The sequence below is a fragment of the Arenibacter palladensis genome, assembly GCF_900129275.1.
GTDB lineage: Bacteria > Bacteroidota > Bacteroidia > Flavobacteriales > Flavobacteriaceae > Arenibacter > Arenibacter palladensis.
The window spans coordinates 1-55,950 of sequence record NZ_FQUX01000012.1 but is presented as its reverse complement, the minus strand read 5'-3'; the positions used below and the strand labels follow the sequence as shown (position 1 = coordinate 55,950).

The window sequence follows — 55,950 nt, the reverse complement described above, 5'->3', positions numbered from 1 at the left end:
GAAGGTAAGCTCCCAACAACTTAGAAGAATCTGTGATGTTTCGGAAGAATACTCTACAGGTCGACTTCATATTACCACCCGTCAGGATATTCAGATCCATTATGTGGACATTAACCGCACACCGGAATTATGGGCACAGTTGGAGCAGGATGATATCACGATCCGGGAAGCTTGTGGAAATACGGTCCGTAACGTAACGGCCAGCGAGACTGCCGGCATAGATATAAAGGAACCTTTTGATGTTTCCCCTTATGCGCATGCGCTATTTCAATATTTTTTAAGAAATCCTATTAGTCAGGAGATGGGAAGGAAGTTTAAAGTTTCCTTTTCTGCTTCGGATGAGGATACGGGCCTTTCATACATGCACGACCTTGGTTTTATTGCCAAGATTGAAAATGGGGTAAGAGGCTTTAAAGTGCTTTTGGGTGGAGGATTGGGATCGCAGCCAAGGCATGCGGACGTAATCTACTCTTTTCTTCCTACAGACAAGATTATTCCTTTGATGGAAGGTGTTGTTCGTGTTTTTGACCGTTATGGGGAAAGAAAAAGTAGGGCAAAGGCAAGAATGAAATTCTTAATTAAGGATATTGGTTTGGACGGGTTTAAGCAATTGTTGGAAGAAGAGCAATTGGCAATACCTGTTAAAACCTTCGAAATAGATGCCGATGCTTATCCAAAGGTAAATATTGCGGAGAATGATGCTCCAGAAGTAACTATTAAGGATCAAAAGGCATTTGAAAAGTGGAAATCTACCAACTTGGTCCCTCAAAAGCAACAGGGTTATGTAGCCATTGGGGTAAAGGTCTTGTTAGGGGATTTTTATATAGATAAAGCCAGACAATTGGCGGATTTGGTGGAAAAATATGCCGCGAGTGAAATTAGATTGAGCCTGCGTCAAAATATATTGATTCCTTACGTTAAGGAATCCTTGGTGCCCTTCTTTTATCAAGAATTGGAAAAATTAGGATTCGCCGAAGTTGGTTATAATACAGCATTGGACATTACTGCTTGTCCTGGTACGGATACCTGTAATTTGGGTATTGCCAGTAGTACAGGGATTGCCGATGAATTGGAGAGGGTTATCAAGGCAGAATACCCACATTATATAGATAACCCGGATGTGGTTATTAAAATAAGTGGCTGTATGAACGCCTGTGGCCAGCACAACATGGCCAATATCGGTTTTCAGGGAATGTCCGTTAGAACAAAGGATAAATTGGTGGCCCCTGCACTTCAAGTGCTTTTGGGAGGTGGCAATTTAGGAGATGGAAACGGGCGCTTTGCAGATAAAGTGATTAAGATACCTAGTAAGAGAGGGCCAGAATCTTTGAGACTTATTTTAAATGATTACGATGCCAACGGTAATGGTAAACCTTTTGTAGACTATTACGAGGAAAAGGGGCAAATGTATTTTTACGATTTCCTAAAGCCGTTGTCCGATGTGGATAACCTAACGGCATCCGATTTTATTGATTGGGGAACCTCGGAAAAATATGAACAAGCCATTGGTATTGGGGAATGTGCCGGAGTGGTAATTGACTTAATAGCCACTTTGTTGTTTGATAGTGAGGAAAAGATTGAAACGGCAAAATTGAATTTGGAAGAGGAAAAATGGGCAGCCAGCATCTATCATTCTTATTCATCAATGGTAAATACGGCCAAGGCTTTATTGACTGCCGAGAATACCAAGGTTAATACCCATATCAGTATTATTAAGGATTTTGATGAGTTGTTTGTAGCGTCCGGTAAATTTAAATTGGAGCAAGGATTTGAAAAAATGGTTCTTCAATTAAATCAGAACGCACCAACAGAAGCCTTTGCCAAAGCCTATTTAAAGGATGCAGAGGAGTTTTTGGCCAGTGTGGAGGCTTACAGGAAATTGGAATTGACAAACGCATAACAATGATAAATAAGGTTAATAATATTCACGTTGATGCCACAGTGGTAATTCCTGCATCCAATCAGGAACCTATGAGCCATGGACAGTTGACCGTAGTGGGAGCCGGACCAGGTGATGTGGAGTTGATTACGTTAAAGGCCATTAAGGCCTTGCAGGTGGCAGACGTGGTATTGTACGATGCCCTGGTGGATGTAGCCTTATTGGATTATGCTCCCAATGCCGAACATATTTTTGTTGGTAAAAGAAAAGGATGCTACGCCTACCAGCAGGAACAGATAAACGATCTTATTGTAAGTAGGGCTAAAACCCACGGGCACGTAGTAAGATTAAAAGGAGGTGACCCCTTTGTTTTTGGTAGAGGAGCGGAAGAAATGGAATATGCGGCAAGTAAAGGTTTAAAAGTGGCCATGGTGCCAGGAATATCTTCTTCTGTTGCTGTGCCTGCTTCCCAAAACATTCCCGTTACCAAAAGAGGTGCGGCGGAAAGTTTTTGGGTAATCACAGGGACTACCAAAGAACATAAGTTGTCCACGGATGTTGCCTTGGCGGCCAAATCCAATGCCACCATAGTCATTTTGATGGGGATGGGGAAACTTGCTGATATCGTTGAGCTGTTTAAGCAGGAAGGCAAGGTGGATATGCCCATTGCAATAATTCAAAACGGTACTCGCCAAGATGAGAAATTGGGTATTGGAACCATAGGTACCATAGAACAAATAGTGGTGGAGCACCAATTAAGCAATCCAGCTATTATTGTTGTTGGAGAAGTTGTAAAGCATAGATCGGCGGTATTGAATTATGCCCAAACATTACAAGTACACCAGGAGGTGTTATAAATAATAAAGAAAAGTGCCTATCCAAAACAATTTAGGATCTAAGGGTGCAAATATAAATTAGGAATTAATCAAAGTAGTATGATAAAGACAGATATACTTATTATTGGAGCGGGTCCAACAGGGTTGTTCACGGTTTTTGAAGCGGGATTGTTGAAATTGAAGACGCATCTTATAGATGCCTTGCCTCAGCCTGGGGGCCAATGTTCGGAAATTTATCCTAAGAAGCCTATTTATGATATTCCAGCATTCCCGGAGATTCTTGCAGGAGATTTGGTTAAGAATCTAATGCAACAAATTCAACCTTTCGAACCTGGGTTCACCTTGGGGGAGAGAGCGGAAACTTTGGATAAGTTGGATGATGGATCTTTTGTGGTAACTACCAATAAAGGAACAAAACATCATGCTCCGGTGGTTGTTATTGCCGGAGGACTAGGTTCTTTTGAGCCAAGAAAACCTTTGATTCCCAATTTGGCAGATTTTGAGGATAAGGGTGTTGCTTACATTATTAAAGATCCTGAAGTATATAGGGATAAGAAGGTAGTTATTTCTGGAGGTGGTGATTCTGCCTTGGATTGGGCCATATTTCTATCGGACGTGGCTGCCGAAGTTTCTTTGGTTCACAGAAGAAATGAGTTTAGAGGGGCTTTGGATTCAGTGGAAAAAGCTGCAGATTTGGCCAAGCTGGGTAAGATTAAATTATTTACCGAAGCTGAGGTGGTCAAATTGTACGGAGACGATAATTTGGAAGCTGTTGTTGTAAAGCATAATGATGAGGCCAAAGGCGAAACCTATGTGGAAGCTGATAATTTTATTCCATTGTTCGGACTTTCCCCAAAATTGGGACCTATTGGCGACTGGGGGCTCGAAATAGAGAAAAATGCTATTAAAGTTAACAACGCCTATGACTATCAGACCAATATTCCTGGAGTTTATGCTATTGGGGATGTAAATACCTATCCAGGTAAACTTAAATTAATATTGTCCGGCTTCCATGAAGCTGCCGTAATGTGTCAGAGTGCTTACCAGTTGATCAATCCTGGAAAGCGTTATGTAATGAAATATACTACTGTTGGTGGTGTAGAAGGATTTGATGGTAGTAAGAAGGAGGCCAAGAAAGAAGTAGTTCAAAGTATTTTGGCTTAAGAAACATTTTAGACCAATATTTTAGCCTGCCAGGTCTTAATGTCTGGCAGGTTTCATTTTTACAAAATATTCCTGAATTTGAATTTTTTAGGGATTTAAAATAAAGTAGTGTTTCCTTGCTTTTAAGGGCACTGATGCGTTACTTTGCACCTAGTTCATTATCAATTTGAAACGTTATCAAGAAAGGCGGAGGGACTAGACCCTGTGAAGCCTTAGCAACCCTTTTTCTCAGTCGGTAACTATCGGGAAGAATAAAGAAGGTGCTACGTTCTAATCCCATATTTTATTCAATTTATATAGAATTGCATTTGGGAATAGATAACATAAAGAAAGACCCAGGTCCGAAACTTTTCCTTACTTGATTTTATTTATTTTTTTGATACCGATAACTGGTTTGTTATACTTTGTTTTTCGGGTGTCAATTTTCTAATTTTGTGGTCCCAAATGGTTTGGGGCCTTATGTGATGGTATCTTGGTTTAATTTAAGGCGGGAATACCTTTTTTAAAAGTTATATGAAGAATATTCAGGACGTACTCAAGGAAAGGATTTTGGTGTTGGACGGTGCCATGGGGACCATGCTTCAACGGCATAAGTTTACGGAGGAAGATTTTAGGGGGGAACGATTTAAGGATTGGGAACATCCCCTGCAGGGTAATAATGACCTTTTGTCCCTTACCCAGCCGGAAGCCATAGCCGAGGTACATCGCCTTTATTTTGCGGCAGGGGCAGATATTGTTGAAACCAATACTTTTTCCGGTACTACCATTGCCATGGCGGACTATCATATGGAAGATTTGGTGTACGAATTAAATTATGAATCGGCTAGAATAGCCAAGGCAGTTGCCGATGAATTTACTGCCAAAGAACCTAATAAGCCACGTTTTGTTGCAGGGAGTATAGGGCCTACCAATAAAACGGCCAGTATGTCGCCAGATGTGAACGATCCCGGTTTTAGGGGGGTGTCCTTTGAGGAACTTAGGCAAGCCTACAAACAGCAAGTGGAGGCCCTCTTGGACGGAGGTGTGGATATTTTATTGGTGGAGACTATTTTTGATACCTTAAACGCCAAGGCTGCCTTATTTGCCATTGAAGAGGTAAAGGAAGAACGAAATATAGATGTTCCCATTATGGTGAGCGGAACTATAACCGATGCTTCCGGCAGGACCTTGTCCGGCCAGACTGCTGAAGCTTTTCTAATATCCATAAGCCATATTCCCATTTTGTCCGTAGGATTCAATTGCGCTTTGGGGGCCAGTCAGTTAGTACCCCATTTGGAGGTGCTTTCCAGTAAAACGGAGCATGCTGTTTCTGCCCACCCCAATGCGGGATTGCCAAATGCTTTTGGGGAATATGACGAAACACCGGAGGAAATGGCGGCACAGATAATGGAATATGCCGAAAAAGGCTTGGTAAATATAGTTGGCGGATGTTGTGGCACTACCCCTGAACATATAAAGGCAATGGCCGATGTGGTTAAAGACTACTCCCCTAGGATTCTAAATACCTTAGAAGCGTATAATCAATGATACCTAGCAGGCAGATTGTTCTTGAAGCCGGCAAAAGGGTGGCACCCTTTGTTCATAGAACACCGGTGCTCACCTCCCGTTTGCTGAATGAATTGTCAGGGGCGGAGGTTTTCTTTAAATGTGAGAACCTTCAAAAAATGGGCGCTTTTAAAATGCGGGGAGCAATAAATGCCATTCAGCAATTAAACGAGGCTCAGAAAAAGGCGGGAGTGGTAACCCATTCCTCTGGAAATTTTGGTCAGGCCTTGGCCTTGGCTGCCAAGAATTTAGGGGTAAATGCTTATATAGTAATGCCTTCCAGTGCTCCAGCTGTTAAAATTGAAGCCGTAAAAGCGTATGGAGGGTTGGTAACTATAACGGGGCCTACCTTGGAAGCCAGGGAAAAATCGGCAGCAACTATTGTAGAGGAAAAAGGAGCTGTATTTTTACATCCATCCAATGACCTCAATGTAATTGTGGGACAAGGTACGGCGGCCTTGGAACTATTGCAGGACCAACCTGGTTTGGAATATATTATGAGCCCGGTAGGTGGTGGTGGACTTATAGCCGGTACGGCATTGGCCGCCCATTATTTAGGCGACAATTGCAGTGTTGTTGGTGGGGAGCCCATGGAAGTGGATGACGCCTATAGGACCTTTAAGAGCGGGAAAATAGAGTACAATACATCGACGGATACGATTGCCGACGGACTTAAAACTAACTTAGGGGATATCAATTTTCCCATTATCATGGAATTGGTGTCTGATATCATTAGAGTGGAGGAGGGTGAAATTATCAGTGCCATGAAATTAATTTGGGAGCGGATGAAGTTGGTGATAGAACCGTCAAGTGCAGTACCTTTTGCTGCCTTATTAAAGGAAAGGGAAAAGTTTAAAAATAAAAAGGTGGGGATCATTCTCTCAGGAGGCAATGTGGAACTATCAAATTTGCCATTTTAAGGACACAGTTAGGTGTTCTTAATAAAGAGGTCAATATAAAAATAATGAGCAATACAACGGATAAGGAACAACACAGTACAAAACGGTTTTTAAAACTCTCCGGTTTGGAACCTTTGGTGATAACCCCAGAAAGCAATTTTGTAAATGTAGGGGAGCGTACCAATGTGGCCGGTTCCAAAAAATTCTTGCGACTGATCAAGGAGGAGAAGTTTGAAGAAGCTTTGGACATAGCTCGGGAACAGGTAGAAGGCGGGGCTCAGATCATTGATGTTAATATGGACGATGGTCTTATTGATGGCAAGGAGGTAATGGTAAAGTTCCTGAATCTTATTGTGTCCGAACCGGATATTGCCCGGGTCCCTATAATGATCGATAGTTCCAAATGGGATATTATTGAGGCCGGTCTGCAGGTGGTTCAGGGGAAATGTGTGGTGAATTCCATAAGTCTCAAGGAAGGGGAGGAAGAGTTTATTAAACATGCTAAATTAATTAGGCGTTACGGTGCGGCCGTCATTGTTATGGCCTTTGATGAGGTTGGGCAGGCCGATAATTACGAAAGGCGCTTGGAAATTTCCAAACGTTCTTATGATATTTTGGTGAATAAGGTAGGGTTCCCCCCGGAGGATATTATTTTTGATCTTAATATTTTTCCAGTGGCCACGGGAATGGACGAGCACAAGTTAAACGCGCTCGATTTTATAAGGGCTACCGCATGGGTGAAAGAAAATCTGCCCTTTTGTAGTGTGAGTGGTGGGGTAAGTAATGTGTCCTTTAGTTTTAGGGGCAATAATCCGGTACGGGAGGCAATGCACTCAGTATTTCTGTATCATGCCATAAAGGCGGGGATGAATATGGGAATCGTAAACCCAAGTATGTTGGAGGTCTATGATGATATCCCCAAAGATCTTTTAGAGCATGTAGAAGATGTAATTCTTAACCGAAGGGAAGATGCCACCGAGCGATTATTGGAATTTGCAGAGACCGTAATTGGTAAAGAGAAGGAAAATAAGATAGACCTTTCTTGGAGGGAAGAACCCTTGCAAAACAGGATTACCCGTGCCTTGGTCAAGGGTATAGATCAATATGTTGTAGAGGATGTTGAAGAGGCCCGTTTAAGCGTGAAGGCTCCGATAGAAGTGATCGAGGGGCATTTGATGACCGGTATGAACGTGGTGGGCGATCTTTTTCAAAGTGGTAAGATGTTCCTGCCTCAAGTGGTAAAATCGGCAAGGGTCATGAAAAAAGCTGTGGCCTATCTCTTGCCGTTTATAGAGGAGGAGAAACTTAAGAATCCCCAGCCGGAAGGAGGCAGCTCGTCTGCCGGTAAAATACTTATGGCTACCGTAAAAGGCGACGTGCACGATATAGGAAAAAATATTGTGAGTGTGGTTCTTGCCTGTAACAACTACGAGATAGTAGATTTGGGAGTAATGGTGCCCCCAGAGAAAATTATTAACGCTGCCAAGGAGGAAAAAGTGGACATTATAGGTCTCAGCGGACTTATTACTCCTTCTTTGGATGAGATGGTCTTTTTGGCCAAGGAAATGGAACGACAAAATTTCACGGTTCCTTTACTTATCGGAGGTGCAACCACCAGCAAGGCGCATACGGCCGTTAAAATAGACCCTCAGTACAAGAGTGCCGTGGTACACGTAAATGATGCTTCCAGAGCAGTTACAGTGGTGGGCGACCTGCTACAAAAGGAATCGTCCAATAAGTATAAGGAAAGTATTAAATTGGATTATGCCGATTTTAGACAAAAATTCCTGAACAGGGGCAAGCACAAGGAATATTTGACCCTTGAGGCGGCCAGGAAAAATAAATATCAGTTGGATTGGTCAAAGGCCACGATTGTTGAGCCCAAGACCTTGGGTATCCAAATGATCGAAGATTTTGATTTAAGGGAATTGGTGCCTTATATAGATTGGTCCCCCTTCTTTAGAAGTTGGGAACTACATGGCAAATACCCGGATATTTTGGAAGATGAGGTGGTGGGCAAACAGGCAACCGAGCTTTTTGCGGATGCCAAGGCAATGATGAAGAAGATTTTGGATGGTAAACTTTTCCAGGCAAAGGCCATCTTTGGATTGTTTCCCGCGAATACCATTGATGATGATGATATTGCCCTTACCCATAATGGGGAAGAGTTTATATTTAGAACTTTGCGTCAACAGGCCAAAAAATATGTAGGGAAACCTAATTTTGCGCTATCCGATTTTATTGCCCCCATAGAAAGTGGTTTGCAGGATTATATTGGTTGTTTTTGCGTTTCCACAGGTTTTGGAACGGATGAATTGGCAGACGGTTATCGCAAAAATTTGGATGACTACAACAGTATAATGGTCAAGGCATTGGCAGACCGTTTTGCGGAAGCCTTCGCAGAATATTTGCACAAGGAGGTTCGTAAGGATCATTGGGGTTATGCTGCTGATGAAGGACTTAGTAATGAAGAATTGATCAAGGAATCCTATATTGGGATAAGGCCCGCGCCAGGTTATCCTGCATGTCCTGACCATTTGGAAAAATTGACCATTTGGGAATTATTGAAAGTGAAGGAAAAGATTGGAGTTGAATTAACGGATAGTTTGGCCATGTGGCCCGCTGCCAGTGTAAGTGGGTATTATTTTGGCAATCCGGAAGCTCGTTATTTTGGGGTGGGCAAAATTAAGGAAGACCAGGTGGCCGACTTTGCAGCGAGGAAAGGGATGCCTTTGGAAGAGGCAACCCGATGGCTGGCACCCAATATTGCCGATGATTAAGGATCCGCAAGTGACCTGAAGGGTTGTTAATTTGACCTGCAAGGTTTTTTTTAACCTTGTAGGTCTTGCTAAGGTTTGATGGATAATATTGCGGATGATTATTTTTGTCAATGGTACCTGCAAGGTTTTTTTTAACCTTGTAGGTCTGGATGAGGTTTGCTGGGGAATATTGAGGATGATTATTTTTGTCAACGTGACTTGCAAGGTTTTCAAAACCTTGTAGGTCTAGATCTAGGACTTGGACATGAAAAAAAATGTAAAATTGGAATTGCGCCTTAATTCCCATCCATAGGCAATGGCCTATGCAGCAGGGATAGGAACGATATCTTTTTTATGACTTTGGAATAAAAAAATTAAGTGCATAGCCCGGCCACAAACCCGACAGAAAGGAGTGTTTGTGGGCTGCCATAATGGAATAGGAAATAAGAATTAAAAAATCCCTTGTTTAGGGGAATAAATAAAATAATCGCTAATGGGCCTTTTCTTTGGAAGAGGATAGAGGGAGAAATTATGAAAGTAACGGAACACATTAAAAAAGCAGAAGGGAAGACATTGTTCTCTTTTGAGATCATACCGCCGGTCAAAGGAAGAAGTATTCAGGAATTATATGATAATATTGATCCTTTAATGGAGTTTAAGCCACCCTTCATTGATGTAACCACTTCTAGGGAAGAGTATGTGTATATAGATAGGAACGGGTTGTTGGATAAAAAATTGACACGTATGAGACCCGGAACTGTGGGTATTTGTGCCTCCATACAACACAAGTACGGCGTTGATACCGTGCCACATGTGCTTTGTGGTGGTTTCACCAAGGAGGAAACCGAATATGTGTTGGTAGATTGTCAATATTTGGGCATCCAAAATGTGATGGCGCTTCGTGGCGATGCACGGAAAGAGGAACAGTATTTTAATCCTACCAAAGGTGGACATGCCTATGCTTCGGAGTTGGTGAAGCAGATTTACGCCTTAAATCAAGGAAATTATTTACACGACAAGGTGGAGACGGTACATAGTGCTGATTTTTGTATTGGCGTTGCCGGGTATCCTGAAAAACACTTGGAGGCACCATCTTTGATTACGGACCTAAAACGATTACAGGAAAAGGTTGAGGCCGGGGCGGATTATGTAGTGACACAAATGTTTTTTGATAATCAGAAGTTTTTCGAGTTTGTAGAGGCTGCAAAGAAAATGGGTATTAATGTACCCATTATTCCTGGGATTAAGCCCATTGCTGTAAAGCGGCATTTGCAATTGTTGCCACAGGTCTTTAAAATAGACTTGCCTCAGGATTTGATAGATGCTGTTGAGGGTTGTTCCACTAATGCCGATGTACGTCAGGTAGGTATAGAGTGGGCCATTCAGCAGTCCAAGGAGCTTAAGGCGGCAGGGGTTCCTGTACTGCACTATTATTCCATGGGAAAATCCGACAATATTGAAGCTATAGCCAAAGAGCTGTTCTAAACAGGTCTTTGGTCCATTTTTCGTGAATTAATTACAAGGTTCAGGGAAGTATAGCCTAGCATTGTCAAGTTTTAGAAAACCTATTTTTAATTTTTCATTACATTTGCTTCCCATGAACCTAAAGCTATTACTAATAGGCTGTCTCTCGACAGCTTTTTGCTTTTCACAAAACCGGAAAGAAACCAAGAGGTATACCTTGGATGTTAGCCAATACTATGGTTCGGTGCTCTTGCACAATCCCGATATTTCACATTTGATTACCAATCATCCAGGTGGTATTATTTTGGGGTATAACAGGAAGACTTATGGCGATGAAGAATGGCAGCAGCTCTACAATTATCCGGATACTGGTTTTTCGTTCGTTTATCAGAATATGAATAACAGTACTTTGGGGGAGAATTTTGGACTATATGCCCATTATAATTTTTACTTTTTTAAAAGAAACCTGCAATTTAGACTGGGGCAGGGTATAGCCTATAACACCAATCCTTTTGACAAGAACGAGAATTTTAGGAACAACGCCTATGGTTCCCATTTTTTGAGTTCTACCTATTTGATGTTGAACTATAACAAAGAGAATATATTTAAGGGCTTAGGACTTAAGGCCGGGATTTCCCTAATACACTATTCCAATGCAAACGTTACCGCGCCCAACACCTCTACCAATACCATGGCCTTAAATGTGGGATTGACCTATGATCTGGATGGAGGAGAGGAAATGGAATATATTAGAACCGAAAAATTGAAGGTTTCGGAGCCTATTAAACTTAATCTCGCATTTAGGTCAGGGATCAATGAGAGTGATGTGGTGGATTCTGGACAATATGCATTTTATATTTTTTCTGCCTATGCGGATAAGCGCTTTACTAGAAGAAGTGCGCTGCAGTTGGGTACAGATGTGTATTTTTCCAACTTTTTAAAGGAACTTATACGCTACCAGTCGGTAGCATTCCCTGAATATGGGGTGCAACCGGATGACGATTACAAGCGTGTAGGAGTGTTTTTGGGCCATGAACTTTTTATAAATAAAATGTCGGTTATTGCCCAGTTAGGGTATTATGTGTACTATCCTTTCGATTTTGAAGGAAAGGTCTATAATAGGATCGGACTTAAGAGATATTTTTCGGACAAGGTATACGGTGCTATAACTTTAAAATCGCATGGTGCAAAGGCGGAAGCCGTGGAATTTGGGGTTGGAATAAGGCTTTAGGGCCAATTAATTGGGCAGATAGCCTGCTCAAAAGATATAAGAAGATGAACTATTTTATTTTGAAGATAGGATTAGGGTGGGGAAACGTTGCGACGATTGTTGCCAGGTATGGCATGTTCTTGGCTATTGTGATAACGCTGGTGAATTGCAATAGTGAAAATGCGCCCGATTGCTTTCAAAATGCTGGGGATATTATCAGGGAAACCGTGGAAGTACCCAATTTTACCGCTATTACGGTCTATGAGAATGTAGAAATGACCCTAAGACAGGGAAGTCCTTTGAAGGTAGAAGTGGAAACGGGAGAAAATTTGCGTAATGAAGTTGAGGTGGAGGTGGTGGATGGCCGACTTTTGTTACGCGATACCAATGATTGCAATTTTACACGAAAATACGGGCTCACCAAGGTTTTTGTAACAGCTCCGGATATTACCGAGATCAGGAGCAGCACAGGACTGGATATACTGAGTGATGGCGTTTTGGCCTATCCCAGTCTAACCTTAATTTCCGAGAGCTTCAACGACCCTGACGCCGGGTATACCAGTGGGGAGTTCAATTTGGAGCTGGACACCCAAGGTTTAACCATTGTTTCCAATGGAATTTCGTTCTATAATTTAAGGGGCAAAACTATTAATTTTAGTATAGTTTTTGCTTCAGGGGATTCCCGTTTGGAGGCCGAGGCCCTAATTGCGGAAAACATTAGCTTTAACCACAGGGGATCCAACGATATGCGCTTAAGTCCACAGGAATCGCTTAAAGGTACTTTGCGTGGCACCGGAGATGTGGTTAGTTTTAATAGACCAGCCGTAGTGGAGGTAGAGCAATTGTACAAAGGAGAACTTATTTTTGTTGATTAGCGCCAAAGTCTACGGTCGCAGTCCAATCTCTATTTCCCATAACTTAAAAGTAGTTTACTATTAGACCGATGAATCCTATTATAAAATATCTAAAGAGTTTATTTGCCTCCCAACGGGTCATTGGTGGGGATAAGGAATTATTGGGCAAGATCCAAGCGGATCAAATCTTGCAAAAGCTTATAGATGAACAGCGGGTTCCGGGCCTGGCCATTACCGTTCGCAAAAATAATGAAGTGTACTTTGAGAAAGGCTATGGATTTGCAGACGTGGAACAGCAAAGCACCGTGGACCCCCAGAATACCATCTTTAGAATTGCAAGTGTGTCCAAGCCTATTGCCGCCGCCGCTTTGGCTACTATGGTGGAGGAGGGGCTTTTGGATTTGGACGCTTCCATTTATAAATATGTTCCTTATTTTCCCCAAAAGGAGTTCGATTTTACATTGAGACAATTGGCGGGACATACCGCTGGAATAAGAGGGTATCGCGGTGGGGAATATGGCTTGAACAAGCCCTTGGGAATAAAGGGGTCGCTTGCCCTTTTCCAGGATGACGACCTTCTTTTTGAACCAGGGAAGGGATTTCAGTATACCAGTTTTGACTGGGTGTTGATATCGTTGGCAATGCAGGAGGTAAGTGGTGTGCCTTTTGCGGACTATGTGCGGGACAGGATATTAATGCCTTATGGGTTAAAAAATACCTTCCCTGAAGCTCCAGGGGATCTTCCCCCCAACTGCAGCACCTTTTATTCTAAGGGCAGATTGGGGTTTAGGAAGGCAATTCCGGTTAACAATGCATACAAATTGGCAGGAGGGGGCTATTTGTCCACTGCCTCGGATATTGCCCGTTTTGGGCAGGTATATTTGGATTCCAAGTTTCGGGAGAATACAATTCAGTCCCAATTTCTCACCTCTGGGATCATTAATGGTACTCCTACCTACTATGGTCTAGGTTGGCAGGTTACCCAGGATAAGTTGGGGAGGACCTATTATGGCCATGTAGGCAATGGGGTAGGGGGATATGCCGTATTCTATGTGTATCCCAAGCAGGATATGGTCTTCTCTATCTTAATGAATTGCACCAACCCTGGGGTATTGGATAGCTTGGAGGAAGTGATATCTGTTTTTCTTAGGGATGTAAATAGTAATACCCCTACTTGATTATAAACCAGGCCACGCAACCAAATAACAATATAAACATCTTAATTTCAGTATTTTAGTGAGTTGTGTGTCTTCAAAGGGAATTCCTTGGAACAAGCTTAATTTTTAACACAAGTATACAGATGAACAAAGGTGCATTTCTATTATTGATGTTTGGGATATTGCTTTCCTGCGAAAAAAATGAGGTAAATCCTTCAGATATCAAACAGTTGGGTTATGGCACATCCTTTGGAATGTGCGTGGGCTATTGTAAGAACGAGATGCTGTTAAAGTCGGGTACAGTAACCTATTCCCGTTCGGGTTGGAATAATCAGGTAGAACCTATTACATGTACAGAAAAATTGACCGAATTGAGTTGGGACTCTCTAAAAAAAACAGTAGATTTAAATGAATTTAATTCCCTGCCCGAAATCTTGGGATGTCCGGATTGTGCAGATGAAGGGGCAGAGTGGTTGGAGATTGAAAATTTTTCCGGCAAGAAATACAAGGTGACATTTGAGTACGGCAAGGAACCCGAGGAATTAAAAAGTATGGTAACCGCCTTAAGGAAACAATTGGAAAAGGGTATTCATTGCGAAGAGTTTTAAAGAATTTCACTTGTGTTATGCCCACAAAAAATATACAATGAAATATTTCATCTTTTTATGTTTGGTAGTATTCTTTATAGGTAGTAGAAGTCTCAATGCCCAACAACGCGCCATACCGTCCCTAGATGAAAATGCCAATAACGATCTACGGGAAAAGGATTGGAGCAAGCATGAGGCCAACGCATTTGGAAAAAAGGGAATTGGGATAAAGGATTCTATTGTTTTTGACTTCAATTTTAAGGATGCGCTCAGTGGTTTTATGGACCATCAGAGGTCTACTGGAATTATTTCAGAGAAAAAGACGGTAGAAATGCCCGTTGTTAGGCCTTCTGGTAATTATCCCATGACTATTTATCCAATTGATACCACTAAAGCCTACGCCGCAAGAATTTATAAATATTGATCATATCCGCCGTCGTTTATGAACTAAATTGCTGGGCTGCATTTAAAAATTGATTTTTACGTCTAATGTACTCCTCTAATGGACAATAAATATACTATTCCAGCACAGGCCCGAATAGGGCATGTACATTTAAAGGTAGCAGACTTGGAACGGTCCTTGGATTTCTATTGTAATCTATTGGGCTTTGAAGTGACCACAATGTATGGTAGTCAGGCCGCCTTTATTTCCGCTGGCGGGTACCACCATCATATTGGTTTAAATACCTGGCATAGCAAAGGCCTGTCTCCTGCATCTCCCAATAGTGTGGGTTTGTTCCATACTGCAATAGTATATCCTACTAGAAAAGATCTTGCAAAAATATACCTGCGCTTGCTTAAAGAAGAATATCCATTGACCGGGGCCAGTGACCATGGGGTTTCGGAAGCTATTTATTTGGACGACCCCGACAAAAATGGGGTGGAACTTTATTGGGACCGCCCAAAAAGTCTTTGGACCTATGGGCCGGACGGATCCTTGACCATGTTTACTAAGCCATTGGATATGGAGAATTTGTTGCAGGAGTTGGAAACGGTTTAAATTACACAGCACTATCCTAGGTCTCTTGTAATTTTTTTTTATCTTCATGACCTTATAAATTCTCCTGATATAATAAATACATGAAACTACTAATTGCCTTTTTTTCCGTTGCATTGGTACTATCTTCCTGCAAAACTAAAACCGACACCAAACCCGAAGCTAAAGCTGAAACTGCCGCAGAAAGCGAAAACTGGATATACTTGTTCGATGGCGTAACCACCAACGGTTGGAGAGCATATAATGGGGACTCCCTGCCTCCGGGCTGGGTCGTTAAGGACAGCGTATTGACATTTGATACCGAATTGGGGCTGGAGCAGGATTATACCGGAGGAAAGGATATAATCTATGGTTTGGAAGAGTTTGATAATTTTGAGTTGTACGTGGAATGGAAATTGCCCGAAGGGGGCAATAGTGGGATTTTTTACCATCTAAAAGAAGGTATACCTAATGCCGGGCCGCCAAATATTTCCCCCGAATACCAGTTGATAGATGATGAAAATTATGCAAAGATTCATGATCTTACGGCATACAACCTTAGCCTTGGACATACTGAAAATCCTGCGGCACTTCAACCTTTACAGCAAACCGCCTCTGATTATGCCATGCATGTGGCCGATCCCGAACAAAAAATATTGAATCCTGTTGGAGAGTGGAATTCTTCCAAAATAGTATTTACACCAGAGCAAGTAGAGCACTGGCTCAATGGGAAAAAAGTATTGTCTTTTGTGCCCTGGTCCGAGGATTGGTATGAAAAAAAGAATTCTGGGAAATGGAAGGATGAGGAATATTATGGCAAGTTCAAGTCTGGGTATATCGGTTTTCAGGATCACTCAAGTGCCATTTGGTTTAGAAATATAAAAATTAGAAAATTATAGAACTTAATTCTATCGGTTTGGTTTGACCGTTAAAAACAATAAAAAAACTTACTTATGAAAAAAAGAGACTTTTTAAAAAGTACCGCAGCTTTGGGTTTAACGGCTCTTCTGCCATCCTCCGTTTGGGCGTTGTCCAAAAATGGACGTTTAAGGACTGCCCATATCGGCGTTAGTAATATGGGAGGGGCCGATCTGGCTTCCATATCTTCGCATGAATTGGTGGACGTGGTAGCACTTTGCGATGTAGACTCCAAGGCATTGGCCGGGGCCAAGAAATTGCACCCCAACGCTGTAGTCTATAAGGATTACAGGGTGATGCTAAAAGAAATGAAAAACGATATAGATGCGGTTATAGTCTCCACCCCGGACCATACCCATGCGCCTGCTTCCATGATGGCCATGGAGTTCGATAAACCGGTATATTGTCAAAAACCACTTACCCATCACGTGGTAGAAGCTAGAGCGATGCGTAAAATGGCAAAAGAAAAAAACTTGGTGACGCAAATGGGAATCCAGGTTCATTCTTTCTACGATTACAAATTGGCCACCTTATTGATCCAATCCGGAATTATAGGGAAGGTAAGTACGGTTAGGGCATGGTCTCCCAAGAACTGGGGGTTTGATGGTCCTGAGCCGGAAGGATCTGATCCGGTACCCGAAAATTTGGATTGGAATCTTTGGTTGGGGACTTCTGCCGAAAGGCCATACAAGGAGGGGTATTACCATCCGGCCAATTGGAGAAAATTATTGGACTACGGTTGTGGTACTTTGGGCGATATGGGTGTGCATATTTTTGATACCCCGTATAACGCACTTAAATTGGACGTTCCCATGACCATAAAGAACCAATGTAGAAAACCTACAGGGTTTGGATTTCCTGAGAAAAACACCGTTACCTATACCTTTCCCGGAACCGAATATACGGCCGATACCTTAAAGTGGATCTGGTACGATGGTAAAGGGGCTCCTGAGAAGCATAAAGACCTAAAGTTGCCTAACAATGAGAAACTACCTGGACAAGGAGCAATGTTTGTAGGTGAAAAAGGAAGACTTTTATTGCCACATTTTATGGAATTGCCCAGACTTATTGTAGATGGTAAATATCAGGAACTGGATCTGTCCATTATTAAGGATCAAGAGGCTATTGGGGAACCGGTCAGGGACTACGATTCCGAAGGAAATAAACACTATCATCAGTTTGTGGATGCCTGTTTGGGAAAAGCCGAAACCTCGGCTCCCTTTGAATATTCGGCTCGACTTACCGAAACGATTTTGTTAGGGGTTATTGCCGGTCGTTTTCCAAATAAAACATTGCATTGGGATAATGCCACTGCTAGGTTTTCGGAACCTGAGGCCAATAAGTTCCTGGATGCACCGTACAGGGATTTCTAAAACAGTTTTCAATACATAAATCATAAAAGCCCATAGGCCATTTTTTATAGGAATGGCCATGGGCTTTTTTTATGGATGAATTTATGTTTTCCGTATTGGTAATATTTGGTTTTGTAATTATGATAAAACCATAAGATTCTTATCTTTAGGTTATGCAACAAAAGCCATCTTCTTTCTCTATTAAAAATTGGTCCGATGATGATAAGCCTCGTGAGAAATTGGTGCAAAAAGGAAAATCCGTTCTTTCCGATGCGGAGCTGATAGCTATATTAATTGGCTCGGGAAGTCGCAATGAAAGTGCGGTGGAGCTTGCGAAACGCATATTGGCCTCTGCGAACAACAATCTGAACGAATTGGGAAAATTGTCCATTAAACAACTAATGCAATTCAAGGGCATAGGGGAGGCAAAAGCGGTTTCCATCGCTGCCGCTCTGGAAATAGGAAGGAGACGTAGGGGAGAAGAGGCTCAGAAAATAACGAAAATCATTAGCAGTAAAAATGTCTTTGAACTTTTGCAGCCTAAAATGGGAGAACTGCCCCATGAGGAATTTTGGATAGTTTTTCTGAATAATTCCAACGCAGTGCTGCAGGCGGGGCAACTTAGCAAGGGAGGTATTACCGGAACATTGGTAGATGTTCGCTTGGTATTGAAACAAGCTTTGGAATTAGGTGCGGTAGGATTGATTTTGGCCCATAACCACCCTTCAGGTACTTTAAAACCAAGTGAGGCAGATAAACAAATTACAAAAAAACTAAAAGTGGCATCGGAAGCTCTGGATATAAAAGTTTTGGACCATATCATCATCACACAAAAAGAATACTTTAGTTTTGCAGATGAAAATATCCTTTAAAATGGGGCTTGTTAACTATGGTCTTGTACAGAGACTTCCGAAATCAAAAAAAATACATGTCTTTTTTAATAGTACTAAGTAAATAGTTATGTTGCTCATCTATACCCATAAAATTACACATCGCTTCAGTTATATTATGCGGCATATATTTACTACTATTTTGGGAATAGAGGTCACCTACACCACTAAAGTTGAGGATTTTATTAAACATACCGGGCCAAAGATAACCTACACCAAACAACCTTTACAGAATGAATTTTTTGTACGGAGCAACGACCTGTTGTTTGAACAGGGAATTAACGACATACAGATCTATCTAGCCGATTGGCAGGGTACACCTTGTTTTTTTGCGGCTGGCGATAGAAGCAATCTCCCTTTCGATATTTTTTCCGCTAGTTTTTATATGTTGAGTAGGTATGAAGAGTATTTGCCCCACGTTAAGGACATGCACGGTAGATTTTCACCCAAGGACAGTTTGGCTTTTCAAAATGATTTTCTGGAAAAGCCATTAGTGGACATTTGGGCACAAAAGTTATTGTCCGCGCTAAAGGAAAAATTCAAGGATCTTAAACACAAGCCAAGGCATTATAATTATGCCTCTATCATAGATGTTTCCAGCTCCCATTGTTTTGCATATAGAGGCTTTGTCCGTGGTATGTCAGGATTTTTTTATGATCTGGCCTCCCTTAAGATACGTAGGGTTTTTGATAGGGTTTCGGTATGGTTCAATTTAAAGAAAGATCCCTATGACAATTTTTTTGAGCTAATAGAATTGCACAGGAACAATAAGGTAAAGGGCATGTTCTTTTTTCAGTTCGCGGAATATTCCACTTATGACAAGAACGTATCCCCCAACAATAACAAATTTAAGCACCTAATCAAATCTGTAGCGGACTATGACAAGGTTTCTTTGTCCTGTTCCTATAGCTCCTTTAATGATATAGCCTTGCTTAAGGAAGAGAAAAAAAATCTTGCCAATGTAATCAATAGACCTGTGAGTAGTTCCCGTATGCGCTATAACAGGGTGGACATTCCCGAAACATATAGGAATTTGATCGAGGCCGGTTTTACGGACGATTATACCATGGGGTATACCCATGAAATTGGATTTAGGGCAGGTACCTGTACCCCTTTTTATTTTTACGATATCCCCTTGGAAGTTCAGCAACCTATTAAGATACACCCTTTTGCGGTGCATGATTATGGTTTATTGAAATACAGGAATAGGACGGAGGCATTTTCTGCTGTGGAAAGGCTTTATTTGGAAACTAAGAAGGTAAACGGGAAATTTATAACCGTTTTTTCAAATGAATTAATTGGGGGCGAAAGTAAATTGAATTGGAAGAAATTATATAGTAGTATTTTAAAGCGTGTAAATGTTTAAGAACCTTGTTACGGATGTTTTTTTTGATCTGGATCATACCCTATGGGATTTTGAAAAAAACTCTGCCCTTACATTTCAAAGAATTCTCGCGGAGAACTCCGTCAGTGTAGAGCTCAACGATTTTTTAAAGGTATATATTCCCATAAATTTTGAGTTTTGGAAGCTTTATAGGGAAGGGAAAATATCCAAAAGTGAACTCCGGTTCCAAAGATTGAAAATTACCTTTGATAAGCTTGGATATTCCATATCCAATGAATTAATAGATGTTCTATCCGATCAATATATTGAGTATTTGTCTTCCTACAACCACCTTTTTCCCAATACAACGGAGGTTTTGGACTATTTGAAGCCCCATTATAAATTACATATCATCACCAATGGTTTTCAGGAAATACAACATAAGAAATTACGCAGTTCCAATATTCATAATTATTTTGAGCATATAATTAATTCCGAAATGGCGGGTGTTAAAAAGCCAAACCCAATTATCTTTAGGTTGGCACTCGAAAAGGCCAAAGTGCAGCCCCATAAATCCCTCATGATCGGAGATAGTTTGGAGGCAGATATTTTGGGGGCAAGGTCTGTAGGGCTGCATACCCTTCATTTCAACGCCAATAATGAACCAAAGCACGAATATTGCGACATGATTCACGATTTGAGTGAAATAAAATCTTATTTATAGAGTTATAATTTGTAGTAACACTATAACAACACGGTACCAGTAGTTGTTCTTGTAAGGTTTGGTATGAAAAATAGATTTTTGTTTCCCTGCATTATTTTGCTTGCACTATATTCCTGTATAGAAAGGCAAAACTTCGACCAATATGAGGATTTGGAAATTATCCCTACAGTAGAGGCCAGTATATTGTATATAGAATCGCCTGAAAGACTGCTAAATGAAATTCCCGGACAGGATTTTTATTCCCAAGATTTTAATTTTGACGGTTTTAGCGTAGATGCTTTCTCGGATCGGGTTTTGGATGGCTTTGTATTTTATGAAATTGAGAATACTACCAGTAAGGAAATGGAGGCCACGGTTGAATTTTTGGATGAAGGTGGGAATACCCTGGACACCCAATATTTTCATATAGATCCGGCTCCGACGCCCCTAGTGCAGTTACAGGTGGCCTATGGAATTGGAACCGGACGCAGCATAGAAATCATAAAAAACACTTCAAGTATTAAGGTCAGTGTTCGAAATTTAGGCGATAATAGTAGTGTATCCAATCTCCCGGACCCTAAAATTATTTTTAGGTCCAGTGGACAATTCAGACTTCGTTTAAAATGAGACAAGTTAAACTCGTCTTATTATCCTGGTTGCTGGGCTGTTTCTTTATTACTGCCCAGAACAAACAAATACTGTACGATTTTACAGAGATTCCCCAAGCGTTAATGGTTAATCCAGGAATGTCCACAGATTTTCAATGGTATGCCGGAATTCCCGTGTTGTCTGGAATTTCATTTCAGGCAGGGAGTAGTGGGCTTACTGTAAACGATCTGTTTGCGGACGACGGAGTGGACTTTAATGTCAAGGTCAGGGAACTGGCCATATATGGTATGAGTACCCGCGATGAGCTTAGCGGTACTTATCAGGTGGAATTATTGAATGGTGGTTTTCGCGGCCGTAATCGGGATAATTTCTACTCTTTCGGGATTTACAATGAAGGTGATGCCATCGGCTATTGGTTTAAGGATTATGCCATCTTGGCTTTTGAGGGCAATGCCAATCAATTGGGAAGAAAATTTGATCTCGAACATTTAAAAACACGTGGGGAAATGCTCAATGTGTTTCATTTCGGATTGAATAAAAGAGTGGATGGAGCCCTGACGATTGGCGGAAGAGCAAAAATTTACTCCAGTGCCTTCAATTTTTCATCTACCAAAAACAAAGGATATTTTGTAACCAATGAGGGGCAAAACAACCTCTTGGCCAATACCTTGGATGCCGACCTGGAATTAAGGTCCTCCGGACTTAATGAGATTGAGGATGCCTTGGATAATGATACTTCCCTTTTGCCTGGAATATTAACCAGAAGACTCTTTTTTGGGGGAGATCTGGGATTTGGTATCGACCTGGGATTTACTTATAAACTTAACAAACAAACCGTAATAACCGGAAGTTTGTTGGATTTGGGCTTCGTTTATAGTTCCACCGACGTTAAGAACTATACCATAAAGGGCAATGCCACCGTGGAAGGAATAGAAGTTATTCTGCCGGATGCATTTTCAAACTCCAATGCCGATTTTTGGCAAGATTTGGTGGATGAGGTGGATGCATTGGTCCCGCACGGCACCAATGATAAGAGTTATATTTATTTTAGGCCTACCAAATTGTATGGTTCCTTACGTTATAATTGGGGAGAACCCTCTAATCCTAGTATGGATTGCGACTGTAACTATATAGTGTCCAAACGGAAGGACTACACCAAATACGCCAATGGTGTGGGTGGTCAATTGTATATGATTAATAGGCCCAGAGGGCCACAAGCTGCACTTACCGCCTTTTATTTACGAAGATTTGGAAGGGCATTGGCGCTTAAAACAACCTATACCGTAGATAAGTTCTCCTGGAGCAATATTGGCCTAGGACTTAATCTACAGGCCGGCCCGTTAAATTTTTATGTTATGGCGGACAACCTATTGGCCTATAGGAACCTGGCGGATAGTCACTACTCCTCTTTTCAATTAGGATTAAATATTATATCTTGGGGGAAGAAATAATATTGGAACTATTGCAACCAACATCAAGATATTTAAATGTTCCTTTGTAGGGAGTAAATTTGAGCTTTTAATGTCTAAAAGCCATATTGGTTTGGTTTTTGCTCCCATTATTATTTATGTCTGAAAATTTATGCCCGTGAATGGATCACAAAAGGATGGTGGTACCTTTTTTTTGTGGATAAAGTTCAAGGAGCACCGGGCGACATTATCGAGATTAACAATGAAATTTGAAATGATGAAAAACCTTTTTTTACCCCTTATTTTAATGTGTGGCTTTTTGGGCATGTCACAAGCGGAATTAAACAAATACAAGTACATTATAGTCCCAACCAAATTTGAAACCTTTAAAAATGAAAATCAGTATCAGACCAGTACAATGATCAAATATAATCTTGTCGAAAATGGCTTTACAGCAGTTTATGACAATGATATGCCTGCGGATCTGTTAGCCAACAGATGTCTTGGTCTGCTTTTGAATCTTAAGGATGACTCGTCCATGTTTACTACGAAGGTAACCCTGACCCTTAAGGATTGTCAGTCCAATGTGGTCTACACTACCGTAGAAGGTAGTAGCAAAGAGAAGGACTACAAATCCGCTTATTCCGAGGCAATAAAGGAATGTTTTAAATCTTTGTCAGGGATAGGGTACAAATATGAACCTAGCGGGGATACCGCTGAGGTGACCGTAAGCTTTAAAAATGACGTTAAACGATTGGAAAAAGCAGCTGAAAAGGACAAAGACATAAGTTTCGAAGATATAGTTGAAAATAAACCCCAAGAAAAAGATAAAGACATAAGATTTGGAGATTTGGCTGAAGATAAAATCGAATCCAATCGGCAGAATGTAATACAACAAAAGGCCACCTTGGAGGAGCAATCCTACAAGAGCATGGAACCGGTTCAGTCCAATATTACCAAGGCAGAGAATATGCCTACCGTGGCATTACCGGATGTGGATTACAAGACAGATGATTCTGGGGTGTTATATGCACAGGCCATTGCAAACGGTTTTCAATTGGTAGACAGCACACCTAAAATAACATTGAGGATGTACGCCACCTCCCAGGCCAATTTCTATATTGCCGAAGGGGATGTGCATAGTGGTGCGGTTTTGAAAAAAGGCGACAAGTGGTATTTTGAGTATTATGAAGGCGACAAATTAATGGGTCAGGAATTGAATATTAAATTCTAAATCAACTTAGATATTTCTTGCTTAATTAGAAGTTATATTTATCTTTCCACCGTTTCTTCAGGAAATCTTTGATGGCATTTTCCCGTTGATTATTGCCCGGACGGTAAAAACTGGTTTTTGCTACTTCTTTAGGCATAAATTCTTCGGCTACAAAATTATTTTCGTAGTCATGGGCATATTTATAATCTTCCCCGTAACCTAGGTCTTTCATTAGTTTGGTAGGGGCGTTCCGCAGTGCCAAGGGTACGGATAGGTCCCCTGTTTGTTTTACGGTTTGCTGGGCTTTGTTTATGGCCATATAACTGGCATTGCTCTTTGCTGAGGTGGCCAAATAGATAACGCACTGACTCAATATGATCCTAGCTTCGGGATATCCTATGGTAGTAACGGCCTGAAAAGTAGTATTCGCCATTACCAGGGCCGTAGGGTTGGCATTGCCAATGTCTTCGGAGGCTAGAATAATTAGGCGCCTGGCAATAAACTTCACATCCTCTCCGCCTTCGATCATCCTGGCCAACCAATATACCGCCGCATTGGGGTCGCTTCCTCTTATCGATTTTATAAAAGCGGAGATAATGTCGTAATGTTGCTCACCAGTTTTATCATAAAGAACTGTGTTCTTCTGAATTTTGCTCAATACCAGATCGTCCGTAATGGTCACGGTATCCGTTTCTTCCGAATTGATGATAAGCTCGAAGATGTTTAACAATTTTCTTCCATCACCCCCAGAGAGACGCAGTAGCGCTTCGGTTTCCTTGAGTTTTATTTTTTTGGTTTTTAAAAACTTGTCCTCTGTCATTGCCCTGTGGAGCATGGCTTCAAGATCTTCTTTTCCAAAGGGATTTAGTATATAAACCTGACAGCGGGAAAGTAGCGCGGGAATTACCTCGAAGCTGGGGTTTTCCGTGGTGGCACCTATTAGGGTGACCCATCCTTTTTCCACGGCCCCCAACAGGGAATCCTGCTGCGATTTGCTAAAGCGATGGATTTCATCAATAAAAAGAATAGGGTTTTTGGTCGTGAACAAGCCTCCGCTTTGCTTGGCCTTTTCTATAACTTCCCGTACATCCTTTACGCCACTGCTAATAGCACTCAAGGTATAGAAAGGACGGCCACTTTCTTGGGCAATAATATTGGCCAAGGTGGTTTTTCCTGTTCCTGGAGGCCCCCACAGTATCAATGATGGTAGGATTCCTTTTTTTATTTGATGGGTCAATGACCCATTTTCTCCCACCAAATGATTTTGGCTTATATAATCCTCTAAAGTTTTGGGACGTACCCTTTCTGCTAGTGGCTCGTTCATAGAACAAAAATAAGACATTTAAAGGGATGACAATTTATCCGAAAATGGATTCTTGGCCAGAATATTGAATTAAGTTTTGTAATTCAGTTAATGCACAGAGGTTACATGATATTAAATACAATAATGTTTAGAACGTAGGGTCAAAAAAAATCGTTTCAAAAGGTGAAGTGAATGAAGCATTAAGTATTTTGTGTTGGATAAATGAGGTTAAATTTTGTAAAGGCTTGGTGTTATTTATCTTGAATTCTTACAAAATGTTCTCCTGGTTTAAAAGTTTTGAAATGTAATAACCAATAAGTTCTTTTCTTGAAGGGGGTGTGGAAAAGTAATTTTAGGTTTTTGGTGAGGGTCAAGTGGTGCTTATTATTGTAAAATTCTGGTATTGGGTGTTTGGTGTTTTTGCAAAGTTCTAATTAAGTGCCAAAGTCCATTGATTTTAGAAAATGATAAATGTAGAATCAAATAAATTCCCCTCTTGAGAGGGGTTAGGGGTGTGTAAAAAACAAAAGCAAATGTTAAAAAGAAAGATTATACCCTATAATCCCGAGCTTAAACAGTTGGCAAGACAGCTTAGGAATAATGCCACCAAAGCTGAAATTTTCCTTTGGCAAAGACTTATAGGGAAACAGATGTATGGATTGGATTTTCATCGCCAAAAACTAATAGACAATTATATAATAGATTTCTTTTGCCATGAATTGATGCTGGGCATTGAGGTCGATGGTTATTCCCATTAAATTATTAAGTCTTCGATAAAGATGTAAAGAAAGAAGGGGTTATGAATATGTTAGGAATCTATATGCTTAGATTTTCAGATGAACAAGTGTTAAAAGGTACCGACAATGTGATTAGAGCAATAGAATGGTATATTGCTAATTTCGAAGAACACACCCCTGGCCCCTCTCAAGAGGGGAGCTGAAAGCAGCTTTAGGTAATTCTCGTGGCATAGAAGCAGAAAAGTGACTTTATGCCTTAAGTAGGATTAACAAGGCCATTGAATTAAGTTTTATATTTCGGATATGACAGAGAGCAACTATTTTAAATTTTCCAATTCAGTAGTGGTATTTCCATTGTTGGCGGTACTCTCTATCTGGACCGTTTATTGGTTTGAAATTCGGTTTCAGGTCAATTTTAACGATTTTGGTGTTTATCCTAGAACTTTGGAGGGATTAAGGGGAATTGTCTTTAGTCCGTTTATACATTCGTCCGTAGAGCACCTATATAATAATACCATTCCGATTGCCATACTTACGGCATCCCTTGCTTATTTCTATAGGAATATAGCCATTAAAGTGTTGTTGTGGGGTATCCTTTTATCTGGTGCTATAACCTGGCTCATAGGAAGGCCATCCTATCATATTGGAGTCAGTGGATTGATTTATGTACTGGTGAGTTTTATTTTTTTTAAAGGAATTTTATCCAAGCATTACCGCTTGGTTGCCTTATCCTTGATGGTGGTTTTTATCTACGGTAGTTTACTGTGGTATATTTTCCCTGTCGAGGATGGTATTTCTTGGGAAGGTCATTTGGGTGGATTTCTCACAGGTATATTTTTGGCCTTTGCCATAAAGGCCCCACTACCCAAATTGAAAAAATATGATTGGGAGAAGGAGGACTATAATGAAGAAGAGGATGAATTTCTTAAACATTTTGATGAACACGGAAATTTTATTGAGAGCAGGCCTCCAATAGAGGATGGGGATATCATAATAAAATATCATTTCAAAAAAGATTCTGGAGAAGGGAAGGAAGATCAATAGACTAGGCAGAGTAATTCCAGCCAAGAATGGAATTGAACGTTTTAGGGTTCAGTCCCTTTGGAATTTGGAATAACTCTTAAAGCTGTTATGTGATGATGGGTTTTTTCTACAACTCTTGTCGCTGCCTTACCGCTTCGTAAAGGAAAACTCCACAAGCTACCGAGACATTGAGGGATCCTATCTCTCCTAACAAGGGAAGCTTTGCCATATGGTCCGCAGCCTTTAGAATGGAAGGGGAGATGCCGACATCTTCCGATCCCATGATTATGGCGCAAGGCTCCTTAAAGGAAACTTCATATATGGTGTTCTCGGTTTTTTCAGTGGCGGCAATAACCTTTATACCTGAAGCCTGTAGATAATAAACGGCATCCTTTATGTGGTCTATTTTGGCAATAGGCACTCTAAAAGCGGCTCCGGCAGAGGTCTTAATGGTGTCTGCAGTAACCGGGGCAGCTCCTTTTTTCTGAATTATGATTCCGTCTACTCCTGTACACTCGGCCGTTCTTATGATGGCTCCAAAATTCCGTACATCCGAGAGCTGGTCCAATAATAGGAAAAGGGGTGTTGTCTTGGTCTCCAATGTTTTTTCAACCAATTCTTCAACGGTTAAAAAGGTGATTGGGGATATATTGGCTACAACGCCCTGATGGTTATTCTTGGTAAGTCGGTTTAATTTTTCAATAGGCACATAGGAAGCGGTAATACCGTTTTTGCGGATCAGTGTTTCCATATCCTTGGACAGATCTCCCTTTAATCCTTTCTGTATAAAAACCTTGTCTATTGGTTCATTGGATTTTATGGCTTCTATTACGGCTCTGATGCCATAAATTTGTTCGGTGTTCTTCATGGGGTAAAGGTAGAAAAAAAGGACATCCTACAATGTCTTTTTGTTTTTGTAATTAGAAAATCTATTGACTACAGTTTCCAATATTAAAATTAAGCTCTATAGGATCGCCCGGAGCAATATTTTTATTTGAAAATCCAGGGAAATTCTCACTGTATTTAAGAGCCATAAATACATTGCTGATGGGTTCTTCGCCTTGATGTAATATCTCGCCCGAATTTGTTTCCGGGTTAATGTATTCCCATACAATTTCATTGTTGGGATTAATCTCAAAAAATTTACCTTTGGTTCCCTCACAAATCAAAGTGTTGCCGTTAGGTAACCTTTGTACACTGGATAATATTTTGGAAAAGAAATCCCCTTTATTGGGTGCTTTATAAGACCATTCAGGCTGTAGTGGTCCAAAAGAGGATTCTTCATCATAGATGTAATTTCCAAAAGAATCAACGGGTGGTGTAATGATATCAATAGACGAATGATTGGGGTTTCTACCGGTACCGTTATTGAATAATATAATTTTATCTTGATCTTTAAGGCCTTTGTCAATCCATTGTGCATTGTGCTGTCCAAACAATATTTGGTTCATTTCCGAACCTTGATTGTAGGCTATGGGATTCCCCCATCTATATAAAATATCTCCTCCTTTGCCCATCCTTCCTCCATTGTTTGTAGCGGCTTCTTCTTTTGAGGTAGAATGGTCTATTATATATATTTCATTCAATTTTTGTGAACTTAATATAATTTGATCCAAAGACTCGTTAAATTGTAAGGAGTTAAAATGAAGCCAATCTTTTTCTCCCGTCGAAATCCCTAAAAAATTAATATTGATCAATTGAGGATTTAATGAGATATTGCCAAAGTTTTCTTTGGTGCTATCAAGGTCTTGTATTAAATGATCCCAAGCATTCCATTCCCAAATAATATTCCCGCCGTTATTACCTTGAGGTTCTATTTCTATAATCTGTTCATTATATAATTCACCTTCGATTATATATTGTGGGTCCCGGCCTGCTGCAATAGCCTCTTCATATGTTTTCCTTGTCGCGGCCAATAATAGGATATTGCCATTTTCCATGGGGTAAAGTCCGTGGTGTTGGCTATATAGGGAGGTAGAGTAGATATATTGCCACGTTTTGTCTCCATTCCAATCAAATTTTTCTATTATTCCGCCCAACCCGCCATAGGTGATATTTGGATTGTCGTATTTCCCTGCTCTAAGCAAAGAACCGTCCTCTAGTAAATAATAAGCCCCACCTCTATCATAATCGCTGATCCAATGATTAATAATTTGCCCGCAGTTGTTTATTAAATAGGTGTCCTTGTGGATAGTGAATAAGGTGTATCCAGCGTAAACTTCAGAGCTGTATTTAATAGTTCCTAGAGTGTTATTGTTTGGAATTTTAATAGTGTCTATAGCTGTGACAGGATCTGGTTCTGGAGTATTGGTGTTAGTTGGTCCTTCATTGGAACATCCCATTATAAACAAGAAAAACAAAGAAATAAGTATGGAGCCAATAAACTTTGACATTAGTGAAAATTTTGTTTTTAATAAAAATATTAATTCTTTACAGATCAATTATTTAGACAATAGGAATGAAATAAAAAAAAGCGGCCTTAGTGGCCGCTTTTTAATTTAATACTGAGTTACCTGGTAAATAATTGCGGCCAATCCAATCCGCCTTCCCTAGTAATTACAACTGTGCCAGAATCTCCATAGTCATTAGTCCATGTCATGGTTAACTCAGGACCGGTTACATCCGTAATTACCCAGATGTATTCTAGACCATATTGGTCGAGGCCTCCGGAAATGATTTCACCACAAACCTCGCTAAAAGTGGCTCCACCACTTGTGGCTGGGCCATCGTTCCAGCATGATGATTCGTATTGGCCAAAACCTAGGTCGGAAGTGAGGTAATTGCCTCCACCCTGGTCGGTCCAAGTAACTGAGCCTGTAACTTCTCCTGTAGGACAGGCTGTAGGACTGTTAGCTGCTTGAAGATTGGTGGTAACGTATGTATGGGTTCCTCCCAAATCTGATAGACAGGACACGACATAATCCAATTTAACAGTAAAATTGGGATAAGCGTTGAAATCTGCAGCATAATAATTTGGTTCTCCTTTACTATTAAGAACTTCAAGTTTGGAGCCATCTTCAAACGTATAGGATGTAAAAAATTTAAGGACATCTCCTACTTGTATATCAGCAGCACTATTTAATTCTGAAAAGGCACCTATTATTTGGGTCCCAGTAATTGAATACTCCTTAGGATATTCGGTAACACCGGCATCCAAGGTAATTGGTCCGTACAAATCACCATCTACAGTAAGGTAGTACGCCTTTAGGTCAAAGGATGTAGGTTCTCCTACACCTACACCAACTGTGAACTGTAGGTTTAGATTAGTTATTCCTGTAAGATCAATAAAATCAGGGCTTCCAGCTACCATTTTAAAATCGGGTAGGGCACCATTGGTCGTATTGATTGCCGAAGTGCCCCCGTCATCATCACAAGACGTATTTAGCACAAATAGGGCTAAAAAAAGGCTTAATATATATATGTTTTTCATGTTATGAATTTTATCTATTAATTATCCCAAAATATTTTATAGGTCGTAGCATCCTTCTGGGCAGGTGCATTCTCATTAACGTTCAATTCGGCTTGTGGCCAAAATAGGGAAACCTGATACGGTCTTGTTAATGTTGTTTCACTGTCGTTTAAAGGCCATTCATCTCCATTGTCCAATTGATATTCTGGAGAAGGTCCATTGGGATTGGCCAATACAGGGTACCCGGTTCTTCTGTAATCATTATATTGATCAAAAGGATCTCCAAAAGTGGACACCCATTTTTGGGTCATTATAATTTCCATCTTTTTAGCTTCGGAAGCAGCATCGTATTCCGCCAATACTCCATCTATGAAATCGGCCACTGCAGTGGTTCCTTCTAATTTTGGAACGGTTTGGTCAGTTTCCGAATTGGCAACTACAACATCCACCTTTTTAAAAGCTGCGGTCATAGCATCTTCCAACACTGTTCTTGCATCACCGGAAATTACATTGGCCTGAATTAATTCGGCCATGATAAATAAAGATTCATGATACGTTAACATCCTATGAGGAGCTGCACCTGTACCGGAATTTACATCGGCATCACCACCTTCACCGTCATCATATCTACCTCCGGCAGGATAAATCCCTGGGTAGGTAGAAGATTCCCTCGAAGCAAAATCCCTATTAGGGCTTACACTACCAAATCTAATGGTATGGAAACCTGTGTTTCTATCCCAATAATCCGCCTTAGGGTCACCTGTAGTTGGATCACCAACATCTGGAGGTAATTGTCCAGGGGTCAACTGGTTAAAGAAATAGTAAGGAAGCCTAGGGTCTTCAAGTCCATTGTGTATGTTTGGATTCCATCCTTTAAGGATTTCGTAGAACCAAGGGCTGGCATAATGGCTAGTTTGACCTGTTGTGTAAGTAGTTCTAAAAAGTGGGTTTCTCTCTTCTGCCGGTGATTGGGTAGTAGAGTAAGGAAATTCAAAATCGTCAGCGCTACTGGCCATAAAATTGTCTGCCGCAATTAGAGCATTTAATTTACCTGCATTAAACAGGGAGGATAAACGAATTTCGTTGTACAATTTTAACTTCAGGGTATTCACGAATTTGTTCCATTTGGAAATACTTCCACTGTAGAACAAATCTTGGGTTCCAGGATTTGAACCTTGTCCACTGTTAATATTGGCTAGACCTTCGTCAATCAGTGCCAATGCATTTTCGTAAATGGCAGTCTGATCATCAAAAACCGGACTAACAATGCCTGTGGCAAGCTTGGATGCCTCGGAATAAGGCGCATCTCCCCAGATATCTGCAATAATGGTGGCGGTGTATCCTTTAAGTACTTTGGCCATTCCTACAATGATCATCTCCTCTTCGGCAGTTCCTTGCTCAATTATGATATCAGCTTCAGTTATTACCGAATAGGCAACATCCCAAGAATTTTGGATATCGGTATTATCCTGCCTGGTACCGTATTGATCCTGCTCTTCACGGAAGGTGAATTGGTGTACATAGGCGGAAAGTTCTTCTGCCATATAAACCCTAAATTCAGTAATCAGATTAAAATTTCTCTCCGTGTCCGTCAAAAGTTGATCTAGAGGAGCTGTAGTAGGATTGTTTGGGTCGGTATTCACATCCAAATAGTCACTACAATTGTAGAAAAGTAAAGACACCAATGCTACGGCGAACATTGTGCGGCTTTTCAGATTTATTTTAAATATATTTTTCATAGTTCTTTTTATTAAAATGTTACGTTAAGTTTAAACCCAAATCTTTTGGAACTAGGGGCCGACTGGGTTTCAATACCCTGTAGGTTACCTGACCCATAGGCAGTAACATCTGGATCAAAATTGGTATACTTAGGCACGTTTGGTGCAAAATACCATAAGTTGTTCCCCACGACAGAAAATGTCATGGCTCCTATAAAGGTCTTGTCCAAAAACTTTTTTGGAACTTCGTAGGCCAATGCAATTTCCCTTAACCTAAATACTGTACCATCATAAATGGTGGCCTCGTCTACAGTGTTAATACCAAAAGTATTACTATTGGTGGTAGGTGAGAAATACAAATTGTTCATTGTAACTTGAGTGGTATTTGGAATCTTGTTGCCAGCATTGTCAAGAATGGCCTCTCCTGTAGTTGGATTTCCGTAAACACCAGGTATTATATAAGTACGTTCCCTATCTTCTGTATCCTTGGTTACCCCTCTACCTAATAAGGATGCTATTGTAGTTGAAGCTACGTCACCTCCTTCTTTCCAGTCTAATTGTGCCTGTAAACTCAAGGTTTTGTATTTGAAAGTATTGGTAAATCCTATTTTGAAATCAGCGTTGGGATCACCCACTACTTTGTTTTCCAAAGCCTGTAGGATACCTCCACCACCTTCTTCAATTAAATAATTACCTTCATCATCCCTTGCAAAAGCGGTTCCGTAGAATACTCCAAAAGGTTCCCCTTCGTCTACAAAGGCAATTTCGTTTACGTTAAGTGGAAACCTGTCAAGACCCTCGATCAATTCGTTTACTACGTTATCGTTTTTGGTAAATGAGGTAAAAGTAGACCACCTAAAATTCTCGGTCCTAATTGGAATAAGAGTTAAACCTATTTCAATACCTGTGTTTTCCATTTCACCAATGTTGGTCAAAAATGAAGTATATCCTGAAGAGGTAGGTACATTAACCTCTGAAATCAAATCTGTAGTTGTTTTTTTGTACCAGGTAAAGTCGAGTATCGCTCTGTTGTTAAAGAGTTCCAAATCCAAACCTACTTCAAATTCTTCTGTGTTTTCTGGACTTAAACTAGGATTTCCAAGTGTGGTTGGGACAAATACGGAAGGTTGTCCTGCGTATACTGTTCCAACACTAAAAATCTTATTAATCTGGTATGGGTCTGCATCCCTGCTCACGTTGGCCCAACCTCCTCTAATTTTACCAAAGCTGATAATGTCATTTTTTAACCCAAATGCCTCCGTAAATATAAAGGATGAGGAAACCGATGGGTATAAGAAGCTATTGTCGGTTTTGGGTAGTGTTGATGACCAGTCGTTTCTGGCAGTGGCGTTTAAGAACAAATAATCCTTATACCCCAATCCCAAGTCTCCAAAAACACCAACTATTCTTTTTCTTGATATTTCATCCACATCGGAAACCACATTGGCCGTGTTGTTAACGGTAAAGATACCATCTGCGATTAGATTGGTCCCAGTATAACCAACACGGTGGTCAGAAATTTGGTTAACGTTGTTACCCACCAATAAATTCATATTTAAATCTTCGGCCAAGTCATAATTGAAAGTGACCACAAAGGTTGATTCAATTTCTTCACTGTCGTAATTGTCTGTTACAACTCTACCTGTTCCCGAAGCTGCCCTTGAGCCTTTGTCGGTTATTTCTACACGGGCCAGATCATATTTATTGATACCCAACTGATATCTTGCATTAATGTGCTCGTTAAAATCGTAAGCAAAATTTACGTTAGCCACAGTCCTGTTTACACCTGTTCTTATTTGATTGTGTTCCCATGACCATAATGGGTGGTCCCAACCCCCGTTGGGGATTACGGGTGCACCATTGGCATCTTCATAGGGAAGACTAAGGTCCCATGTTCTACCCAGTACGAGTGTTCTCGCAAAGGAGGAGGCAGCCCCCGCGTATTGGTTTTCACCTAGGAATGGACCCACTTGGTAGCTATCAGAGTAGCTAAGGTTTGCACCAACTTGTAAGCCATTTTCCAACTTAAAATTACCCCCTGCAGATATATTGGTCCTTTTGTATGAGTTAAAAGGTATATACCCTTGTTGGTCCATGTTGGAAATGGTAAGACTAAAATTGGAGTTTTCCTTGGCAGAACTAATGTTTACCGAATTGTCTGCAACAAATCCAGTTTTAAACAAGTCCTTAACGTTGTCTGGTTGCGCCACATAAGGAACAGTGGGTCCAAACTGGTCAGGAAATGCATTTAGCAAGTTGGGCCAAGTTGGGATGGTTTCTAGGGAGTCAAATCTTGCACCCCATGAACCGTTTGCGTTGTTGTAGTTGAAATTGGTTCCGTTACCGTAAGTATTCTGGTATTCAGGAAGGTTGGCGATTTTTTCAAAATAAACCCCTGTGTTTAGGGATACCTCGAATTTTTTGTTGGACAAACCACCAGATTTTCCTGACTTTGTAGTAATGATGATTACCCCGTTTACCGCCCTTGAACCATAAAGTGCCGCTGCTACCGCTCCTTTTAGCACTTCAACATTGGCAATGTCGTTAGGGTCTAAAGAAGAAATACCGGTTTCATAACCACCACCACCGGTAATCTGGCTGGAGGTTTCAACCTCGGTATTACTATAAGGGGTACCGTCTACAACAAATAAGGGTTGGTTACCTCCTTGGAAGGAAGTGGTACCTCTTATACTTATTTTATTGGAAGCACCGGCAACACCTGTAGATACGTTTACGTTTACTCCAGGTACTTTACCGTTAAGGGACCTTATTAAGTCCGGTTCAGAGTTCTCTGTAATTGATTCGGCTTCAACAGATTTAACGGAGTATCCCAAAGATCTGGGGTTCCTCTTAATACCCAAGGCCGTAACAACCACTTCTTCCAATGCCTGCGCATCTTCTTCCATTTGGACGTTGATGGTGTTACTGGCACCGACTGTCATTCTAGCATTTTTTTGACCTATATAAGAGAATACCAAAACTTGCCCAACGCTTGCATCGATGGAGTAAAGTCCATCAAAATCTGTTTGGGTTCCAGTTGTAGTTCCCTCTACTAGGATGTTCACTCCAGGGAGCGGAAGACCGTCTTGGTCCGTTACCGTACCTGAAATCGTTTTTTCTTGTGCAAAGGATAATTGCACAATCAACGCTAGAAACAGCGTTAGGATTCCACTTAACTTTGTTTTCATTTTATGTTTATTTGAATTAGCAGTTGCAAAAATCTTAAATCATTGTTAATAAAACAACTTTTTGGGCGTATTTCTTATGCGCGCATAATAAAATAATGTTAAAAAAGCCTGAATAAGGGGGCGTTTTGATATTTTTTACACACTTATACGTTATATTTTTACATTTAAAACAACCTTCTGACTTTTTTGTAAGATTTTTTTTCAAAAAAAGGTTAATATATTGACAAATTCGCAATAATCACAATTATTGGGTGCATATCGGACTTTGAATTATGGTATTCTTTGCGATTAATCGATTAAGCTAAGAATTTGTTAAAAAAATGTTCGTTTTTGATATACCTATTAATTATGATTTGCTTGTTTTGGCTCCAATTTCGCAAACCCATACATTGTTTTTTGTTGGTCTTGAATCTAAAGAATTGGGTGTAATTGGATCTAATTCTGAGTTAATGAATATGTTGCGAATAAAAAATATAAAAAATAAATAGCGCAGGGTTTGAATTATTGTGAATAATTACTACATTTGCCAGCCCTTAAAAGAGGGGTTAAGTTTTTATTATACAAAAATAGTATGCCAACAATTTCACAATTAGTACGAAAAGGAAGAGTCACGATTACTAAGAAGAGTAAATCGGCTGCTTTGGATTCGTGTCCTCAAAGAAGAGGTGTATGTACACGTGTTTATACTACCACTCCTAAGAAACCAAACTCTGCAATGCGAAAAGTTGCTAGGGTAAGGTTGACCAACGGGAAGGAAGTTAACGCTTACATACCAGGTGAGGGTCACAATTTACAAGAGCACTCGATAGTATTAGTAAGAGGCGGAAGGGTAAAGGATTTGCCAGGAGTTAGGTATCACATCGTTAGAGGTGCCTTGGATACAGCAGGTGTTGCTGGAAGGACACAACGTAGATCTAAATACGGAGCAAAACGCCCTAAGAAGTAAAAATTTGTTAAAAGTCGCATATTGAAGGACTAAGTACTTTTAATATAGGACTATTGACCATTAACTCAAAAAGAAGAAATGAGAAAAAAGCAGGCAAAAAAGAGACCACTTTTACCAGATCCAAGGTTTAACGACCAATTGGTGACCCGTTTTGTTAACATGATGATGTGGGATGGAAAAAAGTCGGTTGCCTTTAAAGTTTTTTACGATGCTATTGATATCGTAGAAGAGAAAAAGACAGACGAAGAAAAAACCGCATTGGAACTATGGAAAGATGCATTGTCCAATGTTATGCCTCATGTTGAGGTAAGAAGTAGAAGGGTAGGAGGAGCTACTTTTCAGATTCCTATGCAGATCAGGCCAGATAGAAAGATTTCAACCGCAATGAAATGGCTTATTAGTTATTCTCGTAAGAGAAACGAAAAGGCTATGTCGCAAAAATTGGCAGGGGAAATTTTGGCTGCATCAAAAGAAGAAGGTGCTGCTGTTAAGAAAAGAGTGGATACTCATAAAATGGCTGAGGCCAATAAGGCATTCTCACACTTTAGATTTTAATAAGCAGAAATGGCAAGAGATTTAAAATATACAAGAAATATTGGAATTGCAGCACATATTGATGCTGGAAAAACAACTACGACCGAAAGGATTTTGTTCTATACGGGCGTTAGTCATAAAATTGGTGAGGTGCACGATGGTGCGGCTACGATGGACTGGATGGAGCAGGAGCAGGAAAGGGGTATTACCATTACTTCTGCCGCTACTACCTGTGAATGGAATTTCCCTATGAAAAATGGGGCAGTTACAGATGATACCAAACCTTATCACTTTAATATTATAGATACTCCGGGACACGTTGATTTTACCGTTGAGGTAAACCGTTCCTTAAGGGTGTTGGACGGGTTGGTATTCCTGTTTAGTGCGGTTGATGGTGTTGAGCCCCAATCTGAAACTAACTGGAGGTTGGCCGATAATTACAAGGTGCCAAGAATGGGCTTTGTAAATAAAATGGACCGTCAGGGATCCAACTTCCTTAATGTGTGCAAGCAGGTTAGGGAGATGTTGAAATCGAATGCAGTTCCTATTGTATTGCCGATTGGTGACGAAGCTGATTTTAGGGGTGTAGTTGATTTGGTTAAGAACCGTGCAATTATATGGCACGAGGAAAACTTTGGTGGTACTTTTGATGTAGTGGATATTCCGGCCGACATGAAAGATGAGGTGAAGGAATATAGGGCTGCTTTGATAGAAGCTGTTGCCGAGTACGATGAAAGTTTGATGGAAAAATTCTTCGAAGACGAAGATTCCATTACTGAAGATGAAGTGCACGCTGCTCTAAGGGCTGCTGTTATGGATATGAGTATCATACCTATGATCTGTGGTTCTTCATTTAAAAACAAAGGGGTACAATTTTTGTTGGATGCCGTTTGTCGTTACTTGCCATCGCCATTGGATAAGGACGCTATTGTAGGTACAAATCCTGATACTGAGAAGCCTGAGTCCAGGAAGCCTAGTGTTAAGGAGCCATTTGCAGCCTTGGCATTTAAAATTGCTACCGATCCATTTGTAGGTCGTTTGGCATTCTTTAGAGCTTATTCAGGTAGATTGGATGCAGGTTCTTATGTTTTGAACAATCGTTCAGGAAATAAAGAGCGTATTTCCAGAATTTACCAGATGCATGCCAATAAGCAAAATGCAGTGGAATATATTGAAGCTGGAGATATAGGTGCAGCTGTAGGATTTAAGGATATTAAGACTGGGGATACCTTGTCTGATGAAAAACATCCAATTGTTTTGGAGAGTATGAACTTCCCTGATCCGGTTATCGGTATCGCGGTAGAGCCTAAAACAAAAGCTGATGTTGATAAATTGGGAATGGCTTTGGCTAAATTGGCTGAAGAAGATCCAACTTTCCAGGTAAAAACAGACGAAGCTTCGGGTCAAACTATTATTTCCGGTATGGGTGAGCTTCACTTGGACATTATTGTTGACCGTTTAAGACGTGAGTTTAAGGTTGAGGTAAGTCAAGGTGAGCCTCAGGTGGAGTACAAGGAAGCTTTGACCAAGACTGCTGCACATAGAGAGGTTTACAAAAAACAATCTGGTGGTCGTGGTAAATTTGGTGATATCGTCTTTGAGATGGGACCAGCTGATGAGGATTTTGTTGGAACTGGTTTACAGTTTGTTGATGAGATCAAAGGTGGTCGTATTCCAAAAGAATTTATCGGTCCTGTTGAAAAAGGATTTACTGCCGCTATGAAGAACGGACCATTGGCCGGTTACGAAATGGATAGAATGAAAGTGGTTCTTAAGGATGGATCTTTCCACCCTGTGGATTCTGATGCACTATCTTTTGAATTGGCTGCAAAAATGGGTTATAAAGCTGCTGGTAAAGCTGCTGGAGCTGTAATTATGGAGCCTATTATGAAATTGGAGGTTCTAACTCCGGAGGAAAACATGGGTGATATAGTAGGTGACTTGAACCGTAGAAGGGGAACGGTTACCAATATGGATGACAGGGCAGGTTCCAAAGTGATCAAAGGAGAGGTGCCATTGTCCGAGATGTTCGGTTATGTAACTTCTTTGAGAACCTTGTCTTCTGGTAGGGCAACTTCTACAATGGAATTTTCACATTACGCTGAGACCCCATCCAATATTTCAGAAGAGGTTATCAAGAAAGCAAAAGGATTAACAGCTTAAATCGTACTAAGATGAGTCAAAAAATTAGAATAAAATTAAAGTCGTACGACCATAACTTGGTAGATAAATCTGCTGAGAAGATCGTAAAAACGGTAAAGACTACAGGTGCGGTGGTAACTGGACCAATTCCTTTGCCTACACATAAGAAAATATTTACGGTTTTGCGTTCACCGCACGTAAATAAGAAAGCAAGAGAGCAGTTCCAATTAAGTTCTTACAAAAGACTTTTGGATATATATAGCTCTTCATCAAAAACCATCGATGCCCTTATGAAGTTGGAACTTCCTAGTGGTGTTGAGGTTGAGATCAAGGTGTAGTGAATCTTGGTTTTCTGGAGCAATAGCGAACTGAAAATCTTAGATGAATTGCATTCCGAACTTGATTCGGAATCTATAGAAAGAAGAGATAGACCCTGAAAGGAGTTCAGGGTAGACATGTCCCGAGCGTTTCGCGAAGGAAAAACGGAAAAAAATATATTCAGGGTTGAATTATATTTTGACCCTGTTTTTTTGTCAAAAAGTTTAAATAGTAATTAATTAATAATCAATTATAAATATGTCTGGGTTAATAGGTAGAAAAATAGGTATGACCAGCATTTTCGATGAAAATGGAAAGAATATTCCATGTACAGTAATCGAAGCTGGACCATGCGTAGTTACCCAAGTCAGAACCGAAGAGGTGGACGGGTACAATGCCCTTCAGCTTGGTTTCGATGACAAGGCAGAAAAACGTGCTAATAAAGCGGCTACAGGTCACTTTAAAAAAGCAGGAGCTTCTCCTAAGAAAAAAGTCATGGAATTCAGGTATTTTGAAGAAGGTGCGCACAAATTAGGGGATACTCTTGGAGTTGACCTTTTTGTGGAAGGAGAATTTGTTGATGTAATCGGTACCTCTAAGGGTAAAGGTTTTCAAGGTGTTGTTAAAAGACACGGCTTCGGCGGTGTTGGTCAATCAACCCACGGTCAGCACAATAGGTTAAGGGCTCCAGGTTCCATTGGTGCTGCTTCATATCCTGCAAGAGTTTTTAAGGGAATGAAAATGGCCGGTAGAATGGGTAGCGATAGGGTTACCGTTCAGAACCTAAGAGTATTAAAGATTGTTCCAGAAAAGAACCTTTTAGTGGTAAAAGGTTGTGTTCCTGGACATAAGAACGCTTACGTAACTATTGAGAAGTAATGAAGGTAGCAGTTTTAGATATAAAGGGAAAAGAAACAGGTAGAAAGGTTGAGCTTTCTGACGCTGTATTCGCAATAGAGCCAAACAATCATGCTGTTTATTTGGATGTTAAGCAATATTTGGCACACCAAAGACAAGGTACGCACAAATCCAAAGAGCGTGCTGAAATAGCAGGTAGTACAAGAAAGATCAAAAAACAAAAGGGAACAGGTACTGCTCGTGCGGGTAGTATTAAGTCTCCAGTGTTTAGAGGTGGTGGACGTATTTTTGGACCAAGACCAAAGGATTATAAGCAAAAATTGAACAAAAATGTTAAGCGTTTGGCTAGAAGGTCTGCCTTGACTTTGAAGTCAAAAGACAATGCTATAATGGTGGTTGAGGACTTTAATTTTGAAACGCCAAAAACAAAGGATTTTAAGCAAATTTTGAAGTCTTTGGGCTTGGAGAATAAAAAATCCTTAATTGTGTTGGGTGATTCAAATAATAACGTATATTTGTCCTCACGCAATTTAGAGCGTTCTGAGGTTATAACTAACTCAGAATTAAGCACTTACAAAATATTAAACGCTAACAACCTAGTGTTGTTGGAAGGTTCTTTGGAAGGAATCGAATCGAACTTAATTAAATAAGCGAACCATGAGTGTGTTGATAAAGCCAATTATTACGGAAAAAATGACTGCTGATAGCGAGTTGCACAATCGTTATGGTTTTTTTGTTGACCCAAAAGCCAACAAGATCCAGATTAAGGAAGCAGTGGAAGCAACTTATGGTGTTTCTGTCGATAAAGTTCGAACAATGAATTATGGTCCTTCGCGCAAGTCGCGCTACACCAAAACAGGTGTACAGCACGGAAAGACAAGTGGTTTCAAAAAAGCCATTGTTGATGTAGCAGAAGGAGATATTATTGATTTTTACAGTAATCTATAAAGACAAAAAATGTCAGTTAGAAAATTAAAACCAATCACTCCTGGGCAGCGTTTTAGAGTAGTAAACGGATTTGACGCCATTACTACTGATAAGCCGGAAAAAAGCTTGCTTGCTCCGTTAAAAAAGTCGGGAGGTAGAAACAGTCAAGGAAAAATGACCATGCGCCAAAAAGGTGGAGGTCATAAGAGAAGGTATCGTGTTATCGATTTCAAAAGGGATAAGCAAGGAGTTGCTGCAACCGTTGAATCAATTCAGTACGATCCAAACAGAACAGCTTTTATAGCATTATTGGAATACACCGATGGCGAAAAGAGATATGTAATTGCTCCAAACGGATTACAAGTAGGGCAGGAAGTATCTTCAGGTACCGGGGTTGCTCCAGAAATCGGGAATGCACTTCCTTTGAGTGAAATACCTTTGGGTACTATCATTTCAGGAATTGAGTTGCGTCCTGGACAAGGAGCGGTAATGGCAAGAAGTGCTGGTACATTTGCCCAGTTAATGGCAAAGGAAGGTAAGTTTGTTACCATTAAATTGCCATCAGGTGAAACCAGATTGGTTTTAGCGGATTGTTTGGCCACTATAGGTGCGGTATCCAACTCTGATCATCAGTTATTGGTGTCAGGTAAGGCCGGTAGAAGTAGATGGTTGGGAAGAAGACCAAGAACAAGACCAGTAGCGATGAACCCTGTTGATCACCCCATGGGTGGTGGAGAAGGTAGGGCTTCTGGAGGTCATCCTAGATCTAGAAATGGAATTCCTGCAAAAGGATACAGGACCCGTTCCAAGACCAAGAGTACCAACAAGTATATTTTAGAACGTAGAAAGAAATAAAAAGTAGAAAGAAATGGCACGTTCATTAAAGAAAGGACCTTACGTTCACTATAGTTTGGATAAAAAAGTCCAACAAAATGTTGAATCTGGTAAAAAGGCAGTCATTAAGACATGGTCTAGAGCTTCTATGATTACTCCTGATTTTGTAGGTCAGACAATAGCGGTTCACAATGGAAAGCAATTTGTACCTGTTTTTGTAACAGAGAACATGGTGGGTCACAAATTAGGTGAATTTTCTCCAACACGATCTTTTAGAGGTCACGCTGGAGCAAAAAATAAAGGAAAAAAGTAAGCTATGGGAGTTCGTAAAAAACAAATGGCCGAAAGAATTAAGGCTGAAAAGCAGCAAATAGCGTTTGCAAAGTTAAATAATTGCCCTACGTCCCCTAGAAAAATGCGCTTGGTAGCGGATTTGGTTAGAGGTGTAAAAGTAGAAAAGGCGCTTGCTATTTTGAAATTCAACCAAAAGGAATCATCTCGTAGATTGGAGAAGTTATTGCTTTCTGCAATTGCTAACTGGCAATCCAAGAATGAGGACGCCAGTGTTGAGGATGCTGAACTTTTTGTTAAGGAAATTAGAGTGGATGGAGGAAGTATGTTGAAAAGACTACGTCCTGCCCCACAGGGAAGAGCACATAGAATTAGAAAACGTTCCAACCACGTTACCTTGGTTTTGGGATCTAACAATAACACACAAAGCTAGAGCATTTAGTATGGGACAGAAAACAAATCCAATCGGAAATCGTCTAGGAATTATCAGAGGATGGGAATCTAACTGGTACGGTGGAAACGATTATGGTGATAAACTTGCCGAAGACGATAAGATCAGAAAATATGTTCATGCACGTTTGGCAAAAGCAAGTGTGTCTAGAATTATTATTGAGCGTACCCTTAAGTTGATTACGGTAACCATTACCACTGCAAGACCAGGTATTATTATTGGTAAAGGTGGTCAGGAAGTAGACAAATTAAAGGAAGAGCTTAAGAAGATTACGGACAAGGAAGTTCAGATCAACATTTTTGAGATAAAGAGACCTGAATTGGACGCTAATCTTGTTGCTGCCAGTGTAGCGCGTCAAATAGAAAGTAGAATTTCTTTTAGAAGGGCTATAAAAATGGCAATCGCAGCGGCCATGAGAATGAACGCTGAAGGAATTAAAATTCAGATATCTGGACGTTTGAACGGAGCTGAAATGGCAAGATCCGAATCTTATAAAGATGGTAGGATTCCATTGTCCACTTTTAGGGCCGATATAGATTATGCTTTGCATGAAGCACATACAACCTATGGAAGATTGGGTATAAAAGTGTGGATCATGAAAGGTGAGGTTTACGGCAAAAGAGAACTTTCCCCATTGGTAGGTATGGCAAAAAGCCAGTCTCAGGGAAAAGGTGGAAAGCAGGAAGGACCGAAGAAACAACGTCGTAGAAAGTAATTTTTTAAAGAAGTAAAGAAATGTTACAGCCAAAAAGAACTAAGTTCCGCAAAATGCAGAAAGGTCGTATGAAAGGGATCTCTGGAAGGGGACATCAACTTTCAAACGGTATGTTTGGTATTAAATCAATGGATACCTCTTTTATAACATCGCGCCAAATAGAAGCAGCTCGTATTGCGGCAACTAGGTACATGAAAAGAGAAGGCCAATTATGGATAAAAATATTCCCGGACAAGCCTATCACCAAGAAACCTTTAGAGGTTCGTATGGGTAAAGGTAAGGGTGCTCCAGAATATTTTGTAGCTGTAGTATTGCCAGGAAGGGTTATGTTCGAGGTTGCCGGTGTGTCTCTTGATATTGCAAAAGAGGCTTTACGTCTTGCGGCACAGAAACTACCAGTAAGAACTAAATTTATTATTGCTAGGGACTATTCTGCTTAATATAATTGCAAGGAATCATGAAACAATCAGAAATAAAAGAATTATCAGTTGAGGGGTTAAAGGAAAAGAGTGCTGAATTTAAAAAGCAGTATTCTGATTTAAAATTGGCCCATTCTGTTACACCATTGGAAAACCCTTTACTTATCAGAAAGGTAAGAAGAACTGTGGCAAGATTGGCAACTGAATTAACTAAAAGGGAATTACAATAATTGGTTCTGCTTTATGGAAAAAAGGAATTTAAGAAAAGAGAGAATAGGAGTTGTAACTAGCAACAAAATGGAGAAATCAGTAGTGGTTTCAGAAGTTAAACGTGTTAAGCACCCTATGTACGGTAAGTTCGTGTTGAAAACTAAGAAATATGTTGCGCACGATGAAAAGAACGATTGCAATATTGGCGATACTGTTAAGATCATGGAGACACGTCCATTGAGTAAGACCAAATGTTGGAGGTTAGTGGAAATCATTGAAAGAGCTAAATAATTATGTTACAGCAAGAATCTAGACTAAAAGTAGCGGACAATACGGGTGCAAAAGAGGTTTTGACCATTCGTGTGTTGGGAGGTACAAAAAGAAGATATGCTTCTGTTGGGGATAAAATAGTAGTTGCCGTTAAGGAAGCTACGCCTAACGGAGCTGTTAAGAAAGGTGCAGTTTCCACAGCAGTTGTTGTAAGAACAAAGAAAGAAGTTAGAAGACCTGATGGTTCTTATATTCGTTTCGATGATAATGCATGTGTACTTTTGAACCCAACCGGGGAAATGAGGGGAACACGTGTTTTTGGACCGGTGGCCAGGGAACTTCGTGATAAGCAATTCATGAAAATTGTATCATTGGCTCCAGAGGTGCTTTAATAAATATAGCAAAATGGGAAAATTAAAAATCAAAACAGGGGATACTGTTAGAATTATTGCCGGAGACCACAAAGGGGTAGAAGGTAAGGTTGTAAGTGTAGACCGTGAAAAAAACAAGGCGATCGTTGAAGGAGCCAATATGGTATCCAAACACGAAAAGCCAAGTGCTAGCAATCCTCAAGGTGGGATCGTTAAGAAAGAGGCTCCCTTACAGATATCCAATCTGTCATTGATCGATCCAAAATCTGGAGAGACCACTAGAGTTGGATTTGAGGTAAGAGACGGTAAGAAAGTAAGATTTGCGAAGAAATCTAAAGAAGTAATTTAGTTATGGCTTACGTTCCAAGATTAAAACAGGAATATAAAGAAAGAGTTATTAAGGCTCTTAGGGAGGAGTTTGGTTACAAGAATGTAATGCAGGTTCCTAAATTAGAAAAAATTGTTGTAAGTAGAGGTGTTGGTGCCGCTGTAGCGGATAAGAAACTTATTGACCATGCTGTTGATGAGTTGACCAATATCACTGGCCAAAAAGCAATTTCAACGATGTCTAAAAAGGATGTTGCTGCATTTAAATTACGTAAAGGAATGCCAATTGGGGCAAAAGTAACCTTACGCGGAGAGAGAATGTACGAATTCTTGGACAGATTGGTTACAACTGCATTGCCTAGGGTAAGGGATTTCCAAGGAATTAAGGCCACTGGTTTTGATGGAAGGGGAAATTATAATCTTGGTATTACGGAACAAATCATATTTCCAGAAATAAACATTGATAAAATTAACAGAATCAATGGTATGGATATTACATTTGTAACCTCTGCGGAGACAGATAAAGAAGCTAAATCATTATTAACCGAATTAGGACTACCTTTTAAAAAGAATTAGTATGGCTAAAGAATCCATGAAGGCCCGTGAGGTCAAGAGAGAAAAGATGGTAGCTAAATATGCCGATAAGAGAAAAGCCTTAAAAGAGGCTGGTGATTATGAGGCGTTACAGAAATTACCTAAAAATGCTTCCCCAGTGCGTTTGCACAACCGTTGCAAATTAACCGGTAGACCAAGGGGTTACATGAGAACTTTTGGTATATCTAGGGTTACTTTTAGGGAAATGGCCAATAATGGCCTTATACCAGGGGTTAGAAAAGCTAGCTGGTAATTTAAAGAGTATAAACTGGTTTCAGGTTTAACAATAGTGTTAAAAACCGTTACCGTAAATCAATAATTATGTTTACAGATCCAATCGCGGATTATTTAACTAGAATTAGAAATGCAAGTAGCGCCGGCCACAGGGTGGTTGAGATTCCTGCTTCTAATTTAAAGAAAGAAATTACTAAAATATTATTCGATCAAGGATATATTTTAAGCTACAAATTTGAAGATAATGCGGTTCAGGGGACTATTAAAATAGCCTTGAAGTATGACAAGTTCACAAAAGAGCCGGTTATAAAAAAGATTAAGCGAGTTAGTACACCAGGACTTAGAAAATATGCTAGCTCATCAGAGTTACCAAGAGTATTAAATGGTCTTGGTATTGCTATTATTTCTACTTCCCATGGTGTAATGACCAGCAAACAGGCAAAGCTTGAGAATGCAGGTGGGGAAGTATTATGTTATGTTTATTAATACTATAAAGATTTAGAAAGATGTCTAGAACAGGTAATAATCCAATAGCAATTCCAGAAGGAGTAACCGTAGAGGTTAAGGAAGATGTTATTACTGTAAAAGGTAAGCTGGGAGAACTTTCCCAAGAATTTTCTGGTGCTGCTGTTAAGGTTGAAGACGGTCAAGTATTTGTTACAAGGCCTTCAGATTCCAAGGAGCATAAAGCAAAACATGGTCTTTACAGATCTTTGATCTTTAATATGGTCCAAGGAGTTTCTAAAGGATGGGTAAAGGAATTGGAGTTGGTAGGTGTAGGATATCGTGCCAGCAACCAAGGACAAACATTGGATCTAGCTTTAGGGTTTTCGCACAATATTGTTTTGGATTTGGCTTCAGAGGTAAAAGTTGAAACCGTATCCGAAAAAGGAAAGAATCCAATTATAAAGCTAAGTTCGCATGATAAGCAATTAGTGGGGCAGATCGCCGCTAAAATTAGATCTTTCCGTAAGCCAGAGCCTTACAAAGGAAAAGGAATTAAGTTCGTTGGTGAACAATTAAGAAGAAAAGCTGGTAAATCGGCTTAATAATTAGCATTATGGGATTAACGAAGACTGAAAGAAGACTACGTATCAGAAGGAGGATTAGAAAAATATCCTCAGGTACTGCAGAAAGGCCAAGGCTTGCTGTTTTTAGAAGCAATACTGGGATATACGCTCAAATTATTGATGATGTGGCTGGAAAAACTTTAGTGGCCGCTTCCTCAAGGGATAAGGAGTTGGCTAAGGCTAAAGGGACTAAAACAGAAGTGGCTAACCTAGTTGGTAAGGCTATTGCCGAAAAGGCAAAGGAAGCTGGAATAGAGGCTGTTGCTTTTGATAGAGGTGGTAACTTATACCATGGAAGAGTAAAATCATTAGCCGATGGCGCTAGGGAAGCAGGATTAAAATTCTAAGAATATTATGTATCAGAAATACAAAAACGTAGAGACTGTTAAGCCGGGAGGTTTAGAATTAAAAGATAGATTGGTTGGGGTACAACGTGTTACCAAAGTTACAAAAGGTGGTAGAGCGTTCGGATTCTCCGCTATAGTTGTTGTTGGTGATGAAAATGGCGTTGTAGGTCACGGTCTAGGTAAGTCTAAGGAAGTTGCTACGGCAATTGCCAAGGCTATAGAAGATGCTAAAAAGAATCTTATTAGAATTCCATTGAACAAAGGTACTTTGCCACATGAACAAAAAGGGAAATTCGGTGGAGCTAGGGTTTATATCCAGCCAGCATCGCACGGTACCGGAGTAATTGCAGGTGGTGCCGTTAGGGCGGTATTGGAGGCAGTAGGTGTTCATGATGTATTGTCCAAATCACAAGGATCTTCCAACCCTCATAACGTAGTAAAAGCTACTTTTGATGCGCTTTTACAACTTAGAGGTGCAAAGACAGTTGCAAACCAAAGAGGTATTTCTTTAGAAAAAGTTTTTAAAGGATAAAACCAAGAATATAATGGGAAAGATTAAAGTAAAACAGGTAAAGAGCAGTATTAAAAGAGCTCAAAATCAAAAGAGAACATTAGAGGCTCTTGGTTTACGAAGAATAGGACAGGTGGTAGAACATGATGCTACCTCAAATATTCTTGGAATGATAAATAAAGTTAAACACTTAGTTTCCACAGAGGAGGCTTAATATAATTTTAGTGTTATGAATTTAAGTAATTTAAAACCAGCGGATGGTGCCGTCCAAAAAGCCGGTAAAGTCGTAGGTAGAGGTCAGGGTTCCGGTAAGGGAGGTACTGCTACCAGAGGACATAAAGGTGCTAAATCCAGATCTGGTTATTCTAAGAAAATTGGTTTCGAAGGTGGGCAAATGCCATTGCAGAGACGTGTGCCAAAATTTGGTTTTACAAATATCAATAGAAAGGATTACGCTGGGATCAATCTAGAAAAATTACAGGAGTTGGTAGATAAGGGAGCCATTAAGGATACGGTTACTTTGGATACCCTTGTAGAAAATGGATTGGTTGGTAAAAATGATTTGGTTAAGATTCTTGGCAATGGAGAGCTAAAGGCTTCCCTAAAAGTTTCTGTACATAAATTTACAGCTACCGCAAAGGCCGCAATTGAGGCTGCAGGTGGTGAGGCTATAAGTTTATAAGCAAAGAATACTATGAAGAAATTTTTCGAGACATTATCAAATATTTGGAAGATTGAAGAACTAAAGGGTAGAATTATCGTTACCCTTGGTTTGCTTTTGGTGTATCGTTTTGGTGCCCAGGTAGTTCTTCCAGGTATTGATTCTACCCAGTTAGCTGGTTTGGCGTCCAGTACGGATAGTGGTATTTTAGGTATATTGAATGCCTTTACCGGTGGAGCATTATCCAATGCCTCGGTATTTGCATTGGGAATTATGCCTTATATCTCCGCTTCCATTGTGGTGCAGTTGATGGGAATAGCCATTCCTTATCTTCAAAAGTTGCAAAAGGAAGGTGAAAGCGGTAGAAAAACGATCAATCAAATTACCAGATGGCTTACCATTGGTATCTGTATTGTTCAGGCTCCGGCGTATTTGTACAGTCTTGGGGCTTTGGGTGTTCCTGATAGTGCCTTTGTATTTGGTAAGGGGCTTGATTTTGTGATCCCTTCTGTAATAATTTTGGTTGCAGGTACTATTTTTGCAATGTGGTTAGGTGAAAAAATTACCGATAAAGGTATCGGAAATGGGATTTCCCTTCTGATTATGATCGGAATTATAGCCACTATGCCGCAGAATTTTGTACAGGAGTTTATATCCAGGACAGCAAATAACAACGGTGGACTTATGTTCATGCTTATTGAAGTTATTATTTGGTTTATCGTGATTTTGCTTTGTGTATTGTTGGTAATGGCTACACGTCAGATTCCAGTACAGTATGCAAGAAGGACTGCTTCTGGTGGATATGAAAAGAATATCATGGGATCCAGACAGTATATTCCTTTAAAATTGAATGCTTCTGGAGTAATGCCCATTATATTTGCGCAAGCTATTATGTTTGCACCTGGATTGTTGGGAAAGACCTTTAACAATACTGCTGTAGGACAATGGATGGAAGTTCAATTCCAGGATATATTTGGATTGGCCTACAATCTTTTGTTCGGGTTCTTGATTATTGTATTCACCTATTTTTATACGGCGATTACGGTTCCTACCAATAAAATGGCCGATGATCTTAAAAGAAGTGGTGGTTTTATCCCTGGAATTAGACCAGGAAAGGAAACTGGGGATTTTTTGGATAAGATAATGTCATTGATTACATTACCCGGATCTGTTTTCCTTGCTTTGTTGGCGGTATTGCCCGCAGTAATCGTAAAGATCATGGATGTACAGGCAGGTTGGGCTTTGTTTTACGGTGGAACGTCATTGTTGATTATGGTAGGTGTGGCGATCGATACGGTACAACAAGTAAATTCTTATTTGTTGAACAGACATTACGACGGTTTGATGAAATCAGGTAAAAATAGAAAGGTAGCATAGATTATGGCTAAACAATCAGCAATAGAGCAAGATGGAAGCATAATTGAGGCATTGTCAAATGCCATGTTTCGCGTGGAGTTGGAAAACGGTCACGTGGTAACAGCGCATATCTCTGGAAAAATGCGTATGCATTACATTAAGTTGCTTCCAGGGGATAAGGTTAAGCTCGAAATGAGCCCTTACGATTTAAGTAAAGCAAGAATTACATATAGATATTAAGCAAATAGGATGAAAGTTAGAGCATCAATAAAGAAGAGAAGTGCCGAGTGCAAGATTGTGCGTAGAAAAGGCAGATTGTACGTAATTAATAAAAAGAATCCTAGATTTAAACAAAGACAAGGGTAATTATGGCAAGAATTGCAGGTGTAGACATACCAAAACAGAAAAGAGGGGTAATAGCCCTAACCTATATCTTTGGTATAGGAAAAAGTAGGGCAAAGGAGATTTTATCGACTGCCCAAGTAAGTGAGGATACCAAAGTATCTGACTGGAACGATGATGAGATTGGTCGTATTCGTGAGGCAGTTTCTTCTTTGACTATAGAAGGGGAATTGCGTTCTGAAAACCAATTGAACATTAAGCGTTTAATGGATATAGGTTGTTATAGAGGTATTCGCCATAGATCTGGTCTGCCTTTAAGAGGTCAACGTACCAAAAACAACTCTAGGACAAGAAAAGGTAAGAGAAAAACAGTTGCTAACAAGAAGAAGGCAACTAAATAATAATTAGGATATTATGGCAAAGGCAAATGCAAAAGCGGCAAAGAAGCGTAAAGTTATAGTAGAGTCTGTGGGCGAAGCCCATGTTACTGCTTCTTTTAATAATATTATTATTTCTTTAACCAACAAGAAGGGTGATGTAATTTCTTGGTCTTCAGCAGGTAAAATGGGTTTCAGGGGTTCTAAAAAGAACACTCCTTATGCAGCTCAAATAGCTTCTGAGGATTGTGCTAAAGTTGCTCATGAAGCTGGTTTAAGAAAAGTAAAGGTTTATGTAAAAGGACCGGGAAATGGTAGGGAGTCTGCTATTCGTTCCATACATAACTCTGGAATTGAGGTTACAGAGATTATCGATGTAACTCCAATGCCGCACAACGGTTGTAGACCACCAAAAAGAAGAAGAGTATAATTAATAATCAATTGCCCCAATGGGGTGTTTCAAGGAGATGTAGTTACGATTATCGAAGGATAAGCCTTAATTCATGATCACGTTTCCAAATTAAAAGAAAATGGCAAGATATACAGGACCAAAAACAAAAATTGCCCGTAAATTCGGTGAAGCAATTTTCGGAGATGATAAATCTTTTGAGAAAAGAAATTATCCTCCAGGACAACACGGTAATAACAGACGTCGTGGTAAAAAGTCTGAATATGCTATCCAGTTGATGGAGAAGCAAAAAGCAAAATACACTTACGGTATTTTGGAAAAACAATTCCGAAACATATTTGCAAAAGCAAATAGAAGTAAAGGAGTAACCGGTGAGGTATTACTTCAGTTGTGTGAATCCCGTCTAGACAACGTTGTTTACAGAATGGGAATTTCCCCTTCTAGAAGCGGAGCAAGACAATTGGTTTCGCATAGACATATTACGGTAAACGGAGAGTTGGTGAACATACCATCCTATACCTTGAAGCCAGGTGATGTTGTTGGTGTTAGGGAAAAATCAAAGTCTTTAAAAGCGATCGACGATGCTCTTACTGCAAATAGCAGTGTGTACGAGTGGATCACTTGGAATTCAGAAAAAATGGAAGGTAATTTTGTTGCCGTTCCGGAAAGAATGCAAATTCCAGAGAATATCAAAGAACAATTAATAGTCGAGTTATACTCTAAATAAAAACAACACTGACCCAATTATGGCATTATTAAATTTTCAGAAGCCCGATAAAGTTATAATGATTGATTCCTCCGATTTCGAAGGCAAATTCGAATTTCGTCCATTGGAACCAGGTTATGGCTTAACTGTTGGGAACGCATTAAGAAGAGTTTTGCTTTCGTCCTTGGAAGGTTTTGCTATCACTTCTGTTAGAATTGATAAGGTGGAACATGAGTTCTCTGTAATTTCCGGTGTTGTGGAAGATGTTACCGAAATCATTCTAAATCTTAAACAAGTTCGTTTCAAAAGACAGATAGACGATGTTGATAGTGAGACAGTATCTATCTCTGTTAGCGGAAAGGAACAATTGACTGCAGGTGATTTTCAAAAATTTATTTCTGGTTACCAAGTATTGAACCCAGATTTAGTTATTTGTAACATGGATCCCAAGGTTAGCATTAACATGGAGATTACCATAGATAAGGGTAGGGGATATGTGCCGGCTGAGGAGAATAAAAAATCCAATGCACCACTAGGTACCATAGCCGTAGATTCTATCTTTACTCCTATCAAAAATGTAAAGTATAGCATTGAAAACTTTCGTGTAGAGCAAAAGACCGATTATGAAAAATTGGTTTTTGAAATCGCAACCGATGGTTCAATTCATCCTAAAGAAGCATTGACCGAAGGTGCAAAGGTGCTTATACACCACTTTATGCTGTTCTCCGATGAGCGTATTACCTTGGAGGCGGACGAGATTGCACAGACAGAGACTTACGATGAGGAATCATTGCATATGCGTCAGCTATTGAAGACCAAATTGGTTGATATGGATCTTTCTGTAAGAGCATTGAACTGTTTGAAGGCTGCTGAAGTGGATACTCTTGGTGATCTGGTTTCTTTTAACAAGAACGATTTGATGAAGTTTAGAAACTTTGGAAAAAAATCCTTGACCGAATTGGAAGAATTGGTTATCAACAAAGGCTTAAGCTTTGGAATGGATTTGTCAAAATATAAATTGGATAAAGATTAATTGAACTTTCAAGGGAATTGGGAATACCAAAACCAAGAAAGAATATAGAAAAGAACAATGAGACACGGTAAGAAAGTTAATCATTTAGGAAGAAAGGCGGCCCATAGAAAATCTATGTTGGCAAACATGGCCTGTTCATTAATAGAGCACAAGAGAATTAATACAACTGTTGCCAAAGCAAAAGCTTTGAAGCAGTTTGTGGAGCCATTGATTACCAAATCAAAAACTGAGAACAATCAAACAGTTGAGAAGGGTACTCACAATAGACGTATTGTTTTTAAAAGCCTTCGTGACAAGTATGCGGTTACCGAGCTTTTTGGCAGTGTTGCCGAAAAGGTGGCCGACAGACCAGGAGGATATACCAGAATTATCAAATTAGGGAATCGTCTTGGGGATAATGCGGATATGGCAATGATAGAGCTTGTAGATTTTAACGAAATCTACAACGCTGGCAAGCCTAAAAAGCAAAAAACCACAAGAAGGGGTAGAAGCAAAAAGTCAGATGATGCTACTGCAGTTGTTGAAGAAACGGCAAAAGCTGAAGCTCCAAAAGTAGAAGAGCCAAAGGCTGATAAAAAAGCTGATGATGCTAAAGAGTAAAATTGTTATTAAATATTAATAATTGTAAAAGGATAAGCCTAAAAGCTTATCCTTTTTTTATGTTATTTTGCAAAACGAAAAATTGTAACGCCAAAAAATGAAGTATCAAACAAGAAAAAAAGCAATATTGTTGCTTGCCGATGGGACCATTTTTCACGGTAAGGCTGTAGGGGACAAGGAAGGAACTGCCTTTGGAGAGGCTTGTTTTAACACCGGAATGACCGGTTATCAGGAAATATTTACGGATCCGTCCTATTATGGACAAATTATGGTAACCACAAATGCCCATATAGGGAATTATGGTGCAAATAATGAGGAAGTGGAATCTGATTCTGTGAAAATTTCAGGCTTGGTTTGTAAAAATTTTAGTTATAACTATTCCAGACCGGATGCTGATTTAAGTTTGCAGGAATTTTTGGATAATAATAATCTGTTGGCCATTTCCGACGTGGATACCAGGGCCTTGGTGGGGTACATCCGGGATAATGGTGCCATGAATGCCGTAATATCTACGGACGTGGATAATATTGAGGAGTTAAAAAAGAAGTTGGCGGAAGTACCAAGCATGGAAGGTTTGGAGCTTTCTTCGAAAGTTTCTACCAAAGAAGCCTATTATTACGGGGATAAGGATGCAAAATATAAAGTATCTGCCCTTGATATCGGAATTAAGAAAAATATTCTTCGAAACTTGGCAAAACGGGATGCATATATTAAGGTTTTTCCATACAACGCAACTTTCGAGGAAATGAGCTCTTGGAACCCCGATGGCTATTTTATTTCCAATGGCCCCGGAGATCCGGAACCTTTGCATGAAGCAATAGCATCGGCCAAGGAGATGATTAAATCGGACAAGCCTTTGTTTGGGATATGTCTTGGACATCAAGTTTTGGCTTTGGCCAATGGGGTTTCCACTTATAAGATGCACAACGGGCATAGAGGAATAAATCACCCTGTAATGAATTTGGTTACCGGAAAGGGAGAAATTACTTCCCAAAATCACGGTTTTGCCGTTAATAGGGAAGAGGCTGAAGCTAATGCCAATTTGGAGATAACGCATCTACATTTAAATGACAATACTGTAGCCGGGATTAAAATGAAGGATAAGAATGTATTTTCTGTTCAATATCACCCTGAAGCAAGTCCAGGACCACATGATGCGGATTATCTGTTCGATCAATTTTTCGAAATGATCCAATCTACGGTAAACTAAAACGTTATAGTTTTATTTTATTGTTATCAAAGGGTCATTAAAGCCAATAATAGAGGGGTTAAAAGCACTTCCTTTGTTATATTTGCATAATAATTTAACTAAAAAATAAAAGATAGACATATGAGTATCATCCTAAGTGTTCATGCACGACAAATTTTGGATTCAAGAGGTAATCCAACAGTAGAGGTAGATGTAATTACCGAAAATGGAGTAATGGGAAGAGCAGCGGTTCCTTCTGGAGCTTCTACAGGTGAGCATGAGGCGGTTGAGCTTCGTGATGGAGGAAAATCCTTCATGGGCAAGGGAGTAGGAAAGGCCGTTAATAATGTGAATACTGTAATTGCCGAGGAAATTCTGGGTATGTCTGTTTTTGAGCAGAATTTGATTGATCAAACCATGATAGAATTGGATGGTACGCCCAATAAATCAAAATTGGGTGCCAATGCCATTTTAGGTGTTTCGTTGGCCGTTGCCAAGGCAGCTGCAAACGAATTGGGGTTGTCCCTGTTTAGGTATGTTGGTGGTGTTAGTGCCAATACCTTGCCTGTGCCTATGATGAATATAATTAATGGAGGTAGCCATTCCGATGCTCCAATTGCTTTTCAGGAATTTATGGTGATGCCTGTAAAGGCTAACGATTTTTCGCACGCTATGCAAATGGGTACGGAAATATTCCATAACCTGAAGAAGGTATTGCACGATAGGGGACTAAGTACAGCCGTAGGTGATGAAGGTGGGTTTGCTCCTAATCTAGCAGGTGGTACCGAAGACGCCTTGGATACAATTGCCAAAGCTGTTGAAAAAGCTGGATATAAATTGGGAGACGATGTAATGATCGCCTTGGATTGCGCTGCAGCCGAATTTTATGTGAATGGAAAATACGATTATACCAAATTTGAAGGAGATAAGGGTGTAGTTAGAACTTCTGAGGAACAGGCTCAATATTTGGCAGACCTAAGTGCCAAATATCCAATTATTTCCATTGAAGATGGAATGGATGAGAACGATTGGAAAGGCTGGAAGGCTTTGACCGATAAAATTGGGGATAAAGTACAGTTGGTAGGCGATGATTTATTTGTGACCAATGTAGAGCGTTTGTCCAGAGGGATCAAGGAAGGTATTGCTAACTCTATCTTGATCAAGGTAAACCAGATTGGAACCTTAACGGAAACCATTGCAGCCGTTAATATGGCTAAAAATGCGGGATATACATCAGTTATGTCTCACCGTTCTGGAGAAACTGAAGATAACACTATTGCCGATTTGGCTGTAGCCTTAAATACAGGTCAAATTAAAACCGGTTCCGCTTCCAGATCAGATAGGATGGCGAAATACAACCAATTGTTAAGGATAGAAGAAGAATTGGGGAGTACTGCATATTATCCAGGAGTACTAGCTTTCAAAATAAAATAGTACAAAATTATAGTGAGTCGTCCTAAAATAGGTTGACGGTTTTTAAAGAATATATATTAGACCTGTGAATTTAACTTCACAGGTTTTTTGTTATGTATAAAATTAGGTGTTTTATAATTAAGGCTCAAATGTGGTCTTCTGTTGTTGTATGTATTGATGGAATCTACAATGAGTTGCTTTAAATCTTTACCGTTGTTACATTTATATATTAAGAATTCCCCTTTCAATATCCCATTGATCCGCTCGGCCAGTGCATTCTGGTAGCAGTCATATCCATCGGTCATCGATGGGGTGATATGGCTGCGCCGGAGCTCCTCTTGATATACGGAAGAACAATACTGTAGCCCC

Annotated in this window: 64 protein-coding genes and 1 riboswitch (1 of these 65 only partly in view); of the genes, 57 read left to right on the top strand and 7 right to left on the bottom strand. The window is 40.1% G+C overall.

What is annotated here, in order from left to right:
• From BUA60_RS21440 to BUA60_RS21340, 21 genes are all read left to right on the top strand, one after another.
• Positions 1-1,900: the 3' portion of a HEPN domain-containing protein gene (locus BUA60_RS21440; RefSeq protein WP_072865412.1), read on the top strand. The gene continues 191 nt to the left of window position 1, outside the view; only the last 1,900 of its 2,091 coding nucleotides appear in the window; its start codon lies off the left edge, out of view; it ends in the stop codon at positions 1,898-1,900.
• Positions 1,901-1,971: 71 nt separating this feature from the next.
• A complete protein-coding gene (gene cobA / locus BUA60_RS21435) occupies positions 1,972-2,736 on the top strand; it encodes a uroporphyrinogen-III C-methyltransferase (RefSeq protein WP_072865524.1) in 765 nt (254 codons plus the stop codon).
• A gap of 78 nt (positions 2,737-2,814) precedes the next feature.
• The gene (locus tag BUA60_RS21430; protein WP_072865410.1) at positions 2,815-3,879 is read left to right on the top strand and encodes an NAD(P)/FAD-dependent oxidoreductase; all 1,065 of its coding nucleotides are present in this window, start codon (positions 2,815-2,817) and stop codon (positions 3,877-3,879) included.
• 171 nt (positions 3,880-4,050) lie between these two features.
• A riboswitch (SAM riboswitch) is annotated at positions 4,051-4,204 on the top strand.
• A 188-nt stretch (positions 4,205-4,392) separates the two neighbouring features.
• Positions 4,393-5,406 carry a homocysteine S-methyltransferase family protein gene (locus BUA60_RS21425; protein WP_072865408.1) on the top strand — a complete coding sequence of 338 codons (1,014 nt, stop codon included), beginning with the start codon at positions 4,393-4,395 and terminating at the stop codon, positions 5,404-5,406.
• Positions 5,403-6,344, top strand: coding sequence for a pyridoxal-phosphate dependent enzyme (locus BUA60_RS21420; RefSeq protein ID WP_072865406.1), 942 nt, complete (start codon positions 5,403-5,405; stop codon positions 6,342-6,344). Before BUA60_RS21425 ends, BUA60_RS21420 begins: the two co-directional genes overlap by 4 nt.
• Positions 6,345-6,388: 44 nt before the next feature.
• Entirely contained in the window at positions 6,389-9,103 is a 2,715-nt protein-coding gene (gene metH, locus BUA60_RS21415) for a methionine synthase (RefSeq protein WP_072865404.1), read from the top strand.
• A gap of 510 nt (positions 9,104-9,613) precedes the next feature.
• Positions 9,614-10,567 (top strand): methylenetetrahydrofolate reductase [NAD(P)H], encoded by a 954-nt coding sequence (gene metF / locus BUA60_RS21410; protein WP_072865402.1) that lies wholly within the window; start codon positions 9,614-9,616, stop codon positions 10,565-10,567.
• A gap of 112 nt (positions 10,568-10,679) precedes the next feature.
• Entirely contained in the window at positions 10,680-11,777 is a 1,098-nt protein-coding gene (locus BUA60_RS21405; protein WP_072865400.1) for an acyloxyacyl hydrolase, read from the top strand.
• Positions 11,778-11,821: 44 nt separating this feature from the next.
• A complete protein-coding gene (locus BUA60_RS21400; protein ID WP_084532720.1) occupies positions 11,822-12,631 on the top strand; it encodes a head GIN domain-containing protein in 810 nt (269 codons plus the stop codon).
• A 68-nt stretch (positions 12,632-12,699) separates the two neighbouring features.
• Complete coding sequence (locus BUA60_RS21395; protein WP_072865398.1) at positions 12,700-13,788, top strand: serine hydrolase domain-containing protein; 1,089 nt, start codon at positions 12,700-12,702, stop codon at positions 13,786-13,788.
• A gap of 122 nt (positions 13,789-13,910) precedes the next feature.
• Positions 13,911-14,375: a hypothetical protein gene (locus BUA60_RS21390; protein WP_072865396.1), complete on the top strand. Its 465-nt coding sequence runs from the start codon at positions 13,911-13,913 to the stop codon at positions 14,373-14,375.
• A gap of 37 nt (positions 14,376-14,412) precedes the next feature.
• Positions 14,413-14,778 (top strand): hypothetical protein, encoded by a 366-nt coding sequence (locus BUA60_RS21385; protein WP_072865394.1) that lies wholly within the window; start codon positions 14,413-14,415, stop codon positions 14,776-14,778.
• 78 nt (positions 14,779-14,856) lie between these two features.
• Positions 14,857-15,354 carry a VOC family protein gene (locus BUA60_RS21380; protein ID WP_072865392.1) on the top strand — a complete coding sequence of 166 codons (498 nt, stop codon included), beginning with the start codon at positions 14,857-14,859 and terminating at the stop codon, positions 15,352-15,354.
• An 80-nt stretch (positions 15,355-15,434) separates the two neighbouring features.
• A complete protein-coding gene (locus BUA60_RS21375; protein WP_072865390.1) occupies positions 15,435-16,229 on the top strand; it encodes a 3-keto-disaccharide hydrolase in 795 nt (264 codons plus the stop codon).
• Positions 16,230-16,283: 54 nt separating this feature from the next.
• Positions 16,284-17,621, top strand: a complete 1,338-nt coding sequence (locus BUA60_RS21370; RefSeq protein WP_072865389.1) for a Gfo/Idh/MocA family protein — start codon at positions 16,284-16,286, stop codon at positions 17,619-17,621.
• A gap of 152 nt (positions 17,622-17,773) precedes the next feature.
• Positions 17,774-18,472: a RadC family protein gene (radC, locus tag BUA60_RS21365; RefSeq protein ID WP_072865387.1), complete on the top strand. Its 699-nt coding sequence runs from the start codon at positions 17,774-17,776 to the stop codon at positions 18,470-18,472.
• An 88-nt stretch (positions 18,473-18,560) separates the two neighbouring features.
• Positions 18,561-19,856: a polysaccharide deacetylase family protein gene (locus tag BUA60_RS21360; protein WP_072865385.1), complete on the top strand. Its 1,296-nt coding sequence runs from the start codon at positions 18,561-18,563 to the stop codon at positions 19,854-19,856.
• On the top strand, positions 19,849-20,538 hold the full coding sequence (locus BUA60_RS21355; RefSeq protein ID WP_072865383.1) for a YjjG family noncanonical pyrimidine nucleotidase: 690 nt from the start codon (positions 19,849-19,851) through the stop codon (positions 20,536-20,538). The genes BUA60_RS21360 and BUA60_RS21355 overlap by 8 nt, the downstream gene beginning before the upstream one ends.
• Before the next feature lie 63 nt (positions 20,539-20,601).
• On the top strand, positions 20,602-21,144 hold the full coding sequence (locus BUA60_RS21350; RefSeq protein ID WP_072865381.1) for a hypothetical protein: 543 nt from the start codon (positions 20,602-20,604) through the stop codon (positions 21,142-21,144).
• Entirely contained in the window at positions 21,141-22,577 is a 1,437-nt protein-coding gene (locus BUA60_RS21345; RefSeq protein ID WP_072865379.1) for a DUF5723 family protein, read from the top strand. The genes BUA60_RS21350 and BUA60_RS21345 overlap by 4 nt, the downstream gene beginning before the upstream one ends.
• Before the next feature lie 232 nt (positions 22,578-22,809).
• Positions 22,810-23,769 carry a hypothetical protein gene (locus BUA60_RS21340; RefSeq protein ID WP_143153254.1) on the top strand — a complete coding sequence of 320 codons (960 nt, stop codon included), beginning with the start codon at positions 22,810-22,812 and terminating at the stop codon, positions 23,767-23,769.
• 25 nt (positions 23,770-23,794) lie between these two features.
• Here the strand turns inward: BUA60_RS21340 and BUA60_RS21335 are convergent, their stop codons facing one another.
• On the bottom strand, positions 23,795-25,072 hold the full coding sequence (locus tag BUA60_RS21335; RefSeq protein WP_072865375.1) for a replication-associated recombination protein A: 1,278 nt from the start codon (positions 25,070-25,072) through the stop codon (positions 23,795-23,797).
• A gap of 512 nt (positions 25,073-25,584) precedes the next feature.
• On the opposite strand from BUA60_RS21335, the gene BUA60_RS23335 reads away from it, so the two are divergent.
• Together BUA60_RS23335 and BUA60_RS21325 are read left to right on the top strand one after the other, a co-directional pair.
• Positions 25,585-25,809 carry an endonuclease domain-containing protein gene (locus tag BUA60_RS23335; RefSeq protein ID WP_245802603.1) on the top strand — a complete coding sequence of 75 codons (225 nt, stop codon included), beginning with the start codon at positions 25,585-25,587 and terminating at the stop codon, positions 25,807-25,809.
• 282 nt (positions 25,810-26,091) lie between these two features.
• Complete coding sequence (locus BUA60_RS21325; protein ID WP_072865373.1) at positions 26,092-26,832, top strand: rhomboid family intramembrane serine protease; 741 nt, start codon at positions 26,092-26,094, stop codon at positions 26,830-26,832.
• Positions 26,833-26,938: 106 nt separating this feature from the next.
• Here BUA60_RS21325 and rlmB read toward each other — a convergent pair whose 3' ends face one another.
• The 5 genes from rlmB to BUA60_RS21300 all read right to left on the bottom strand — a co-directional run bounded on the left by rlmB (position 26,939) and on the right by BUA60_RS21300 (position 35,126).
• Positions 26,939-27,679, bottom strand: a complete 741-nt coding sequence (gene rlmB, locus BUA60_RS21320; protein WP_072865371.1) for a 23S rRNA (guanosine(2251)-2'-O)-methyltransferase RlmB — start codon at positions 27,677-27,679, stop codon at positions 26,939-26,941.
• Between the two features lie 61 nt (positions 27,680-27,740).
• Positions 27,741-29,204, bottom strand: coding sequence for an aryl-sulfate sulfotransferase (locus BUA60_RS21315; protein WP_084532719.1), 1,464 nt, complete (start codon positions 29,202-29,204; stop codon positions 27,741-27,743).
• A gap of 116 nt (positions 29,205-29,320) precedes the next feature.
• Entirely contained in the window at positions 29,321-30,241 is a 921-nt protein-coding gene (locus BUA60_RS21310; RefSeq protein ID WP_072865366.1) for a hypothetical protein, read from the bottom strand.
• A gap of 17 nt (positions 30,242-30,258) precedes the next feature.
• Positions 30,259-31,959 carry a SusD/RagB family nutrient-binding outer membrane lipoprotein gene (locus BUA60_RS21305; RefSeq protein WP_072865363.1) on the bottom strand — a complete coding sequence of 567 codons (1,701 nt, stop codon included), beginning with the start codon at positions 31,957-31,959 and terminating at the stop codon, positions 30,259-30,261.
• Between the two features lie 11 nt (positions 31,960-31,970).
• Entirely contained in the window at positions 31,971-35,126 is a 3,156-nt protein-coding gene (locus BUA60_RS21300; RefSeq protein WP_072865357.1) for a SusC/RagA family TonB-linked outer membrane protein, read from the bottom strand.
• Positions 35,127-35,697: 571 nt separating this feature from the next.
• Here BUA60_RS21300 and rpsL point away from each other — a divergent pair.
• The 34 genes from rpsL (at position 35,698) to eno (ending at position 55,602) form a co-directional block, all read left to right on the top strand.
• Positions 35,698-36,072, top strand: a complete 375-nt coding sequence (gene rpsL / locus BUA60_RS21295; protein WP_031445118.1) for a 30S ribosomal protein S12 — start codon at positions 35,698-35,700, stop codon at positions 36,070-36,072.
• 78 nt (positions 36,073-36,150) lie between these two features.
• Positions 36,151-36,627 carry a 30S ribosomal protein S7 gene (gene rpsG, locus BUA60_RS21290; RefSeq protein ID WP_072865355.1) on the top strand — a complete coding sequence of 159 codons (477 nt, stop codon included), beginning with the start codon at positions 36,151-36,153 and terminating at the stop codon, positions 36,625-36,627.
• Positions 36,628-36,636: 9 nt separating this feature from the next.
• Positions 36,637-38,769, top strand: a complete 2,133-nt coding sequence (fusA, locus tag BUA60_RS21285; RefSeq protein ID WP_072865353.1) for an elongation factor G — start codon at positions 36,637-36,639, stop codon at positions 38,767-38,769.
• 11 nt (positions 38,770-38,780) lie between these two features.
• The gene (rpsJ, locus tag BUA60_RS21280) at positions 38,781-39,086 is read left to right on the top strand and encodes a 30S ribosomal protein S10 (protein ID WP_010230113.1); all 306 of its coding nucleotides are present in this window, start codon (positions 38,781-38,783) and stop codon (positions 39,084-39,086) included.
• Between the two features lie 238 nt (positions 39,087-39,324).
• Positions 39,325-39,945, top strand: coding sequence for a 50S ribosomal protein L3 (rplC, locus tag BUA60_RS21275; protein WP_031445115.1), 621 nt, complete (start codon positions 39,325-39,327; stop codon positions 39,943-39,945).
• Positions 39,945-40,574 carry a 50S ribosomal protein L4 gene (gene rplD / locus BUA60_RS21270; RefSeq protein ID WP_072865352.1) on the top strand — a complete coding sequence of 210 codons (630 nt, stop codon included), beginning with the start codon at positions 39,945-39,947 and terminating at the stop codon, positions 40,572-40,574. Before rplC ends, rplD begins: the two co-directional genes overlap by 1 nt.
• Before the next feature lie 7 nt (positions 40,575-40,581).
• Entirely contained in the window at positions 40,582-40,872 is a 291-nt protein-coding gene (gene rplW, locus BUA60_RS21265; RefSeq protein WP_031445113.1) for a 50S ribosomal protein L23, read from the top strand.
• A gap of 9 nt (positions 40,873-40,881) precedes the next feature.
• Positions 40,882-41,706 carry a 50S ribosomal protein L2 gene (gene rplB / locus BUA60_RS21260; RefSeq protein ID WP_072865351.1) on the top strand — a complete coding sequence of 275 codons (825 nt, stop codon included), beginning with the start codon at positions 40,882-40,884 and terminating at the stop codon, positions 41,704-41,706.
• 13 nt (positions 41,707-41,719) lie between these two features.
• Positions 41,720-41,998, top strand: a complete 279-nt coding sequence (gene rpsS / locus BUA60_RS21255) for a 30S ribosomal protein S19 (RefSeq protein ID WP_026810026.1) — start codon at positions 41,720-41,722, stop codon at positions 41,996-41,998.
• A gap of 3 nt (positions 41,999-42,001) precedes the next feature.
• The gene (gene rplV, locus BUA60_RS21250; RefSeq protein ID WP_031445111.1) at positions 42,002-42,409 is read left to right on the top strand and encodes a 50S ribosomal protein L22; all 408 of its coding nucleotides are present in this window, start codon (positions 42,002-42,004) and stop codon (positions 42,407-42,409) included.
• Positions 42,410-42,419: 10 nt separating this feature from the next.
• Positions 42,420-43,142, top strand: coding sequence for a 30S ribosomal protein S3 (gene rpsC / locus BUA60_RS21245; RefSeq protein ID WP_072865350.1), 723 nt, complete (start codon positions 42,420-42,422; stop codon positions 43,140-43,142).
• A gap of 20 nt (positions 43,143-43,162) precedes the next feature.
• Entirely contained in the window at positions 43,163-43,582 is a 420-nt protein-coding gene (rplP, locus tag BUA60_RS21240) for a 50S ribosomal protein L16 (protein WP_072865349.1), read from the top strand.
• A 17-nt stretch (positions 43,583-43,599) separates the two neighbouring features.
• Positions 43,600-43,791, top strand: coding sequence for a 50S ribosomal protein L29 (rpmC, locus tag BUA60_RS21235; RefSeq protein ID WP_031445108.1), 192 nt, complete (start codon positions 43,600-43,602; stop codon positions 43,789-43,791).
• A 13-nt stretch (positions 43,792-43,804) separates the two neighbouring features.
• The gene (rpsQ, locus tag BUA60_RS21230) at positions 43,805-44,062 is read left to right on the top strand and encodes a 30S ribosomal protein S17 (RefSeq protein WP_031445107.1); all 258 of its coding nucleotides are present in this window, start codon (positions 43,805-43,807) and stop codon (positions 44,060-44,062) included.
• A 2-nt stretch (positions 44,063-44,064) separates the two neighbouring features.
• A complete protein-coding gene (gene rplN / locus BUA60_RS21225; RefSeq protein ID WP_031445106.1) occupies positions 44,065-44,433 on the top strand; it encodes a 50S ribosomal protein L14 in 369 nt (122 codons plus the stop codon).
• Positions 44,434-44,446: 13 nt separating this feature from the next.
• The gene (gene rplX, locus BUA60_RS21220; RefSeq protein ID WP_072865348.1) at positions 44,447-44,761 is read left to right on the top strand and encodes a 50S ribosomal protein L24; all 315 of its coding nucleotides are present in this window, start codon (positions 44,447-44,449) and stop codon (positions 44,759-44,761) included.
• 2 nt (positions 44,762-44,763) lie between these two features.
• Positions 44,764-45,315, top strand: a complete 552-nt coding sequence (gene rplE / locus BUA60_RS21215; protein ID WP_031445104.1) for a 50S ribosomal protein L5 — start codon at positions 44,764-44,766, stop codon at positions 45,313-45,315.
• Between the two features lies 1 nt (position 45,316).
• Complete coding sequence (rpsN, locus tag BUA60_RS21210) at positions 45,317-45,586, top strand: 30S ribosomal protein S14 (protein WP_072865347.1); 270 nt, start codon at positions 45,317-45,319, stop codon at positions 45,584-45,586.
• Positions 45,587-45,654: 68 nt separating this feature from the next.
• Entirely contained in the window at positions 45,655-46,053 is a 399-nt protein-coding gene (rpsH, locus tag BUA60_RS21205; protein WP_072865346.1) for a 30S ribosomal protein S8, read from the top strand.
• A 20-nt stretch (positions 46,054-46,073) separates the two neighbouring features.
• Entirely contained in the window at positions 46,074-46,616 is a 543-nt protein-coding gene (gene rplF, locus BUA60_RS21200) for a 50S ribosomal protein L6 (protein ID WP_072865345.1), read from the top strand.
• Positions 46,617-46,627: 11 nt separating this feature from the next.
• The gene (gene rplR / locus BUA60_RS21195) at positions 46,628-46,984 is read left to right on the top strand and encodes a 50S ribosomal protein L18 (RefSeq protein ID WP_072865344.1); all 357 of its coding nucleotides are present in this window, start codon (positions 46,628-46,630) and stop codon (positions 46,982-46,984) included.
• 7 nt (positions 46,985-46,991) lie between these two features.
• The gene (rpsE, locus tag BUA60_RS21190; protein WP_031445099.1) at positions 46,992-47,516 is read left to right on the top strand and encodes a 30S ribosomal protein S5; all 525 of its coding nucleotides are present in this window, start codon (positions 46,992-46,994) and stop codon (positions 47,514-47,516) included.
• Between the two features lie 13 nt (positions 47,517-47,529).
• Complete coding sequence (rpmD, locus tag BUA60_RS21185) at positions 47,530-47,709, top strand: 50S ribosomal protein L30 (RefSeq protein ID WP_072865343.1); 180 nt, start codon at positions 47,530-47,532, stop codon at positions 47,707-47,709.
• A 15-nt stretch (positions 47,710-47,724) separates the two neighbouring features.
• Positions 47,725-48,177, top strand: coding sequence for a 50S ribosomal protein L15 (gene rplO, locus BUA60_RS21180; protein WP_072865342.1), 453 nt, complete (start codon positions 47,725-47,727; stop codon positions 48,175-48,177).
• A 12-nt stretch (positions 48,178-48,189) separates the two neighbouring features.
• Positions 48,190-49,533 (top strand): preprotein translocase subunit SecY, encoded by a 1,344-nt coding sequence (secY, locus tag BUA60_RS21175; RefSeq protein ID WP_031445096.1) that lies wholly within the window; start codon positions 48,190-48,192, stop codon positions 49,531-49,533.
• Positions 49,534-49,536: 3 nt separating this feature from the next.
• The gene (gene infA / locus BUA60_RS21170) at positions 49,537-49,752 is read left to right on the top strand and encodes a translation initiation factor IF-1 (protein ID WP_013549436.1); all 216 of its coding nucleotides are present in this window, start codon (positions 49,537-49,539) and stop codon (positions 49,750-49,752) included.
• 9 nt (positions 49,753-49,761) lie between these two features.
• A complete protein-coding gene (gene ykgO, locus BUA60_RS21165) occupies positions 49,762-49,878 on the top strand; it encodes a type B 50S ribosomal protein L36 (RefSeq protein ID WP_013621733.1) in 117 nt (38 codons plus the stop codon).
• A 2-nt stretch (positions 49,879-49,880) separates the two neighbouring features.
• Positions 49,881-50,255: a 30S ribosomal protein S13 gene (rpsM, locus tag BUA60_RS21160; protein WP_031445095.1), complete on the top strand. Its 375-nt coding sequence runs from the start codon at positions 49,881-49,883 to the stop codon at positions 50,253-50,255.
• 13 nt (positions 50,256-50,268) lie between these two features.
• The gene (gene rpsK, locus BUA60_RS21155; RefSeq protein ID WP_031445094.1) at positions 50,269-50,661 is read left to right on the top strand and encodes a 30S ribosomal protein S11; all 393 of its coding nucleotides are present in this window, start codon (positions 50,269-50,271) and stop codon (positions 50,659-50,661) included.
• 100 nt (positions 50,662-50,761) lie between these two features.
• The gene (rpsD, locus tag BUA60_RS21150) at positions 50,762-51,367 is read left to right on the top strand and encodes a 30S ribosomal protein S4 (RefSeq protein WP_072865341.1); all 606 of its coding nucleotides are present in this window, start codon (positions 50,762-50,764) and stop codon (positions 51,365-51,367) included.
• 19 nt (positions 51,368-51,386) lie between these two features.
• Positions 51,387-52,379: a DNA-directed RNA polymerase subunit alpha gene (locus tag BUA60_RS21145; RefSeq protein ID WP_031445092.1), complete on the top strand. Its 993-nt coding sequence runs from the start codon at positions 51,387-51,389 to the stop codon at positions 52,377-52,379.
• 57 nt (positions 52,380-52,436) lie between these two features.
• Positions 52,437-52,979 carry a 50S ribosomal protein L17 gene (gene rplQ, locus BUA60_RS21140; protein WP_072865340.1) on the top strand — a complete coding sequence of 181 codons (543 nt, stop codon included), beginning with the start codon at positions 52,437-52,439 and terminating at the stop codon, positions 52,977-52,979.
• A 97-nt stretch (positions 52,980-53,076) separates the two neighbouring features.
• Positions 53,077-54,189, top strand: a complete 1,113-nt coding sequence (carA, locus tag BUA60_RS21135) for a glutamine-hydrolyzing carbamoyl-phosphate synthase small subunit (protein ID WP_072865330.1) — start codon at positions 53,077-53,079, stop codon at positions 54,187-54,189.
• Between the two features lie 120 nt (positions 54,190-54,309).
• Entirely contained in the window at positions 54,310-55,602 is a 1,293-nt protein-coding gene (gene eno / locus BUA60_RS21130) for a phosphopyruvate hydratase (protein WP_072865328.1), read from the top strand.
• Between the two features lie 56 nt (positions 55,603-55,658).
• Here the strand turns inward: eno and BUA60_RS21125 are convergent.
• Positions 55,659-55,950: integrase core domain-containing protein (locus tag BUA60_RS21125; protein WP_143153096.1), on the bottom strand; the 292-nt coding region annotated here is incomplete at its 5' end.

What these genes read in the sequence shown, in the direction of transcription:
- BUA60_RS21385 (WP_072865394.1), top strand. Translation starts at nt 14,413, where the DNA reads ATGAAATATTTCATCTTTTTATGTTTGGTAGTATTCTTTATAGGTAGT.
- rplE (WP_031445104.1), top strand. Translation starts at nt 44,764, where the DNA reads ATGGCTTACGTTCCAAGATTAAAACAGGAATATAAAGAAAGAGTTATT.
- rplD (WP_072865352.1), top strand. Translation starts at nt 39,945, where the DNA reads ATGAAGGTAGCAGTTTTAGATATAAAGGGAAAAGAAACAGGTAGAAAG.
- BUA60_RS21400 (WP_084532720.1), top strand. Translation starts at nt 11,822, where the DNA reads ATGAACTATTTTATTTTGAAGATAGGATTAGGGTGGGGAAACGTTGCG.
- BUA60_RS23335 (WP_245802603.1), top strand. Translation starts at nt 25,585, where the DNA reads ATGTTAAAAAGAAAGATTATACCCTATAATCCCGAGCTTAAACAGTTG.
- rplN (WP_031445106.1), top strand. Translation starts at nt 44,065, where the DNA reads ATGTTACAGCAAGAATCTAGACTAAAAGTAGCGGACAATACGGGTGCA.
- rpsD (WP_072865341.1), top strand. Translation starts at nt 50,762, where the DNA reads ATGGCAAGATATACAGGACCAAAAACAAAAATTGCCCGTAAATTCGGT.
- cobA (WP_072865524.1), top strand. Translation starts at nt 1,972, where the DNA reads ATGAGCCATGGACAGTTGACCGTAGTGGGAGCCGGACCAGGTGATGTG.
- rplF (WP_072865345.1), top strand. Translation starts at nt 46,074, where the DNA reads ATGTCTAGAACAGGTAATAATCCAATAGCAATTCCAGAAGGAGTAACC.
- infA (WP_013549436.1), top strand. Translation starts at nt 49,537, where the DNA reads ATGGCTAAACAATCAGCAATAGAGCAAGATGGAAGCATAATTGAGGCA.
- rplQ (WP_072865340.1), top strand. Translation starts at nt 52,437, where the DNA reads ATGAGACACGGTAAGAAAGTTAATCATTTAGGAAGAAAGGCGGCCCAT.
- fusA (WP_072865353.1), top strand. Translation starts at nt 36,637, where the DNA reads ATGGCAAGAGATTTAAAATATACAAGAAATATTGGAATTGCAGCACAT.
- BUA60_RS21370 (WP_072865389.1), top strand. Translation starts at nt 16,284, where the DNA reads ATGAAAAAAAGAGACTTTTTAAAAAGTACCGCAGCTTTGGGTTTAACG.
- rplO (WP_072865342.1), top strand. Translation starts at nt 47,725, where the DNA reads ATGAATTTAAGTAATTTAAAACCAGCGGATGGTGCCGTCCAAAAAGCC.
- BUA60_RS21335 (WP_072865375.1), bottom strand. Translation starts at nt 25,072, where the DNA reads ATGAACGAGCCACTAGCAGAAAGGGTACGTCCCAAAACTTTAGAGGAT.
- BUA60_RS21390 (WP_072865396.1), top strand. Translation starts at nt 13,911, where the DNA reads ATGAACAAAGGTGCATTTCTATTATTGATGTTTGGGATATTGCTTTCC.
- BUA60_RS21355 (WP_072865383.1), top strand. Translation starts at nt 19,849, where the DNA reads ATGTTTAAGAACCTTGTTACGGATGTTTTTTTTGATCTGGATCATACC.
- rpsH (WP_072865346.1), top strand. Translation starts at nt 45,655, where the DNA reads ATGTTTACAGATCCAATCGCGGATTATTTAACTAGAATTAGAAATGCA.
- BUA60_RS21325 (WP_072865373.1), top strand. Translation starts at nt 26,092, where the DNA reads ATGACAGAGAGCAACTATTTTAAATTTTCCAATTCAGTAGTGGTATTT.
- BUA60_RS21350 (WP_072865381.1), top strand. Translation starts at nt 20,602, where the DNA reads ATGAAAAATAGATTTTTGTTTCCCTGCATTATTTTGCTTGCACTATAT.
- rpsQ (WP_031445107.1), top strand. Translation starts at nt 43,805, where the DNA reads ATGGAAAAAAGGAATTTAAGAAAAGAGAGAATAGGAGTTGTAACTAGC.
- rpsG (WP_072865355.1), top strand. Translation starts at nt 36,151, where the DNA reads ATGAGAAAAAAGCAGGCAAAAAAGAGACCACTTTTACCAGATCCAAGG.
- rpsM (WP_031445095.1), top strand. Translation starts at nt 49,881, where the DNA reads ATGGCAAGAATTGCAGGTGTAGACATACCAAAACAGAAAAGAGGGGTA.
- metH (WP_072865404.1), top strand. Translation starts at nt 6,389, where the DNA reads ATGAGCAATACAACGGATAAGGAACAACACAGTACAAAACGGTTTTTA.
- BUA60_RS21310 (WP_072865366.1), bottom strand. Translation starts at nt 30,241, where the DNA reads ATGAAAAACATATATATATTAAGCCTTTTTTTAGCCCTATTTGTGCTA.
- rplC (WP_031445115.1), top strand. Translation starts at nt 39,325, where the DNA reads ATGTCTGGGTTAATAGGTAGAAAAATAGGTATGACCAGCATTTTCGAT.
- rplB (WP_072865351.1), top strand. Translation starts at nt 40,882, where the DNA reads ATGTCAGTTAGAAAATTAAAACCAATCACTCCTGGGCAGCGTTTTAGA.
- rplP (WP_072865349.1), top strand. Translation starts at nt 43,163, where the DNA reads ATGTTACAGCCAAAAAGAACTAAGTTCCGCAAAATGCAGAAAGGTCGT.
- BUA60_RS21340 (WP_143153254.1), top strand. Translation starts at nt 22,810, where the DNA reads ATGATGAAAAACCTTTTTTTACCCCTTATTTTAATGTGTGGCTTTTTG.
- rpsL (WP_031445118.1), top strand. Translation starts at nt 35,698, where the DNA reads ATGCCAACAATTTCACAATTAGTACGAAAAGGAAGAGTCACGATTACT.
- BUA60_RS21300 (WP_072865357.1), bottom strand. Translation starts at nt 35,126, where the DNA reads ATGAAAACAAAGTTAAGTGGAATCCTAACGCTGTTTCTAGCGTTGATT.
- rpmC (WP_031445108.1), top strand. Translation starts at nt 43,600, where the DNA reads ATGAAACAATCAGAAATAAAAGAATTATCAGTTGAGGGGTTAAAGGAA.
- rplX (WP_072865348.1), top strand. Translation starts at nt 44,447, where the DNA reads ATGGGAAAATTAAAAATCAAAACAGGGGATACTGTTAGAATTATTGCC.
- carA (WP_072865330.1), top strand. Translation starts at nt 53,077, where the DNA reads ATGAAGTATCAAACAAGAAAAAAAGCAATATTGTTGCTTGCCGATGGG.
- BUA60_RS21375 (WP_072865390.1), top strand. Translation starts at nt 15,435, where the DNA reads ATGAAACTACTAATTGCCTTTTTTTCCGTTGCATTGGTACTATCTTCC.
- rplW (WP_031445113.1), top strand. Translation starts at nt 40,582, where the DNA reads ATGAGTGTGTTGATAAAGCCAATTATTACGGAAAAAATGACTGCTGAT.
- BUA60_RS21305 (WP_072865363.1), bottom strand. Translation starts at nt 31,959, where the DNA reads ATGAAAAATATATTTAAAATAAATCTGAAAAGCCGCACAATGTTCGCC.
- BUA60_RS21380 (WP_072865392.1), top strand. Translation starts at nt 14,857, where the DNA reads ATGGACAATAAATATACTATTCCAGCACAGGCCCGAATAGGGCATGTA.
- BUA60_RS21395 (WP_072865398.1), top strand. Translation starts at nt 12,700, where the DNA reads ATGAATCCTATTATAAAATATCTAAAGAGTTTATTTGCCTCCCAACGG.
- BUA60_RS21425 (WP_072865408.1), top strand. Translation starts at nt 4,393, where the DNA reads ATGAAGAATATTCAGGACGTACTCAAGGAAAGGATTTTGGTGTTGGAC.
- BUA60_RS21315 (WP_084532719.1), bottom strand. Translation starts at nt 29,204, where the DNA reads ATGTCAAAGTTTATTGGCTCCATACTTATTTCTTTGTTTTTCTTGTTT.
- rpsE (WP_031445099.1), top strand. Translation starts at nt 46,992, where the DNA reads ATGTATCAGAAATACAAAAACGTAGAGACTGTTAAGCCGGGAGGTTTA.
- BUA60_RS21420 (WP_072865406.1), top strand. Translation starts at nt 5,403, where the DNA reads ATGATACCTAGCAGGCAGATTGTTCTTGAAGCCGGCAAAAGGGTGGCA.
- radC (WP_072865387.1), top strand. Translation starts at nt 17,774, where the DNA reads ATGCAACAAAAGCCATCTTCTTTCTCTATTAAAAATTGGTCCGATGAT.
- BUA60_RS21405 (WP_072865400.1), top strand. Translation starts at nt 10,680, where the DNA reads ATGAACCTAAAGCTATTACTAATAGGCTGTCTCTCGACAGCTTTTTGC.
- rpsN (WP_072865347.1), top strand. Translation starts at nt 45,317, where the DNA reads ATGGCTAAAGAATCCATGAAGGCCCGTGAGGTCAAGAGAGAAAAGATG.
- rlmB (WP_072865371.1), bottom strand. Translation starts at nt 27,679, where the DNA reads ATGAAGAACACCGAACAAATTTATGGCATCAGAGCCGTAATAGAAGCC.
- eno (WP_072865328.1), top strand. Translation starts at nt 54,310, where the DNA reads ATGAGTATCATCCTAAGTGTTCATGCACGACAAATTTTGGATTCAAGA.
- metF (WP_072865402.1), top strand. Translation starts at nt 9,614, where the DNA reads ATGAAAGTAACGGAACACATTAAAAAAGCAGAAGGGAAGACATTGTTC.
- BUA60_RS21145 (WP_031445092.1), top strand. Translation starts at nt 51,387, where the DNA reads ATGGCATTATTAAATTTTCAGAAGCCCGATAAAGTTATAATGATTGAT.
- ykgO (WP_013621733.1), top strand. Translation starts at nt 49,762, where the DNA reads ATGAAAGTTAGAGCATCAATAAAGAAGAGAAGTGCCGAGTGCAAGATT.
- BUA60_RS21360 (WP_072865385.1), top strand. Translation starts at nt 18,561, where the DNA reads ATGTTGCTCATCTATACCCATAAAATTACACATCGCTTCAGTTATATT.
- secY (WP_031445096.1), top strand. Translation starts at nt 48,190, where the DNA reads ATGAAGAAATTTTTCGAGACATTATCAAATATTTGGAAGATTGAAGAA.
- BUA60_RS21430 (WP_072865410.1), top strand. Translation starts at nt 2,815, where the DNA reads ATGATAAAGACAGATATACTTATTATTGGAGCGGGTCCAACAGGGTTG.
- rpsC (WP_072865350.1), top strand. Translation starts at nt 42,420, where the DNA reads ATGGGACAGAAAACAAATCCAATCGGAAATCGTCTAGGAATTATCAGA.
- rpsJ (WP_010230113.1), top strand. Translation starts at nt 38,781, where the DNA reads ATGAGTCAAAAAATTAGAATAAAATTAAAGTCGTACGACCATAACTTG.
- rplR (WP_072865344.1), top strand. Translation starts at nt 46,628, where the DNA reads ATGGGATTAACGAAGACTGAAAGAAGACTACGTATCAGAAGGAGGATT.
- rpmD (WP_072865343.1), top strand. Translation starts at nt 47,530, where the DNA reads ATGGGAAAGATTAAAGTAAAACAGGTAAAGAGCAGTATTAAAAGAGCT.
- BUA60_RS21345 (WP_072865379.1), top strand. Translation starts at nt 21,141, where the DNA reads ATGAGACAAGTTAAACTCGTCTTATTATCCTGGTTGCTGGGCTGTTTC.
- rpsS (WP_026810026.1), top strand. Translation starts at nt 41,720, where the DNA reads ATGGCACGTTCATTAAAGAAAGGACCTTACGTTCACTATAGTTTGGAT.
- rpsK (WP_031445094.1), top strand. Translation starts at nt 50,269, where the DNA reads ATGGCAAAGGCAAATGCAAAAGCGGCAAAGAAGCGTAAAGTTATAGTA.
- rplV (WP_031445111.1), top strand. Translation starts at nt 42,002, where the DNA reads ATGGGAGTTCGTAAAAAACAAATGGCCGAAAGAATTAAGGCTGAAAAG.